This is a genomic window from Amycolatopsis sp. NPDC059021 (assembly GCF_042739895.1).
GTDB lineage: Bacteria > Actinomycetota > Actinomycetes > Mycobacteriales > Pseudonocardiaceae > Amycolatopsis.
Genome location: NZ_JBHYIQ010000040.1, coordinates 38,136 through 80,654, shown reverse-complemented (window position 1 = coordinate 80,654; position 42,519 = coordinate 38,136). Strand labels below are relative to the sequence as shown.

At 69.8% G+C, this 42,519-nt stretch carries 37 protein-coding genes; 25 read left to right on the top strand and 12 right to left on the bottom strand.

What is annotated here, in order from left to right; genetic code table 11:
• A partial coding sequence (locus ACFWX1_RS23660) for a transposase (protein ID WP_378390679.1) occupies positions 1-645 on the top strand: 645 nt, incomplete at its 5' end.
• 165 nt (positions 646-810) lie between these two features.
• Here ACFWX1_RS23660 and ACFWX1_RS23655 read toward each other — a convergent pair.
• The 3 genes from ACFWX1_RS23655 to ACFWX1_RS23645 all read right to left on the bottom strand — a co-directional run bounded on the left by ACFWX1_RS23655 (position 811) and on the right by ACFWX1_RS23645 (position 3,350).
• A complete protein-coding gene (locus ACFWX1_RS23655) occupies positions 811-1,296 on the bottom strand; it encodes a carboxymuconolactone decarboxylase family protein (protein ID WP_378390677.1) in 486 nt (161 codons plus the stop codon).
• A complete protein-coding gene (locus tag ACFWX1_RS23650) occupies positions 1,296-2,369 on the bottom strand; it encodes a dihydrodipicolinate reductase (RefSeq protein WP_378390675.1) in 1,074 nt (357 codons plus the stop codon). The genes ACFWX1_RS23655 and ACFWX1_RS23650 overlap by 1 nt, the downstream gene beginning before the upstream one ends.
• Positions 2,370-2,687: 318 nt before the next feature.
• Positions 2,688-3,350 (bottom strand): MBL fold metallo-hydrolase, encoded by a 663-nt coding sequence (locus ACFWX1_RS23645; RefSeq protein ID WP_378390673.1) that lies wholly within the window; start codon positions 3,348-3,350, stop codon positions 2,688-2,690.
• 96 nt (positions 3,351-3,446) lie between these two features.
• Between ACFWX1_RS23645 and ACFWX1_RS23640 the strand changes: the two genes are divergently transcribed.
• Positions 3,447-4,028 carry a TetR/AcrR family transcriptional regulator gene (locus ACFWX1_RS23640; protein ID WP_378390671.1) on the top strand — a complete coding sequence of 194 codons (582 nt, stop codon included), beginning with the start codon at positions 3,447-3,449 and terminating at the stop codon, positions 4,026-4,028.
• Here ACFWX1_RS23640 and ACFWX1_RS23635 read toward each other — a convergent pair.
• On the bottom strand, positions 4,025-5,143 hold the full coding sequence (locus tag ACFWX1_RS23635) for a serine hydrolase domain-containing protein (RefSeq protein WP_378390669.1): 1,119 nt from the start codon (positions 5,141-5,143) through the stop codon (positions 4,025-4,027). The genes ACFWX1_RS23640 and ACFWX1_RS23635 overlap by 4 nt on opposite strands.
• A 161-nt stretch (positions 5,144-5,304) precedes the next feature.
• Here ACFWX1_RS23635 and ACFWX1_RS23630 point away from each other — a divergent pair, with 161 nt between their 5' ends.
• From ACFWX1_RS23630 to ACFWX1_RS23610, 5 genes are all read left to right on the top strand, one after another.
• Complete coding sequence (locus ACFWX1_RS23630; protein WP_378390667.1) at positions 5,305-5,958, top strand: TetR/AcrR family transcriptional regulator; 654 nt, start codon at positions 5,305-5,307, stop codon at positions 5,956-5,958.
• An 87-nt stretch (positions 5,959-6,045) separates the two neighbouring features.
• Complete coding sequence (locus ACFWX1_RS23625; RefSeq protein WP_378390665.1) at positions 6,046-6,780, top strand: hypothetical protein; 735 nt, start codon at positions 6,046-6,048, stop codon at positions 6,778-6,780.
• Between the two features lie 141 nt (positions 6,781-6,921).
• On the top strand, positions 6,922-8,559 hold the full coding sequence (locus ACFWX1_RS23620) for a GMC family oxidoreductase (RefSeq protein WP_378390663.1): 1,638 nt from the start codon (positions 6,922-6,924) through the stop codon (positions 8,557-8,559).
• Entirely contained in the window at positions 8,556-10,130 is a 1,575-nt protein-coding gene (locus tag ACFWX1_RS23615; protein WP_378390661.1) for a succinic semialdehyde dehydrogenase, read from the top strand. The genes ACFWX1_RS23620 and ACFWX1_RS23615 overlap by 4 nt, the downstream gene beginning before the upstream one ends.
• Positions 10,131-10,171: 41 nt before the next feature.
• On the top strand, positions 10,172-11,083 hold the full coding sequence (locus tag ACFWX1_RS23610) for a LysR substrate-binding domain-containing protein (RefSeq protein ID WP_378390659.1): 912 nt from the start codon (positions 10,172-10,174) through the stop codon (positions 11,081-11,083).
• Positions 11,084-11,085: 2 nt separating this feature from the next.
• Here ACFWX1_RS23610 and ACFWX1_RS23605 read toward each other — a convergent pair whose 3' ends face one another.
• On the bottom strand, positions 11,086-12,330 hold the full coding sequence (locus tag ACFWX1_RS23605; protein ID WP_378390657.1) for a flavin-containing monooxygenase: 1,245 nt from the start codon (positions 12,328-12,330) through the stop codon (positions 11,086-11,088).
• A gap of 255 nt (positions 12,331-12,585) precedes the next feature.
• Between ACFWX1_RS23605 and ACFWX1_RS23600 the strand changes: the two genes are divergently transcribed.
• The 9 genes from ACFWX1_RS23600 (at position 12,586) to ACFWX1_RS23560 (ending at position 23,270) form a co-directional block, all read left to right on the top strand.
• A complete protein-coding gene (locus ACFWX1_RS23600) occupies positions 12,586-13,011 on the top strand; it encodes a RidA family protein (protein ID WP_378390655.1) in 426 nt (141 codons plus the stop codon).
• The gene (locus ACFWX1_RS23595) at positions 13,008-13,685 is read left to right on the top strand and encodes a DUF1028 domain-containing protein (RefSeq protein WP_378390653.1); all 678 of its coding nucleotides are present in this window, start codon (positions 13,008-13,010) and stop codon (positions 13,683-13,685) included. Before ACFWX1_RS23600 ends, ACFWX1_RS23595 begins: the two co-directional genes overlap by 4 nt.
• Positions 13,682-14,812, top strand: coding sequence for a M20 family metallopeptidase (locus ACFWX1_RS23590; protein WP_378390651.1), 1,131 nt, complete (start codon positions 13,682-13,684; stop codon positions 14,810-14,812). Before ACFWX1_RS23595 ends, ACFWX1_RS23590 begins: the two co-directional genes overlap by 4 nt.
• Before the next feature lie 84 nt (positions 14,813-14,896).
• Positions 14,897-16,234 (top strand): MFS transporter, encoded by a 1,338-nt coding sequence (locus ACFWX1_RS23585; protein WP_378390649.1) that lies wholly within the window; start codon positions 14,897-14,899, stop codon positions 16,232-16,234.
• 217 nt (positions 16,235-16,451) lie between these two features.
• Complete coding sequence (locus ACFWX1_RS23580) at positions 16,452-16,910, top strand: DoxX family protein (RefSeq protein ID WP_378390647.1); 459 nt, start codon at positions 16,452-16,454, stop codon at positions 16,908-16,910.
• A gap of 131 nt (positions 16,911-17,041) precedes the next feature.
• Positions 17,042-17,881 carry an LLM class F420-dependent oxidoreductase gene (locus ACFWX1_RS23575; RefSeq protein WP_378390645.1) on the top strand — a complete coding sequence of 280 codons (840 nt, stop codon included), beginning with the start codon at positions 17,042-17,044 and terminating at the stop codon, positions 17,879-17,881.
• A gap of 291 nt (positions 17,882-18,172) precedes the next feature.
• Positions 18,173-21,382, top strand: a complete 3,210-nt coding sequence (locus ACFWX1_RS23570) for an arabinosyltransferase domain-containing protein (protein WP_378390643.1) — start codon at positions 18,173-18,175, stop codon at positions 21,380-21,382.
• 285 nt (positions 21,383-21,667) lie between these two features.
• Positions 21,668-22,990, top strand: coding sequence for a transposase (locus tag ACFWX1_RS23565; protein ID WP_378390641.1), 1,323 nt, complete (start codon positions 21,668-21,670; stop codon positions 22,988-22,990).
• Complete coding sequence (locus ACFWX1_RS23560) at positions 22,884-23,270, top strand: VOC family protein (protein ID WP_378390639.1); 387 nt, start codon at positions 22,884-22,886, stop codon at positions 23,268-23,270. Before ACFWX1_RS23565 ends, ACFWX1_RS23560 begins: the two co-directional genes overlap by 107 nt.
• Positions 23,271-23,328: 58 nt before the next feature.
• Here the strand turns inward: ACFWX1_RS23560 and ACFWX1_RS23555 are convergent, their stop codons facing one another.
• Complete coding sequence (locus ACFWX1_RS23555; RefSeq protein ID WP_378390637.1) at positions 23,329-24,618, bottom strand: DUF222 domain-containing protein; 1,290 nt, start codon at positions 24,616-24,618, stop codon at positions 23,329-23,331.
• 237 nt (positions 24,619-24,855) lie between these two features.
• Between ACFWX1_RS23555 and ACFWX1_RS23550 the strand changes: the two genes are divergently transcribed.
• The 6 genes from ACFWX1_RS23550 to ACFWX1_RS23525 all read left to right on the top strand — a co-directional run bounded on the left by ACFWX1_RS23550 (position 24,856) and on the right by ACFWX1_RS23525 (position 29,571).
• Complete coding sequence (locus ACFWX1_RS23550; protein ID WP_378390635.1) at positions 24,856-25,275, top strand: hypothetical protein; 420 nt, start codon at positions 24,856-24,858, stop codon at positions 25,273-25,275.
• On the top strand, positions 25,269-25,835 hold the full coding sequence (locus tag ACFWX1_RS23545; protein WP_378390633.1) for a GNAT family N-acetyltransferase: 567 nt from the start codon (positions 25,269-25,271) through the stop codon (positions 25,833-25,835). Before ACFWX1_RS23550 ends, ACFWX1_RS23545 begins: the two co-directional genes overlap by 7 nt.
• A gap of 279 nt (positions 25,836-26,114) precedes the next feature.
• On the top strand, positions 26,115-27,107 hold the full coding sequence (locus ACFWX1_RS23540; RefSeq protein WP_378390631.1) for an aldo/keto reductase: 993 nt from the start codon (positions 26,115-26,117) through the stop codon (positions 27,105-27,107).
• Between the two features lie 184 nt (positions 27,108-27,291).
• On the top strand, positions 27,292-27,558 hold the full coding sequence (locus ACFWX1_RS23535) for a hypothetical protein (RefSeq protein ID WP_378390629.1): 267 nt from the start codon (positions 27,292-27,294) through the stop codon (positions 27,556-27,558).
• A 147-nt stretch (positions 27,559-27,705) separates the two neighbouring features.
• Entirely contained in the window at positions 27,706-29,073 is a 1,368-nt protein-coding gene (locus ACFWX1_RS23530) for a hypothetical protein (protein WP_378390627.1), read from the top strand.
• A gap of 210 nt (positions 29,074-29,283) precedes the next feature.
• Positions 29,284-29,571, top strand: a complete 288-nt coding sequence (locus ACFWX1_RS23525) for a hypothetical protein (protein WP_378390625.1) — start codon at positions 29,284-29,286, stop codon at positions 29,569-29,571.
• A gap of 12 nt (positions 29,572-29,583) precedes the next feature.
• On the opposite strand, the gene ACFWX1_RS23520 is transcribed toward ACFWX1_RS23525, so the two are convergent.
• Positions 29,584-32,799, bottom strand: coding sequence for a BTAD domain-containing putative transcriptional regulator (locus ACFWX1_RS23520; protein ID WP_378390623.1), 3,216 nt, complete (start codon positions 32,797-32,799; stop codon positions 29,584-29,586).
• 137 nt (positions 32,800-32,936) lie between these two features.
• On the opposite strand from ACFWX1_RS23520, the gene ACFWX1_RS23515 reads away from it, so the two are divergent.
• The 3 genes from ACFWX1_RS23515 (at position 32,937) to ACFWX1_RS23505 (ending at position 36,320) form a co-directional block, all read left to right on the top strand.
• Entirely contained in the window at positions 32,937-34,457 is a 1,521-nt protein-coding gene (locus tag ACFWX1_RS23515) for an FAD-dependent monooxygenase (RefSeq protein ID WP_378390621.1), read from the top strand.
• A 46-nt stretch (positions 34,458-34,503) separates the two neighbouring features.
• Positions 34,504-35,172 (top strand): GDSL-type esterase/lipase family protein, encoded by a 669-nt coding sequence (locus tag ACFWX1_RS23510; protein WP_378390619.1) that lies wholly within the window; start codon positions 34,504-34,506, stop codon positions 35,170-35,172.
• A gap of 107 nt (positions 35,173-35,279) precedes the next feature.
• Positions 35,280-36,320 carry a DUF2891 domain-containing protein gene (locus ACFWX1_RS23505; RefSeq protein ID WP_378390617.1) on the top strand — a complete coding sequence of 347 codons (1,041 nt, stop codon included), beginning with the start codon at positions 35,280-35,282 and terminating at the stop codon, positions 36,318-36,320.
• Between the two features lie 23 nt (positions 36,321-36,343).
• Here the strand turns inward: ACFWX1_RS23505 and ACFWX1_RS23500 are convergent, their stop codons facing one another.
• From ACFWX1_RS23500 to ACFWX1_RS23480, 5 genes are all read right to left on the bottom strand, one after another.
• Positions 36,344-37,384: a hypothetical protein gene (locus tag ACFWX1_RS23500; RefSeq protein ID WP_378390615.1), complete on the bottom strand. Its 1,041-nt coding sequence runs from the start codon at positions 37,382-37,384 to the stop codon at positions 36,344-36,346.
• Positions 37,385-37,471: 87 nt separating this feature from the next.
• Positions 37,472-38,674: a transporter gene (locus ACFWX1_RS23495; protein WP_378390613.1), complete on the bottom strand. Its 1,203-nt coding sequence runs from the start codon at positions 38,672-38,674 to the stop codon at positions 37,472-37,474.
• A gap of 217 nt (positions 38,675-38,891) precedes the next feature.
• Complete coding sequence (locus ACFWX1_RS23490) at positions 38,892-40,070, bottom strand: 4-hydroxybenzoate 3-monooxygenase (protein ID WP_378390611.1); 1,179 nt, start codon at positions 40,068-40,070, stop codon at positions 38,892-38,894.
• A 145-nt stretch (positions 40,071-40,215) separates the two neighbouring features.
• A complete protein-coding gene (locus ACFWX1_RS23485; protein WP_378390610.1) occupies positions 40,216-41,001 on the bottom strand; it encodes a helix-turn-helix domain-containing protein in 786 nt (261 codons plus the stop codon).
• A gap of 39 nt (positions 41,002-41,040) precedes the next feature.
• Entirely contained in the window at positions 41,041-42,393 is a 1,353-nt protein-coding gene (locus tag ACFWX1_RS23480) for a TrpB-like pyridoxal phosphate-dependent enzyme (RefSeq protein ID WP_378390608.1), read from the bottom strand.
• Between the last annotated feature and the right edge of the window lie 126 nt (positions 42,394-42,519).

The window sequence follows — 42,519 nt, the reverse complement described above, 5'->3', positions numbered from 1 at the left end:
TTCTCCGTCACCGCCCAGAAAAACGTCGCGGTGCAGGCCGCAATCACCGAGATCGGTGAGGACCAGTGGACCGCGATCGAGTACCGGCACCCGGTCTTCGACTCCGAGACCGGGGAGAAGATCACCCACGTCGAGATCGCCGAGACCACCCTGACCGCGTTCACCAACGCCACCGACAATCCCGGCCGGGCGGTCACCGCGCGGCTGCTGGTCCGTCGCACACCCCAGCACCAACGCACCGAGCAAGGCGAACTGTTCCGGGTCTGGAACTACCACGCGGTGTTCACCGACACCCGCTTCGACCTCGAAACCACCGACATCCACCACTGCGGCCACGCCATCATCGAACAAGTCCTGGCCGACCTCAACGACTCCGCCCTGGCTCACCTGCCCTCCGGCCGCTTCCCCGCCAACGCCGCCTGGCTCACCCTCGCCTGCCTCACCCACAACCTGCTGCGCGCCGCAGGATGCCTGGCCAGCGTCTTCCACGCCGCAGCCCGCACCGGCACCATCCGCCGGCACCTCATCCACATCGCCGCCCGCATCACCCGCACCGCCCGCCGCACCACCCTGCGACTACCCACCAACTGGCCATGGCAAGCCGCCTACCACCAACTACACACCACCACCCACCGAACAGCCTGACCCCCGCCCCACCAACCAGACCACAGTGGACACACCGGATGCGAGACCGGACAATCCCGCACACCCAAACAACCCCGCATCACCACACAACCAACCACAAGATCAACAAAACATCGACCGACGGATCCAGGCTCAACGCCGTGAAGGAGGCCTTCACGGCATTTGTCACGACCGGTGCGACGGCAGCACGCAGACGGTGTCCAGGCCGAGAACGTGGTTCAGCCGCCCGAACGCCAGCCACGAACCGAGGCTCATGCTCAGCTCGACGATCTCGCGCTGGCTGTAGTGCGCGGACATCCGCGTCCAGAACTCCTCGTCGAGGCCGTGATGGTCGAGGGCGTACCGCTCGGCGTACTCCGCCGCGAGCCGCGTCCGGTCGTCGAAGCGGTCCGTCGTGCGCCAGTCCAGCACCGCGTCCGCGAACTCCTCCTCGACCTTTTCGCCGTCGCGTTCGGTGCGCCAGTCGAGACAGAAGACGCAGCCGTTGAGCTGCGCGATCCGCAAACGAGCGGCCTCGAACTCCCGCAGCCCCAGCGTCGTGTGCGAGTAGACCGCCAGGGAGAAGTTCGACGCGGCGACGCCGATGCCGGGCACCATCTCGCCCCACACGTACCCGATCGGATCCTTGCCCTCGGGGATGTCGATGTGCATCAACGCTTCCTTCCGAGCTTGCCTGCTGCCGGGCGCAGCGGGACGTCGAGTGCGTCGTACAGACCGGGTTCCGCCGCGGCCAGCCAGTCGATCGCGCCGACGAGCCTGCCGACGGCGGTGGCATTGCCGCCCGCGGAACGGTTTTCGCCCTCGTCACTCGCCTCGACCGTGACCTCGATGCGTGGCCTGCCCTCGATGATCACGCGGTGCGCGCCGTCGCCACTCGGCGGCGTCGGCCAGTCCGGGGCACACGACGGGTGGATGCGCGTCACGTGCTCGACGACGATCCGCGGCTCGCCGCCGACGACGCCCTGGACCTCGAAGCGCACCGCGCCCTGCGTGCCCGCCTCGAACTCGCCCATGGTCCGTGTGGTCACGGTTTCCGCGAGCGGCCGCCGGTCGAGCGTCTCGCGGATTTCGTCCAGCTCGACGTCCAGCGCCCGCGCCATCAGCCGGATCTGGCCGCCCCACACCATCGTCGGCACGCCGCTCATGAGCATCGGCGGCTGGTAGTCCATCGGCTGGCCCATCCCGACCAGGTAGCGGACGGAGTCGGGTTGCTCGTAGGTCGAGTAGTCGAAGATCTCCTGGCAGCGGATGACGTCGACAGCGGTGCCCAGCCCGCTGATCAGCAGCGGCAGCACGTCGTTGCCCCAACCGGGATCGACGCCGGAGACGAACAGGGAACCACCGCCGTCCGCGATCGCCGCCAGCACCGGCTCCCGCAGCTCCGGCGGCGCGTTCCGCTGGTCGTAGAGCGGATAGAGCGACGGCGTCACGACGACCGCGCCCGCCCGGATCGCCCGCACGATGTCGGCGAGCGCGTCGCCGGGCCGGACGTCGCCCGAGGCGGCGTAGACCACCGCGCGAGGACTTGCCGCCAGTACGGCCTCGACGTCGTCGGTCGCCGCGACGCCCAGCGTGTCCGTCCCGGCCAGCTCGCCCGCGTCCTTGCCGACCTTCGCGGGATCGTGGACAAGCACCGCGGTCAGCTTCAACGCCGGATGAGCGTCGACGGCGCGGATCGCGGCCCTGCCGACATTGCCCGTACCCCACACCACTGTGGCGATCATTCCGCCGAGTCTCCCCCGGCGGGCGCGGATCCGGGAAGCCCTCCGTTCCGGTGAGCGGACCGTACGGCCGAACGTCGCAATGGCGGTCAAGTTCGGCGCTGGTGCACGCGAACGCGGCAGGGAGCGGCCACATCACCGTCTCGGGACTGCCCTGTTTGTCCTTTGTGGATTGATGGGCCGTGAAGGCCTCCTTACCGGCACTCAACGCCGGTAAGGAGGCCTTCACGGCATTGTGGACGCTGCCGGTGCCGTCCGGCGGCGTCGCGAACGGCACATTGGGGACGTTCAACGCCGTCAATGTCCCATTCGCGACGCTATTCAAGCTGGTAACCGGGCCGCGAGGTCCGCGAGTTGCCCGGTGTCGCGCAGCGGGTGGCCGTGACCGACGCAGACGATCCGGGGATCGAGACCGGCGAGACGGCGGATCGACTCACGGTTGCGTGCCGGATCCACGCAGAACGCGACAGGCGCCTCGGCGAGGGCCCCGCCCATGACAAGCGGACGCCGGTTGACCACGTCACCGGCGATCAGCACCCGGTCGGCCTCCCGCCAGAAAGAAACCGAACCGGGCGTGTGTCCCGGCGTCTCCAGCACTGTGAACCCGCCGACGACGTCCCCCTCGCGCAGGCGCCGGGCGACCGGATGCGCCGGGCCCGCCCAGTGGGCCAGCTGCCAGCGGGCGATCGCGACGTCGGGAGTCACCGGCGTGAGGTCACCACTTTCGAGGGCGTCCGCGTCGGCCGCGCCGCACCACAGCGGGAGCCGCAGCCGCTCGCACACCGCGTGGCTGGAGCCCTGGTGGTCGGGATGCGCGTGCGTCACCGCGTGCGCCCGCACCTCCCGGCCGGCGAGCTGCCGCAGGATTCGTCGCTCGGCGTGCCGCGATCCGGCGTCGACCAGGATATCGCCCAGCAAATAGACGTTGTAGGCGAAGCGTGGCCTGCCTTCGAGCAGGAACACGTCCTCGGCGATCTCGAACATCCCATCCCCCTCAACATACGGCACCGTATCAATACGCCATCGTATTGATACGCCCCCGTATGGTCACCCGTCAATACCGCCCCGTATCCTGGCGGCGTGCAGGAGCAACGGATGCCGCGGCTGTCCGGACAGGACTGGGCGCGGGCCGCCCTGGAGGCGATCGCCCACGGCGGGCTGGCTGCCGTCGCGGTCGAGCCGCTGGCCCGCAAACTGGGCGTCACCAAGGGCAGCTTCTACGCGCACTACAACAACCGCGACGAACTCGTCGTGGCCGCGCTGGCCGAGTGGGAACGCACCCACGGCCAGGACGGCCTGGCCGAATTCGCCGCGACGACGGAGCCCGCGGAACGACTGCGCCAGCTGGTTTCGGCGGCCGCGCGCGCCGGCACCGGCTTGGCGCCTTCGGTACTTCTGAGCCTGCTCGCGGAACGAAGCGACGAGCGGGTCCACGCCGTACTGGGCCGGGTCAACCAGGCCCGGCTGGACCTGCTCGTCCGCACCTACCGCGAACTCGGGCTCTCACCCGCGCAAGCCCGCCACCGGGCGAGGATCGCGTACGCGACCGTTCTCGGCCTGCTGCAGCTGAGTCAGCAGGACCCCGGCACTTCGCCGCGCGGCCCGCAGTTGACCTCGTTCATCCACGAGGCCACCGCGATGCTCGTCCCCCATCGGGACTAACCGCACATCGCCACCCGGTGGAAAGCCGCTAGCGCGTCGTCGATCGGATGCGGCAGCGGCTTGCCCGAGGGCCCGAACCTGTTCCAGCGCTGCAGGTTCACCGCCACGGCCAGCTGCCGCTCGCCGTCGGCTCGGGTCATCGCCAGCGCTCCCCCACCCCAGACCGTGCCGCCGTGCCCCCAGAAGACGCTCCCGTCCGCCGCCTCCAGCGGGTGCAGGCCGAGGCCGTACTCGATCGTCTTGCCTTCCTGGGAGATGACCGGCACGGTGCGTTGCATCTGCGCCAGCGACTCCTTGCCGACGATCTCGCCCGCCAGCAGCAGGCCGAAGAAGCGGTTGAGGTCCGTGACGGTCGAGATCAGCGCGGCGGCGGGTCCCACGAAGGACATGTCGTAGACGCTGAAATCGCGCGGTGGGTCGATCATGCCGAACCAGGACTCGTAGAGCCGCGAGTGCGGCCCGTCGACATGCGCCCCGTCGGGGAACGAGGTGTCGCGGAGACCGGCGCGCTCGATGACGTTCCGGGTGATGTACTTTTCGGCCGCGATACCGGTCACCTGTTCCAGAAGTGCGCCGAGCAGCAGGTAGTTGGTGTTGGAGTAGACCCCCGGCGTGCCGCCCGGGGCGCCGGTGGCCGGAGCGGCCACCCCCAGTTCGATCAGTTCCTCCGCGTTGAAGCGCGTGAAGCGGTGGTCGTCCAGGCTCTGCGGCCAGGTGTTCGCCATGTCGGGAAACGCTTTCAGCGTCGGGTAGGCATAAGGAAGGTATTCGGCGAGCCCGCTGGTGTGGTTGATCAACATCCGGACCGTGATCGTGGCACCACGGTCGCCGGGAACCAGCCGCGACAGGTAGTGGCCGATCGGCGTGTCGAGCCCGAGCTGACCCTGCTCGACCTGCTGGAGCACCGCGGCGGAGGTGAAGGTCTTGGTGACGCTGCCGACGCGGTGTCGCAGGTCGGCGGTGACGGGGCGGCCCGTGACGACATCGGCGACCCCGGCGGCGCCGCGCCAGATCTCGTCGCCGGCGCGGACCTCGGCGAACAGGCCCGGTATCCCGGCACGGTGGACGTTTTCCAGTGCGGCGGTCAACGCGGCGGAGTCCAGCGGATTCCTCATGACAGCTGTCCTTTCGTATCCCCAGGGCGGACTTCGGCGACGGTGAAGCGCGGGAGCGCGTTCGCTCGTGAGCGCCCCCAGCCGACGCATGTCCTCATTATGCACGCACCGCGTGCAACAGCAAGTGCATAAGCTATGCTGGCCCGGACGAGAGGAGCGAGATGACGGGCCGAAGGCGTTGGGCGACCGAGGAAATCCTGGACACGGCGGCGGAGTTGCTGCGCACGAGCGACGCCGAGTCGTTCAGCGTGCGGAAGCTCGCCGCGGCGCTCGGGACCGACTCCTCCAGCCTCTACCGGCACTTCCGCACCAAGACCGAACTCCTGCGCGCGGTCGCCGACCGCATCCTCGCGGCGGCGATGGACGATTACCGCCCCGAAGGCGACTGGAAACAGCGCCTCACCGCCTTGGCGCTCCGCTTACGCGAGGCTTTCGGGCAGCAGCCCCAGCTTGCGTCGATCTGGGGGCGCTACGCGTCGAGCGGCGCCGGTTCCCGGATGGTCATGGAAGAAGTGCTGCAGGCCCTGCGCTCGTCGGGCTTGCCCGACAAGGAGATCCCGGCGCGCTATCACCGGCTCGTGGTCCTCATCGCCGCGCTGATCGCCGCCGAGGCCGGGGTCGGCACGCTCAGTCCCGACGAGCGCGAGCAGGGCATGGAGCTGTTCCGCGTCGCGGTGCTGGGAGCCGACCCCGAGCATTTCCCCGCACTTGCCCATTTCGCCCGCGACGTCCGTCCCCTCGGGGCCGATCGCCACGCCGCGTTCGAAGAAATCCTCGCCGCCCATCTCGCCGACATCGAGGCCGGACTTCCCTGACACACCCGGCTCCGGCGGCAACCCGGACGGCTCGCTCACGCGTATATGCGACATCGATTCCAGGCGCGCGACGAGGAGGAACGGGAAATGGCCAGCAGAACGGCGACGACGGCACTGACCACATTGGCGATCGTGCTCGGGAGCGCACCGGTGGCGACCGCGGCGAGCGCACCGGCCCTCGAGGTCTACCCCACCCAGGTGCGGCCGGGCCGGATTTTCGGGACCGGCATCCAGGGCGGTTGCGACCGGTACTCGGCCGTCTCCTCCCCCGGCTTCACCGCACCGGTCACGCTGGTCGCGGTCGGCGGCGACCGGAACAACCTGTGGGGCAACGGCACCGCCGTCTCCACACCGGGCACCTACACGGCGACCGCCACCTGCGACGGCAGGAAGCTGTCCACCCGGTTCACCGTCCTGCCGCATCAGCCGCCGGCGTGGAGCCTGTACCCGGCCGAGGTGCAGCCGGGCGGCGAGATCTCGGCGGGTTCGGACACGATCAACGGCTGCCCCGGCGGCGCGCTGGGCCCGGCGACCTCACCGGGTTTCGCCGCCCCGCTGCGGTGGACCAGCGGCGGCAACTTCGGCCGGTTCAGCGGGAAGACCACGGTGATCAGCACGCCCGGCCGGTACCAGGCGACCCTGAAATGCGCGGGCACCCCGATCCCCGGCGTCCTCGAGTTCACCATCCTGGGCACCCCGTCGGCCACCACACCGCCGGCCGCGAAGACGCCGGGGAGCGGCTCGGGCCTGCCCGCCGGACGGACGCCGATCGTGAAACCGAAGGGCGCGCCGCAGACCGGCGGGGGCGGCACCTCGGAGTAACCGCCCGTTTCGGGCAGGCATGTGAGCGCGGCGTCGACGGGAGGGCACAGGGCGTTGCGGATCGGGCGGGACCGCTATACGGTTGGACGGAACTAGAACAGGTTCCAGTTTTTGGGGTGCGGTCCGGACCGAGGAGCGGAAATGGTGAAAAGGGCGCCGCGCGGCGACGAAGCCGACTACGTGGTCGTCGGATCGGGCAGCTCGGGGGCTGCGATCGCGGGCAGGCTGGCGAAGTCGGGTGCCAGCGTCATAGTGATCGAAGCGGGCAAGAGCGACGAGCAGCTGCTGGTCACGAAACCGGGGATGGTCGCCCCGATGCACGCGGTGCCCCAGCTCAAGAAGATCGTGGACTGGGGCTACTACTCGGTCCCGCAGAAACACGTTCTAGATCGCCGGATGCCCGTGCCACGCGGCAAGGTGATCGGCGGCTCCAGCTCCGTGAACGGCATGGTCTACGTCCGCGGCAACCGCGCGAACTTCGACTCCTGGGCCGCCGAGGGCAACACGGGCTGGGACGCCGACAGCGTGAACGCCGCGTACAAGCGGATGGAGGACTTCGAGGACGGCGAGAACGCCTTCCGGGGCGCGGGCGGGCCGATCCGGGTCACCCGCAACAAGATGCCGCAGGAAGGCACGCTCCAGTTCCTCGACGCCACCGCCGACGCCGTCGGCTGCGACATCCTCGACGACTACAACGCCGAGTCGCAGGAAGGCGTCAGCCGGATGCAGCAGAACGCGGCGGACGGCCTGCGCTACAGCGCCTCGCGCGGCTACCTCCGCGACCTCGCTCCCGCGACGCTCGACGTGCAGTCCCGCGTGCTGGCGAAGAAAGTCGTCATCGAGAACGGCCGCGCCGTCGGCGTCGAGGTGGTCGACGCGCACGGCAGGCAGCGCACGATCCGCGCGGGCAAGGAGGTCATCCTCTCCGCCGGGTTCGTCGGCTCGCCGCAGCTGCTCATGCTCTCCGGGATCGGCCACGCCGAGCACCTGAAGGAACACGGCATCGACGTGCTCGCCGACCTGCCCGTCGGCGACAACCTGCACGACCACATGTTCCACGCCCTGACGTTCCGGGTCTCCTCCTGCAAGAACAAGGGCACGGCACCGTATTTCGCGCGTGGCCTGGCCCGTGAGCTGCTCCGGCCCGGCAGCACGTTCCTGGCGAACTCGGTCTTCGAAGCTCTCGCGTTCCTCAAGACCTCCCAGGCCGAGACGGTCCCCAACCTGCAGCTGCACCTCCTGCCGTGGGCGTACGTGTCGCCCAACCAGGACGCGCCGATCCGGCACGCCGTCGACAAGCGGCCCGCGCTCACCGTGCTGACGACGCTGATCTACCCGAAGAGCCGGGGCACGCTCCGGCTCGCCTCGGCCGATCCCACGGCGTCGCCGCTCATCGACTTCCAGTACCTGGCCGATCCGGCCGATCTCGACGTCCTCGCGGAGGGCTCGGAGATGGTGCGGGAGATCTTCGCGTCGAAGGCCTTCAAGGGCGCGATCAAGGAGGAACTCCACCCGGGAACGCAGCTGCGCGGCCAGGCGCTGCGCGACGCGATCCTGAACCGCGCGACGTCGGTCTACCACGGCGTCGGCACCTGCCGGATGGGCGTCGACGAGCTCGCGGTCGTCGGCCCCGACCTCAAGGTGCGCGGTGTCGACGGGCTCCGGGTCTGCGACGCCTCGATCATGCCGTCGATCACCGGCGGCAACACCAACGCGCCCGCCATCATGATCGGCGAGATGGGCGCGCAGCTCGTCCTCGGGAAAGTGAGCGGATCATGACCCTCACCCCGCTCGGGCTCACCCGGCCGGCGTCGGCGACAGAGGCGTTCCTGCGGCAACTCGTCGCCAGGGTCCCGGGTTCGTCCGGGGCGCACTGGAAACTCACCGAGGTCTACACCGGCGAGACGCTCGTCGAGCTGCCGCAGTCGGCGCCCGCCGACATCGAGCAGGCGTTCGCGTCCGCGCGCGAGGCCCAGCGGAAGTGGGCCGCCACTCCGCTCAAGCAGCGGCTGGCGGTGTTCAAACGAGCACACGCGCTCTTCGTCGGCAACGCGCGAACCGTCGCCGACCTCATCCAGGTGGAAAGCGGCAAGAACCGCCGGATGGCGATCGAGGAGTCCTGCGATCCGCCGATGGTGATGAGCCACTACCTCCGGCGGGCCCCGAAGCTGCTGGCACCGGTCCGGCGCGGCGGACCGGTGCCACTGCTGACGACGTCGACGGAGATCCGCCGGCCCAAGGGCGTGGTCGGCATCATCGCGCCGTGGAACTTCCCGTTCGCCACCGGTATTTCCGACGCCGTCCCGGCACTGATGGCGGGCAATGCGGTCGTGCTGAAGCCGGACAACAAGACAGCGCTCTCACCGCTCTACGGCATCCAGCTGCTCGAAAAAGCCGGGCTGCCGAAGGGCCTGTTCCAGGTGGTGTGCGGGGAAGGCCCCGACGTCGGGCCCACGCTCATCGACAACGCCGACTACGTGATGTTCACCGGCTCCACCGCCACCGGCAAGGTGATCGGCGAGCGGGCCGGCCGGAACCTCATCGGCTGCTGTCTCGAACTCGGCGGCAAGAACCCGATGATCGTGCTCCCCGACGCCGACATCGGCCAGGCCGCGCAGGGCGCGGTCTTCGGCGCGTTCGGCAACACCGGCCAGATCTGCATGCACATCGAGCGGATCTACCTGCCGGATTCCCGCTACGAGGAGTTCAAGAAGGCGTTCGTCGCCAAAGCCGAAGCACTCGACGTCCGTGCCGCCTACGACTTCGGCCCCGAAATGGGTTCGCTCGTCTCCGTCGACCACCTGCGCCGCGTCCAGTCGCATGTGGACGACGCGGTGGCCAAGGGCGCGACCGTCCTCTGTGGCGGCAAGCCCCGTCCCGACCTCGGCCCGGCGTTCTTCGAGCCGACGATCCTCGAGGGCGTCACGAAGGACATGCTCTGCGGCGTAACCGAAACCTTCGGACCCGTTGTCGCGCTGCACAAGTACCGCACGGTCGACGAAGCCGTCGCCCTCGCCAACGACACCGACTACGGCCTCAACGCCTCGGTGTGGGGCGGTGACATCGGCGCCGCGCGGACCGTGGCCGCACGGCTCGAGACCGGCAACGTCAACATCAACGACAGCCTCGCCACCGCGTACGCCGCGAAGGGGACGCCGTCGGGCGGCGTCAAGAGTTCCGGCGTCGGCGCCCGCCACGGCGATCAGGGCCTGCTCAAGTACACCGACGTGCAGAACATGGCGGTGCTCAAGAAACAGGTCATGAGCCCCCGGCCAGGCCAGAACTACGAAAAGTACGTCGAGGGCATGCTCTCCGGGCTGAGGCTCATGCGGAAACTACGCATCCGCTAGCCGTCCCGGCGAGGCGGGCGCGCACGAGGCAGGATGTCTCCATGAGCGAGCCCTCCTTCACCCTCGTGCAGCTGCGTTACTTCGAGGCGGCGGCCCGGCATCTGAGCATGACCGCCGCTTCGAAGGAGCTCATGGTGTCGCAGTCGGCCGTGTCGACCGCGATCGCGCAGCTGGAGAAGGAAATGGGCGTGCAGTTCCTGCTGCGTCACCACGCCCGCGGGCTCAGCCTGACCACGGCGGGCGAGGCGTTCTACAAGCGGGTGCTGGACTTTCTCGCGCATGGCGCCGAACTGGTCGAGACCGCCCGGCAGTCCGGCACCGAGCTGGTCGGGACGCTGACGGTCGGCTGCTTCGCCACGCTCGCGCCGTTCCGGCTGCCCGGTCTGCTGGCCGAGTTCGAAGCCCGGCACCCGCGGGTCCATGTCTCGCTGCGCGAAGGCGAACACAACGCGCTCACCTCGGCCCTGCGCTCGGGCGAGACCGAACTCGCCCTGCTCTACGGCTACGACCTGGGCGACGACATCGACCGCGAGGTCGTGGGCACGGCTCCCCCGTACGCCCTCGTCGCCGAGGACCACCGGCTCGCGCGCCGGAAGAGCCGCAAGGTGTCGCTCCAGGATCTGGCCGACGAGCCCATGGTGCTGCTCGATCTGCCGCACAGCCGCGAGTATCTGCAGTCGCTCCTCAGCGACGCGGGGGTGGAGCCGCGGGTCCGCCATCGCACCACCGGCTACGAAACCGTGCGTGCGCTCGTCGCCTACGGCCACGGCTTCGCGCTCCTCAACCAGCGCCCGCCCACCGAGACGACCTACTCGGGGGCGCGAGCCGTGCCGCTCACGCTGACCGACGACGTCCCGGCGCTGGACATCGTCGTCGCCTCGATGCGCGGAGTCCGCCTCACCCGGCGGGCGCAGGAATTCCGGGAGCTGTGCCGCACCCGCTATGCGAACTGAAATCAGGCCTGGCTGAGATACCCACGCTGCGTCGCGATGTGGTCGGCGACGAACTTGGCGTCGTGCCACACGCCCCAGATGAAGCTCGAGCCCCGGCGCGCCAGCCAGGGCAGGCCCAGGAAGTACACGCCAGGTTCCGACGACACGCCGCGACGGTGTCGCGGCTTTCCCTTCTCGTCGAACGCGTCGACGCGCAGCCAGCTGTAGTCCGTGGCGAACCCGGTCGCCCAGACGATCGAGCGGACCCCGGCGGCGGCGAGATCGAGTTCGAGGATCGGGTCGGTCACGCACGCGGGGTCCGGCCCGAGTTCACGCGCGGTCGGTTCTTCCGGGAGGTCCAGTCCGTTGCGCACGACGTAGGCGTCGGCCTCGTCGAGCAGCGCGACATAGTTCGCGTCTCCCCTGGCGATGTTCGCCCCGAGGTCGGGCGCGAACCGGAGGACGCCGTTGTCGAACGAACTGGTCAGGCCGACCAGGTCGATGCCGAGCCCGGCGAGCGCCCGGAAGTCCACGGTGTGCCCGCCGCGGGCACCGCTGACGGCGATGGTGACGTGTTCCGCGCCCGACGGCGGGGTTTCGGCGTCCCATTTGCCGAGCACGCCGAGCCACCAGCAGAAGTCGCGGTCGCGATACCGGCGCGGCGGACGGTCGTGCGGGCCGACGGAGAGGTACACCTGCCGTCCGGACCGCCGGAGTTCCTCGGCGATCTGCACTCCCGACGAACCGGCGCCGACCACCAGCACCGCTCCCTCGGGCAGCTGCTCCGGATTCCGGTAGCCGCTGGAGTGGAGCTGAAGGAGGTCGGCGTCGCCCGGCACGATCGGCGGAATCACGGGACGCTGGAACGGTCCGGTCGCCGCGACGACGAAGCGGGTGTCGATGGTGCCGTCCGAAGTCTCCACGCGGAAACCGGGCCGCCCTTCGTGCCGCCGGACGGACGTCACCTCGACCCCGGTCCGGACCGGCGCGGCGATTTTCTCCGCGTACGACTCGAAGTAGTCCGCGACCTGATCCTTCGAAGCGAACGCGTCGGGATCCAGCCCGGGGAACTCCATGCCGGGGAAGCGATCGTGCCAGGCAGGCCCGTTCGCGACCAGCGAATCCCACCGTTCCGCGCGCCAGCGCCCGGCGATCCGGTCGCGTTCCACGACCAGATGCGGCACGCCGCCGTCACTCAGGTGTTCGCTCATCGCCAGACCGGCCTGGCCCCCGCCCACGACGAGGACCTCCACCTCTTGGCTCGACATCCCAGACCTCCAACTCCGGATCAGCGGGCGAACCCGTCCCGGTGCGTCTCCACGCTCTCGTGCGTCTCACCGGATCCTGACCGTCCCCCCCTTCCCGTGTCCAACAGATGTTTCCGGCACACAAGATCTGTTCAACCGATGCAAGGTTGCATTGGAAATTCCGATGCACTGGTACTGAAAGATCTACTGGACAGAAGGCGACGCCGAGTTCAGGCTGATGCGACGTCCGACCACCGCCCCAGGGAAGGCCACGTAGTGACTGTCCACCGTCGCATCCGCCCGTTCAACACGCGCGACACCTACCCCGAGCAGAACCTCGACAACGACCTCTGCCAGGCCGTGGTCGCCAACGGCACGGTCTACGTCCGCGGCCAGATCGGGCAGGATCTCGACACCAGCGAGTCCGTCGGGATCGGCGACGCCGCCGCGCAGGCCGAGCAGGCGATGGCCAACATCGCCCTTCTCCTGGACGAAGCGGGCAGCCGGATGGAGCACCTGGTCAAGCTCACCATCTACCTGATCGACCCGCGCTACCGCGAGGCGGTCTACCGCGTCGTCGGGCGCTGGACCAAGGGCGTGCACCCGATCTCGACCGGCGTGGTGGTGTCGGCGCTCGCGCGGCCGGAGTGGCTGTGCGAGATCGACGCCATCGCCGTGATCCCGGAGGAGGAGCAGCAGTGACCTTCTCGATCGTGGCCCGCGACGTCTCCGGGGACACCGTGCGGTTCGGTGTCGCGGCCAGTTCCTCCAGCCCCGCCGTCGTCGCCCGCGTCGCGCACCTGCGCCCCGGCGTCGGCGCGGCGGCCTCGCAGAACATCACGGACCCGCGGCTCGGCGCCCGGCTGCTGGACCGGCTCGCCGAGCACGGCGATCCCGGACGCGCCCTCGCCGACGTCACCACCGCGGCCGACATCGAGTACCGGCAGCTCACCGTGCTCGGCCGCACCGGCCCCGGCTTCGCCTACAGCGGGTCCCGGACGCTCGGTACGCACGGCTCCGCTACCGCCGACGGCGTCGTGTCGGCGGGCAACATGCTCTCGGGCGAGCACATCCCGCAGTCCATTGTGGACGCGTTCACCGCCGCCACCGGCGAGCTGGAGGAGCGGCTCGTAGCCGCGCTGCGGGCCGGTCTCGCCGCGGGCGGCGAAGAGGGCCCCGTCCATTCCGCCGGTGTCGTCGTGGTGTCCGATGTGGACTGGCGGATCACGGATCTCCGGGTGGACTGGGCGGACGACCCCGTCGACCGGCTCGCCGAGTTGCTCGACGTGTGGCTCCCCCAGCGCGACGACTACGTCACGCGGGGCTTGGATCCCGCCACCGCGCCCTCCTACGGCGTGCCGGGAGACGACCGATGACACCGCTCAAGAACGCCGCCCGTGCCGAGGTCGACCGGCACGCCGACGCGCTGATCCGCCTGTCGGAGCAACTGCACGCCGATCCCGAGACGGCGTGGGAGGAACACCGTGCCGCGGCGGCGGTGCCGGAGCTGCTCGACCGCGCCGGGTTCGCCGTCACGTCGAAGTATCTCGGCCTCGACACGGCATTCCACGCGAGCTTCGGCAGCGGTCCCACGCGGATCGCGCTGTGCGCCGAGTACGACGCGCTGCCCGGCCTCGGTCATGCCTGCGGGCACAACCTGATCGCGGCCGGTTCCGTCGGCGCCGCACTGGGATTGGCCGCGGTCGCCGACGACGCCGGGGTGACCGTCGAGGTCTACGGCACGCCGGCCGAGGAGGGCGGCGGCGGGAAGATCGAGCTGCTCGACCGCGGCGCGTTCGCGGACGTGGACCTCGCGATGATGGTGCACCCGGCGCCGGTCGACGTCGCCGAGGCCCGGCCGTTCGCCGTCAGCCATTCGAAGATCTCCTACACCGGCAAATCCGCGCACGCCGCGGCCTACCCCGAGGCCGGTATCAACGCCGCGGACGCGTTCACCGTCGCGCAGGTCGCGATCGGCCTGCTCCGCCAGCAACTCCCGGCGTCGGCACGGGTGCACGGCGTCGTGACGCACGCCGGGGACGCGCCGAACGCCATCCCCGAGCACGCCAGCGGCCGGTGGTACGTCCGCGCCGAGACCTTATCCGAACTGTCCGAAGTGGAACCTCGTGTGCTGCGCGCCTTCGAAGCAGGCGCGGTGGCCACCGGCTGCGAGCTGTCCGTGGAACCGGAAAGCAAGCCGTACGCGGAATTCCGCGCGGACGAGGCGGCACTGGCGGCCTACCGCGCCAACGCGCTCGAACTCGGCCGCACGTTCGCGCCGGACGGCACGGCGTCCCGGATGAACCGCGCCTCCACCGACATGGGCAACGTCTCGCAGGTCGTGCCCGCCATCCACCCCTACATCGGTATCGGGTCCCTGCCCGCGATCAACCACCAGCGCGAGTTCGCCGCCCACTGCGTCGGCGGCACCGCGCAGCGGGCGCTGCTCGACGGCGCGATCGCACTGGCCTGGACCGGAGTGGACCGGGCCGTCGCGCCCTGATCGTGGAGGCGCACCGCACCGGCGGACCACTCGCCTGACCCTCCACCCAGCGTCTTCACCAGATCCAGTCCAAGGAGGCCACCGATGACCGCCCGGGAAGCCGTTCCCGCCAGGGAACTCACCGAAACGATCGCCGACCCCGCGACGCTGCGCCGGAGCGTCGCCGCGGGCGCGGTCGGCGTCTTCGTGCACTGGTTCGACTGGGCCGCCTACGCCTACCTCGCGAGCACCATCGCGTCGGTCTTCTTTCCCGCGGGCAACGCCACCGCCGGTCTCCTCGCCGTGTTCGGGGTCTTCGCGGTGTCGTTCGGGATCCGTCCCCTCGGCGCGCTCGTGTTCGGGCCGCTCGGCGACCGGATCGGCCGTAAGCGCACGCTGTCGATCGTCATCTTCGCGATGACCGGTGCCACGCTCGTCATCGGCCTGCTGCCCGGCTACTCGACGATCGGGATCGCGGCACCGGTGCTGCTGGTCTTCCTGCGGCTGTTGCAGGGCTTCGCCGCGGGTGGCGAGTTCGGCAGCGCCGCGAGCTTCCTCGCCGAGTACGCGCCACGCCGCCGTCGCGGCTTCGGTGTCAGCTGGCTCGAAGTCGGTTCCCTGCTCGGGTTCCTCGCCGGGTCGTTCGTGTTCCTCCTGCTGTCGGTCGGTCTCTCGGACGCGCAGCTCGCCTCCTGGGGCTGGCGCGTCCCGTTCCTCATCGCCGCCCCGCTCGGCATCATCGGCTTCGTCATCCGCAACAAGATCGAGGACACCCCCGAGTACCGCGCCCTCGAAGCGACCGACAACGTGCCCCGCAGCCCGGTGCGGGAACTGTTCCGCAACAACAAGAAGCAGCTGCTGCAGGCCGCCGGCCTGATGACGATGATGCACGTCCCGTTCTACGCCGTGCTCACCTACCTGGTGACCTACGAGACCGACCACCTCGGCCACTCATCCGGCAACGCCGCACTGCTGTCCACGGTCATCTCGCTCGTCGGGCTGGTCCTCGTCCCGGCGTTCGGCCGCCTGTCCGACCGCGTCGGCCGCCGGCCGGTCCTGATCGGCGCGGGCATCGCGCTGTTCGTCCTCGCGACCCCGGCCTATCTGCTGATGCGGACCGGCCTCACCGGAACATGGATCGGCGGGCTCGCACTCGGCGTCGTGCTCTCCGCGATCCTCGGCACGTACGCGGTGTGGTCCGCCGAAATCTTCCCGACCCGCACCCGCCAGGGCGGCCTGTCCATCGCCTACAACCTCACCGCCGCCCTCTTCGCCGGAACCGTGCCGTACCTGATGACCGTGCTGATCTCCGCCACCGGCAGCACCCTCGTCCCCGGCCCGTACCTCATGGCCGCCGCGGTGATCGGGCTGATCGCCGCCTTCTCCCTGCGCGAAACCGCCGGGAATCCGTTGCTGCGGGCCGAAGATCTCGCCGAAGCCTGAACTACGGGCAGCCACCGCACCGTCTTCGGGTTAACCCACTTAACGAAACGCTTACCCGAACGCCGTCCGATTCATCCGGTTTTCCGACCCCATATCGGATACCAGACCCGATAGGGGTGACCCTGGCCACAGAATTTATTAGGGAAGGCTCTCCTTAGTTTATGGTTCCGCGATCGTCCGAGGAGCCGGCCGGGAGGAGAGTTAACCTTTGGACCGCATGAGGAGTGAGCTCAGTACGCGATTCGCCCCGCGCGTGCAGTCGGTTTTCCGTGTGGTGGTGGGCTTTCTGTTCGCCTGCCACGGAGCAGCGTCCCTGTTCGGGGTGCTCGGTGGCGCGATGGGCACGCACGGCGGCACGGTGCCCGCGGGTGCGTGGCCGGGGTGGTGGGCGGCCGTCATCCAGCTCGCCGACGGGACGCTGGTGGCGCTCGGGCTGTGCACCCGGGCCTCGGCCCTGCTCTGCGCCGGGTCGATGGCCTACGCCTATTTCACGGTGCACCAGGCGAAGGCGCTCCTGCCCATTCAGAACAGCGGTGAACCGTCGGCCCTCTACGCCTGGGCGTTCCTGGTCATCGCGGCGCTCGGGCCGGGTCCGTGGGCCGTCGGGAACGCGTTGCGCCGCCTGCGAAACCGGCCGGCGGCGCGGACGGTGGACACGGCAGGCGCCCAAGCCTGAACCGCGGCCCGGCCTGCCTCGGCCATGGCAGGCCGGGCCCCGCGGACCACGGACGATGACGACCAACGCTCCCGGGTGACGGGACGCCGGAGCGACCGGCCTGGAGGGACTCCAGGTTTACGATCGAAATCATGCGATTCGCCTTCAAAACCTCGCCCCAGAACACCGCCTGGGCGGACATGCTCGCGGTCTGGCAGGCCGCCGACGAGATCGAGCTGTTCGAGTCGGGGTGGACCTTCGACCACTTCTATCCCATTTTCTCCGATCCGACCGGTCCGTGCCTGGAAGGGTGGGTCACCCTCACCGCGCTGGCCCAGGCCACGAAGCGGCTGCGGCTGGGCACACTGGTCAGCGGGATCCACTATCGCCACCCCGCGCTGCTCGCGAACATGGCCGCCACGCTCGACGTCGTCTCCGGCGGCCGCCTCGAAATCGGCATCGGTGCCGGGTGGAACGAGGAGGAGTCCGGTGCGTACGGCATGGAACTGGGCAGCATCAAGGACCGCAGCGACCGGTTCGAGGAGGCCTGCGAGGTCCTGCTCGGCCTGCTGACCCAGGAGACCACCACGTTCCAGGGCAAGCACTACCAGCTCACCGACGCCCGCTGCGAGCCCAAGGGCGTGCAGCGGCCGCACCCGCCCTTCTGCATCGGCGGCAGCGGCGAGAAGCGCACCCTGCGCACCACCGCGAAGTACGCCCAGCACTGGAACTTCGTCGGCGGCACGCCCGAGGAGTTCGCGCACAAGCGCGATGTGCTGTACCGCCACTGCGCGGACATCGGCCGCGACCCCGGCGAGATCACCCTCTCCTCGCACGTCCGCCTCGAACCGGACCTCGACTACGCCAAGGTCGCCGCCGAGGCGGAGGCACTCGGCGCGGCGGGAGTCGACCTGGCGATCATCTACCTGCCGCCGCCGCACACCCCGGCGGTGCTGGAGCCGCTGGCGAAAGCCCTCGAACCGCTGCGCTGATGTCCGGGCTGCCCGCGCACGCCCCGCCGTCGCGGGCAGCCCATACCCCGGCGGGCCGGATTTCAAACATCCAAAACGGACTGTTTACGAAACTCATGACACGGCAACAGAATGTTCGCACGAAGTTAACCGGTGAGCCGGGTTCCCCGCGCCGAAACCCTCTTGCGGCTACTATGTGACGCGCGTTTCCGGCGCCGAAACCCGCACCACAGAACGAAAAACCGAAGCCCGTTCGGATAAGTGGGAAGGTGTCCCTCAGCAGAGCCGGGGCACCGTGATAGCGTCCGCCCGATGCGCACGGCCGATGGGACACCGACGGTCGCCTCGGAAGAGGTGACCACTCCGGGAAAATCCTGCCCGGAAACCGAAAACCAGTCCAAGACCCGTGCCGTGCCATGGCGCTGGATCGCCATCGTGCTCGGACTGTTCTCCGCCGCCTGCGCGATCGCCAGCCCGCTGCTGCCCGTGGTGCAGGACACCGCCGAGATCACCTGGCCGGTCGCCGGCGACACCCGCCCGGTGAACGCCCCGCTCACCGGCTACTGGGCGCAGGACATGCGGGTCGACCTGCCGTGCGCGACGGTCCGTTCGCTCGACGCGCGCATGCCGGGCGGCGGGTACCTGTTCTCCACCGTGCCCGGTGCGCGCACCGGCGACGGCGCCGGGGTGTTCCTGCGGGTCGAGCACGGGGTGCTCACCGCGTTCAACCGCGGCCAGCAGGTCGCCAACCAACCGCTGCCCGCGAGCGGCTGCGACGTCCGGTTCTCCGCCACGGCCACGCACACCACGCTGACCGTCGCCGGGACTCCCGTCTACGACTCGGGCGGTGACGTCCGCCCGCGGGTCGTCGGGATCTACACCGATCTCACCGCGGCCACCGACCCGATCGCCGGGCTGCACGTGTCGATCACCCCGGACACCCGCTACCAGTCCTCGCCGACCGGGCTGAAGACCGGGATCGGCGTGCTCGGTGTGCTGGCGCTGATCGGCTCGCTGTTCGCGGTGAACCGGCTCGACCGCGGTGGTGCCCGGCGGGCGCCCCGCTGGGCGCCGGTCGGCTGGTGGAAGCTGACCAAACGCGACTTCACGGTCTTCGGGGTGCTCGGCGCCTGGGTGTTCATCGGGCCGGTGACCTCCGACGACGGTTACATCCTGACCATGGCCAGGGTGGCCGGGCAGGTCGGCTATCTGACCAACTACCACAGATGGTTCGGGGTCGCCGAGGCGCCGTTCGGCTGGAACGACCACATCTACGAGCTGATGGCGACGGTCTCGACGGTTCCGCCGTGGATCCGGTTGCCGTCGTTCGTCATCGCCGTCATCTGCTGGCTGCTGATCAGCCGCGAGGTCATGCCGCGGCTGGGCAACCAGGTCCGCCAGAGCCCGGCGGCAAGCTGGGCCGCGGCGATGGTGTTCCTCGTCTGGTGGCTGCCGTTCAACAACGGTGTGCGTCCCGAACCGTGGGCGGCGCTGGGCTCGCTGCTCGCACTGTGCGCGGTCGAACGGACCCTCGTCACGCGGCGCCTGCTGCCGCTGTGTCTCGGGTTGCTGGCCGCCGCCTTCGCCCTCGCCGCGACACCGACCGCGCTGATCGCCGTCGCGCCGTTCCTGGTCGCCGCGCGCCCGCTGTTCCAGATGTTGCGTGCCAGGGCACGGGAAGCGGGCTGGACACCGGTCCTCGCGCCGATCGCGGCGGCCGGTTTCATCGTGCTCGTCGTCGTGTTCGCCGATCAGACGTTCGCCACGGTGCTGGAGGCGACCCGGCTGCGCGGCAACGTCGGGCCCAGCGAACCTTGGTACAACGAGCTTTCGCGCTATCAGCTGCTGTTCGCCGACAACGCCGACGGGTCGATGATCCGGCGGTTCCCGGTGCTGCTGCTCATGCTGTGCACCGGCACCTGCCTGGTCGTGCTGCTGCGCCGCGGCCGGATCCAGGGCGCCGCGCTCGGCCCTGCCCGGCGGCTGATCGGCACGACCGCGTTGTTCTTCCTGCTGCTGGCGCTGACCCCGACCAAGTGGACACACCACTTCGGCGCGTTCGCCGCGGTCGGTTCGGCGATGGCCGCGCTCACCGCGCTCGCCACGAGTTCGGTGGTGCTGCGGTCGAAACGCAACCGCGCCGCGTTCACGGCGGGGCTGCTGGTGGTGGCCGCGCTCGCGGCGACCGGGCCGAACGCGTACTGGTTCGTGTCGGGGATCGGCGTGCCGTGGTTCGACAAGGCACCGTCCCTCCACGGCTACCACCTGTCGACCCTGCTGCTGCTCGCCGCGGCCGTCGCGGCGGTGATCGCGTTCGTGGAGAACGTGAGAATGCAGCGGCCGGGGCTGCTGCCGCCCCCGACGCAGGAACGGCGGTTGCGCGCGCTGAAGCTCGGTTCGCTCTCGCTCGTCGTGGTCTGCGGCGTGGTCGTGGCGTTCGAATTCGCCAGCATGGGCAAGGCGATCCAGAAGCAGTGGAACAGCTACAGCCTCGGCGCGGCCAACGTGCAGCACCTGTTCACCAGCAGCGGCAACCTCTCCGATCACGTGATGGTCGAAAAGGACCCGGTTTCGAGCCTGCTCAAGCCCGTCTCGGCGCGGACGGCGCCGGTCGAGCAGCGGCAGGCCAACCCGGCACTGCCGCCCGCCGACCAGGACAACGGCACCACCTCGGCCGGGTTCCACACCACCACGAAGTCCGGCGACGACCCGCTGGACAGCCCGCCGCACGGGTTCACCACGAGCTCCGTGCCGATGTGGAGCAGCTACGGCTCGGACGAGCGGACCGGCCGCCTGCGCACCGACTGGTACCAGCTGCCGGACAACCGGGCGAACTCGCAGCTGGCGATCGCGGTGGCGGCCAAGTCCGGCAAGGCGGAGGGCGTCTGGCTCGAGTTCGGGACGCGCACGCCCCAGGGCGTCAAGGTCGTCAAGTCCCATCAGGTGCTCGCCCCTGGCGTGGGCACGGAGTCCGGCGCGGACAAGTCGATCACCGGCAAGTGGGCCGACGAACGGGTCGAGATGGGTGACCTGCCGAAGGACGCCACGCTGGTCCGCGTGGTCGCGAAGGACGACGACGTGACCTCGGACGGCTGGGTGGCGGTGACGGCACCCCGCGTCCCGACCTTCACCACGCTGACGCAGCGCGTCGGCAACGCGCCGGTGTACATGGACTGGCCCGCCGCGTTCGTGTATCCGCGGATGACCCCCGTGGTGTCGCACGACGGGATCTCCGAGGTGCCGGCGTACCGGATCACCGCGGGCTCACTCGCGTCGGAGGCAGGCTGGGCGAGCAACGTCCACGGCGGTTCGCTCGGCTGGCTCGAGGAGGTCGCCGACCAGCCCGAGGTGCCGAGCTACCTGCGGGGCGCCCCGGAACAGTCGTGGGGTCAGCTGATGCACGTCGAGCCCTACACGAAGGGCGCGGCACCCCATGTCCAGCACGGCGAGAAGACCGTGTGGGGCTGGTGGTCGCCGGGGCCGGGACCGTTGCAGCCCAACGGATCCACACCCACCCGCTGACGACGTCTCCGCTCCGCCACGTCTGTCCTTTATGGACATTTAGCTGCGGGTGGTCACGGCCTGGCCGGGTGCGTCGAAGGCGATGCGGGCGAGGAGCCAGAAACTAAAGCCGGACAACGGCGTGCGCCCACTACACCACGCTCAATCATCCACACCTCAACACCAAGGGCCCCTTAGGTTGCCGTTTAACCCCGGGCTGGTGAGGTCTCCCCCTGTTGATCATGGGTGCGGCCCTTGGTCGATGATTCTTCTTGCTGTGGAAGGAAGTTCGGTTCAAGGGCTGCGGTGATCAGTGTGCGTGATGGCGGGCGCGACGGTGCGCTCGGGGAACTCCTGGCGTTTCGCCAGGAGTTCTATGGATGCCTGGCGTTGCGGGCGGATGCGTTGTTCGAACTGGTGGACGCGGTGCTGTGCACCGATGGCCCGGTCCGGTCGCTAGTCGGGCTGTCGCTGGCGCCGGAGTTCTGCCATACCTACGGGCGAGGCAAGGACGAGCACCGGATGATCCCGGGGTGGCCATATTCGATCGTGGCCGCACTGGAGACCGGCCGCACCTCCTGGACCGCGCCGCTGGATGCCATCCGTCTGGCACCCGGTGCGGATGTCGCCGTGGTGACCACCGCCCAGATCCGCGAGGTCGTCGAACGCCTTGTCGCCGCGGGCCAGTGGCGCGCGGGCGATCCGGAGATCTTGGTGGTGCTCGACGCCGGTTACGACGCTCCGCGCATCGCGCACCTGCTGGGGGATCTGCCGGTGCAGATCCTCGGTCGGATGCGCTCGGACCGGGTGTTGCGCCGTTCCACCCCGGCCCGTGTCTATGCCCCGAAAGGCGCGACCGCGCGGGCGTGGGACCGGCCGCATCCGCGGCTGACTCGCCGCGCGGCGTGGCTCGATCACGAGGGCCCGCTGCCGATCATCGAGGGCACCGTCATCCGGCTCCAGGTCGATCATCTGCCCAGCGGTGGAGTGAACAAACCGGTCTGGCTGTGGTGGTCGGGCGTTGATGCCACCATCGCGGACGTTGATCGCTGCTGGCAGGCGTTCCTGCGACGTTTCGACATCGAGCACACGTTTCGCCTGTTAAAGCAGACCCTGGGCTGGACGGCCCCGAAGCTCCGTGATCCGGACGCGGCCGACCGCTGGACCTGGATCGTCCTCGCCGCCCACACGCAGCTTCGCCTGGCCCGCCATCTGACCACTGACCTGCGCCGCCCCTGGGAGCGACCCGACCCCACCGGCCAGGCTCACCTCGGCGCGCGTCCGGCGCGTGTTCCGGAACATCCGCGCGAAGATCGCCTCACCAGCAGCCGCACCGAAACCGTCCCGGCCGGGGCCGGGACGACCTCCCGGATCAAGGAACTCCATTGTCGCGCAACGCTTCGACGTCGGACGCGTCCTCGCGACCGGCGAGGCCTACAGCCGCCCGGCGCACCACAAGAAGGGGACCAAACCACGGCGAACAAGTTAACGACACCCCAGAGCGGACTCCTGGCAGACTGCGATGATGCGAATCAAACACCAGGTCGTCGCCTTCGATGCAGCCGAACTCACCGCGGAGAGCCGTTTCTGGGCAGGAGTGCTCGGCGGGGAGGTGGACGAAGACGATGACTGGCACATGGTGATGGTGGACGGCGCACCGCGGATCGGCGTGCAGCTCGCACCCGACCATGTCCCACCGGAATGGCCGGACGGCCCGACCAAGCAGCAAATACACCTCGACCTCTGGGTCGAGGACTTCACCGAAGCACACGAGCAGGTCATCGCTCTCGGCGCCTCGGTGCTGAAAGTGGCCGCCGGCAACACATCCGGAGACGACTTCCAGGTATACGCCGACCCAGCCGGTCACCCCTTCTGCCTGTGCTGGTTGGTCGCCGAGCAACGCAAGTAAAAGAGCATCCGCACACGCGGCGAAGCATCCAGTATCGGCCCGTGGTTAAACGGCAAGCTTAGGTTCTGAGGTGGATGGTGTTACGGCGTGGTGTGCGGGTGGCGTCCAGCCAGGCGGGCGGTACGAACTCCGGTAGCCCGTCGCTGGCGATGCGGACTTCCCATTCGGAGTGGTGGATGAGCTTGTGGTGGACGGAGCATAAGAGCACGAGATTGTCCACTTTGGTCTCACCGTGGTGTGCCCAATACACTACATGATGCGCCGTACAACGGTAAGCGGGTGCATCGCACCCCGGGAAGGCGCAACCACCGTCGCGGCGGATCAACGCTCGGCGGATGGCGGGGGTGGCGAGGCGTTGGGCGCGGCCGACGTCGAGGGGTTCGCTGTGCGACCCCAGGACCATGGGGATGATCTTGGCGTCGCAGGCGAGGCGTCGTGCTTCGGCTGCGGTAATCTCGCCGAGCAGGTCAAGAGTCGCCTGCCCGATCCCGGACCGTAGTTCTTTGAGTCCGACGGTGACGACGATGTGGGTGGCTTCTCCGGCTTGGGTGGGTAGGTCGGGGTGTTCGGCCCACATGCGTACGAGTTCGGAGAATGCGCAGCCGCGCCGTTCCCACTGGGTTCGGGTGTCGCGGCCCTCCTCCTCGGTGGCGGGGCGGGGTTTGGCGAGTGGATCCAGCATCGCTTGCAGGCGCGCGGAGGTTTCGTCGTCGACCCGGGCTTTGATCTGGTGTCCGCCGTCGCGGTGCGGGGCGATCGAGAACTCGGGCTGGAACGGTTTTGGGTCCCGGGTTTTGGGCTCTTTCCCGTCGGGGTCGAGTTGGGAGATTAGGCGTCGTCCGGCGGCGCGGATCTCCCGCGGACCGGCCGAACGGGCCAGCTCGGCCAGGATTTTCTCCGCCTGTTCCAGCTGATCCACTGGCACCGTCTTGGGGAGTTTGTCGAGCACCCGCAGGATCTCGTCAATCTGGGCGGTGCCGATCGCGCCCTCGGCAGCGGCCTGCGCTGTCGCCGGAGCCTGCGGCGGCTGCTCCCCGCTCGTGAGATTACGAGTGCCATTCAACGCCAGCGCCCGCGCCGCACGAGCTTTCGCCTCGGCGTGCGGGATATTTAACGTCTCCTGCAACAGTCGCACGAGACTCCCATATCCGGTGGTATCGCGGATCCCGCGTCGTTCCAGCTCGGCCATGACCTCGCCCTGGACCGCGGCCTCCCGCCGCTGCACGGACTCGGACTCCAGAAGCCGCGACAGCAGGCAGCCGACATCCTCGCGCCACCACTCGGTGCGCGAAATCTGGGTACTGCCGCTGGTACTCACAGCATCGACTTTACCCCGATTCTCGAACATATGTTCTACACGATCGAGTGTAGCTGCAGGTGTCAGATCAGGGTGTCGTCTTGGTGACGAACAGCGACACTTGGCCGCATCGTGACTGTTCTCGCAGCCGAGGGCGGCTGGGATTCGGCCGGGAATGTGTTCCTGGCTCCGGGTCCCTGCCTCTATCGGTTGAACAGCCGTGACGGGTGATCGACGGGTCAGCGTTGCGCACGCCAGCGAATCCGGTTGCTCCGCATAATGCGCCTGATGATCACCTCGCTCGATGACGCGTGCCGGCTACTGAGAGCGGTACCGCAGCTTGGCTTTGTGTCGCGCCCGTACATGCTGCTGCCGCTGCTGCGCACCGGGTGCATCTCGGTGGTGCTGAGCAGCGAGCGGGCTGATGCCGGCTGGGCGCGGCGCTTCGATGCCGAGTTGCTCTCCGCGGAACAGTTGGCCCCGGTCCGCAGCGGCGCGCGGGTCGTCGATGTCGTCGACGCGGTCGATCGCTTGGTCTCGGACCTTCCCGGGTTGGTCGGCCCTGGCACGCCACTGGCCCGGCTGGTCAGCCGCCGGGCACTGACCACTGCGGAGGGCACTGCGCTCGATTCCCGCGGCTGTCGGCTGGTGGGCGCGCTCTCTACGATGTTCGAGGTCGAGCCGATGGCCGGGGCCGAGTGGTGCTGACCGGTCCGCTCTGGCTGAGAGCGGCCGAACTCGCGGATTCGGACACACTGGCCCGGTGGCGGGCGGACGCGGCGGCGTGGATCGCGCATGAGCACCACTCCACCCAGTGGTCCAAGCCGTTCAACGCGCAACAGGCCCGCTCGTGGATCGAGCACGGCGCCACCGTGATGGCGATGCTCGAACCGGGCGGTGAGCCGGTGGCCGGCCGCACCGTCCTGCCCGTCGGCGACCCCTTCCTGTGGACACCCGAGGAACGGGCGGCTCCGGCGCGGTACCTGGCGAAGCTCGTCGTCGACCGCCGGTACACAGGCCGGGGAATCGGCCGCCTGCTGACCGACTGGGCCCGGCGGCGCGCCCACCGGGCGGGCGCCGAGATCGTCCGGATCAACGTCTGGACCGACAATCCCGGCCTCCACACCTACCATCGCCGCTACGGCTGGCGCCGGGTCAGAACCGAGCCCGGCCACACCTCCGGCACGCTCTTCGCCATGCCCGTCCTCCACGACCCGTTTCCCTCCTGCGTGCAGGAACTCGGCACGATCGTCCTCCCCGGCGACTGACCGGTCCCCTCCGAGCAATCGCCGACGCCGACGAATGAGCACTCCGACGCTGAGCACCACACACCCCTGTGCAGACAAATACGGCACGTTCAAATATTGCCCGCCTGTCCGGCTGCGACGACAACAGCTGACCGAAGCGCAGTCCTCAGCCGCGTCTGCCCCGCGGGCCAGGGCGGGTCCTCCGGCTTGACGTGGAGCGCGCTCCAGGTCCTAGCGTCGGAGCCGTTCGTCAGCTCTCCAGGTACCGCCCGGTCCGCCGGGCAGGAGGAGTATCCGCGCATGATCACCCGAACCACGCTCGGCTCGCCCGGTCTCACCGTCAGCGCGATGGGACTGGGGTGCATGGGGATGAGCGAGAGCTACGGCGCCGCCGACTGGGACGGCGGCCTCGCCACCATCGACCGGGCCCTGGAGCTGGGCATCACGTTCCTCGACACCGCCGACGCCTACGGCACCGGGCACAACGAGGTACTGGTGGGCCGGGCCATCCAAGGCCGCCGGGACCAGGTGCAGCTGGCCACCAAGTTCGGCATCGACCGCAGCGCCGGCGAGGCGGCACGCCGCATCCGCGGTGCCCGGGACTACGTGCTGCGCGCCTGCGACGCCTCGCTGCTGCGGCTGGGCGTCGAGGTGATCGACCTGTACTACGCCCACCGCCCACCCCAGGACGTGGAGATCGAGGAGACCGTCGGGGCGATGGCCGAGCTGGTCGAGGCGGGCAAGGTCCGCCATCTGGGCTTGTCCGAGGTCGACGGCGAGTTGCTGCGCCGGGCGCACGCGGTGCACCCGATCACCGCGGTGCAGAGCGAGTACTCGCTGTGGACCCGCGACGTCGAGGCGGTCACCCCGGTGCTGGCCGAGCTGGGGGTCGGGCTGGTGCCGTACTCGCCGCTGGGGCGCGGGTTCCTGACCGGCACCCTGGACCGCTCCACGCTGGGCGAGAAGGACTTCCGGCGCACCAACCCCCGCTTCGCAGGCGAGGCGGGCGAGGCCAACGAGAAGATCGCGCGGACCGTGCGCGAGGTGGCCGACCGGCTGGGTGCCACCCCGGCCCAGGTGGCGCTGGCCTGGGTGTACGCCCAGGCCGAGCGGCTCGGGGTGGCGGTGGCGGCCATTCCGGGCACCCGCAGCCCGGCCCGGCTGGAGCAGAACGCGGCCGCGCTGGAACTCACCCTGGACGCCGAGGCGCTGGCCGCGCTGGACCCGCTGAGCGACCAGGTGACCGGCGAGCGCTACACCCCCGTGCACACCGCCGAGGTCGCTCGAGGTTAGCCGGCGGGCTCCCCACGCACGACGTGCAGCCGCGCCGCACCAGGTGACAGTCAACGTCTGTTTTCGGTGACAGGCACGAGCTGTGATCGATATCGGGCGTGCGGGTCGCAGGCCGTGTCCGGCGGCAACTATCGGCTGTGGTCACACGTGTAACAGCTCGTCTCCGTCAGGATTGTCCGCGGGTTTGCGTGCCGAAGGCATCGACGAGATTCTCACCCCGGCCGGTTTCGCGCCGGTCGAGTGGACCACCGAGCGGCTCGACCTGGGCGGCAGTGCCGAGCAGGTGTGGGCGTCCGTCTCGGCGATCTACAACTTCCTGCCGCTGGACCCCGCAGTCGCGCAATCGCTCGAAAAGGAGTTCCTGGCCCAGGCAGCCGGTCTGGCCGGAGCCGACGGCCGGATCCCCTCCACGCAGAACATCCACATAGTCACCACCACACTGACCGACTAGCCAAGGGTTTTCCGGTGCTCGTGTCGTGCAGTGCGGCGAGAATGCGGCAGGCGCGCCGGGCATGCTCCGTCCGGCACACACCGGCTCTCACAGTTCACTCACCTCGCTTCCAGGTAACGCACACAAAGACCCTCTACGGTCGCCGGGGTGTCAGCAGAATCGGAAGTCGTCACCCTCGACGAGAATCGGAAGCGAACATTCCGCCGCACCGGGCTGGTGGCCGCGGCGGTCGTGCTCGCGATCGCGGCCAGGGTCGCCCTGTTCGACCACGAATCCTTCGACTACAAGGTGTTCTTCAAGAACTGGTACGAGTTCATTTCCACGCACGGCGGATTCGGCGCACTCAAGTACCGCTTTTCGGACTACAACGTCCCCTATTTGTACCTGATCACGATACTGACTTATCTGCCGGTACCCGCGCTCGCCGGGATAAAAACCATCTCGGTGCTGTTCGACCTGGTGCTGGCGTACTTCACCTACCGCATCCTCGCACTGCGCCGCCCCGGCCGATGGTCGCCGTCGCTGGCCGCGCTGATCGTCCTGTTCCTCCCCACCGTGGCGAGCAACAGCGGGATGTGGGGGCAGGCCGACTCGATCTACGCCGCGTTCGGCCTCGGCGGTGTGTATTTCGCCCTGCGTAAGCGGCCGTGGCTCAGCGCCGTCTTCTTCGGTCTGTCGCTGGCCTTCAAGTTGCAGGCTGTCTTCCTGTTCCCGCTGCTTTTGGTGCTATTGCTGAAAAAATGGTTGCCGTGGCGGGTACTCCCTGTCGTCCCCGGGGTCGTCCTGCTGCTCGACATCCCGGCGCTGCTGGCCGGAGCACCGCTAGGACAACTGTTGTCGGTGTATGCGCAGCAGACGAGTTCGTACCCCGAGTTGTCCCTGCGCGCGCCGTCGATCTACCAGTTCTTCCCGGCGGGCGCCGACGCGGCGGTGATCCGGCCCATCGGCGTCGCCGTCACCGGGCTGGTGGTTCTCGGGCTGTGTCTCGGCGTTCTGCTCAGCCGGGTCCGGCTGACGACGACGAAGATCGTGCTGATGGGAACGACTTCGGCTCTGCTGGTGCCGTTTCTCCTGCCGTCGATGCACGAGCGCTATTTCTATCTCGCCGAGGTGCTCACCGTGATCGCCGCGTTCCACCTGCCGCGCCGCCTGTGGTACGTGCCGGTTCTCGTGCAGGTGGCATCGTTGTTCGCCTATCTCGAGGTGCTGTTCCCGCCGATGGGGCCGATGGGCCCCGGCGGCGGGCCGGGCGTGTTCATCGGCGGGCCTCCCCCGGACGGCACCGTTCTCCCCACTCCCGGCGGACATCCCCCGCCCGGTGTCATGACGGACCGGATGTCGAACCTCTACGCGCCCACCCTGGAATTCCGGATCCTCGCGGCGCTCATGGCGATCGCGGTCGTTTCCGTGCTGTGGACGACGATCCGCGAGTTCCGGCGCGACCCCACCGCCGGCACGCGGTCGTCCGCCTCTTCGCCTGGTCACCAAGGAAGTGAAGTGCCCTCGTCCCCGTGATCGAGGCCGCGAACTCGAACGCCTGCCGGACTTCCGCGCGGGGTCGTGTTAGCCTGTCGCGGTGCAGCGCCGTATGACGTCCCAGCGACTCGTAGTCAGGCGCGCCGGCTGAGCCAGGTAGCCGGCGCGCGACGTCGGCGACCGCCGATACCGAACTCTCCCGGGGCCTGGCCCGCGTTCACCCCGTTCTCGCATCGCGGAGAGTCAGCCATGTCCTTCACCACCGCTTCGTCGTACGCCGTCCCGGCCCCGCGGGCCTCGATGCCGGTGCGCCGCCGGATCGCCACCTACTTCGTCGGCGGAATCACCGAAATTCCCTCCCTCGTCGGGGCACTGACGCGGCAGGGTTGCCGCGTCCACGACCTGTCCGTGGACATCCGGGACGGCGTCCCGGAGAGCAGCATGGTCTGCGCGGTCCTGGTGGCGGCCGAGGAGATCGACCCCCTGCTCGAACACCTCCGCCTGCTCCCGGCGGTCGCCTCGGCCGAACTGGCGTGAGGAGCTGAAACCCTAGGTCAGCCGTGCCGGATCGGTACGGATCAGGGCCGCCGGTACGTCCAGCCGCCATCCCGTCTCGTACGCCTCGGCGAAGCCTTCGTCCCCGAGCACGGCCCTGCCCTGGCTGCTCAGCGCGCGGACCTGCGGTTCGGTGGGGTCGTGGGCGCCTCGCAGGCGAGCCGCGGCGCCGAGGAGGACGGCCACATCGTGGTGCCGCCCGTACTGCGCGGCCAGTCCGGCCGCGGTCACCGCCACCATCGCCACGACCGGCATGTCCTTGCTCTCGACGGCTGCCGCGTGCGCCCGGCGCAGCGCCTCCCCGGCGCCCGGCGCGTCACCGAGTTCGAGGCAGAGCGCGGCCCGCACCATGCTGACCAGTGCCTGCCCGTGGTCGCCGTCGAACGCGGTCTGCCCGGCCAGCCCGGCCTCGGCCACCTCGACCAGCTCACGCGCCCGGTCGAGGTCACCGATCCGCACCCACAGCTCCGCCTCGCGGGTGTCGAGCAGAACCGCCATGTCGGCCGACGCCGAGTACCGCACGCGTGCCCGGGTCGCGGCGAGCAGCTCGGTCGCCCGCGTGGTTTCGCCGAGCCGCAGGCGCAGGTCGATCAGGCGGAAGTCGACGAAGATCTCGTCGCTGAGGCTGAGTGAACCGAACTCGCGGGCCAGTCGTTTGGCTTCGGTCAGGTCGGCCAGCGCGCCGTCGAGATCGCCTTCGTACTGCCGCAGCTGCGCGTGCAGCGGCAGGGCGGTGGCCAGTCCCCAGCGGTCGCCCGCCCTGGCGAAGCAGTCCAGGGCGGCGGCCACGTCGTCGCGGACCCGCTCGAGGCGGCCCGCGTTCTCCTCGGACCGGGCCCGGAACATGCGGGCCAGCCCGGCCGGCCACACGTCCGGCCCGTCGGCGAATTCCTGGAGGACCGACCGCGACACGTCGGTCTCCTCCAGACTGGCCAGCCTGACCGCGGTCAGCGCGCCGCCGAAGCCCGGCAGCTCCGGACGGCTCAGCAGCCGGTCGGTGAGCGCCCGCAGGTCCTCACGCCGCTGGTTGGCCAGGTCGTTGGCCAGCGTGCTCTGGCTGGTGATGGCGCAGAGCACCAGCCCCTCGGCGATGTCGCGTTCCACGCCCGGCCGTTCGGCGGGCACCGCGACCGCCCGGCCGAGCCAGTAGGCCGCGTCGTTGTGCCTGCCGAGCATCTCCCAGTACCAGACGAGGTCCACCGCGAGCCCGATCGCGCCCGGGGAATCGCCCGTGTCGCAGAGGTGCCGCAGGGCGCCGAGCAGGTTGTCGTACTCGGCCGTCAGCACGTGGAGCGCGGCGAGCTGTCCGGGGCCGCGCAGCAGCGGGTCGTGGCGCGCGGCCAGTTCGGCGAAGTAGCGGGCGGCCAGGTCCCGTACCCCGGCGCGAGCACCCTGTTCCCCCAAGGTTTCCAGGCCGTACTCGCGGATCGTCTCCAGCATCCGGTACCGGCCGCCCTCGGGGACGAGCTGGAGCAGCGACCGGTCGACCAGGCCCGCGAGCACCTCCGGAATCTCGCCGGGTGACACCGTGGTTCCGGCGCAGACCGCGATGGCCGAGGCCGGTGTGACTCCGCCCTGCAGCACCGAAATCCGCTCCGCGACCGTACGCGCGTCCGCGTCGAGAAGGTCCCAGCTCCACGCGATGACTCCCCGCAGCGTGCGATGCCGGGGAAAGGCGGTCCGGCTGCCGGTGGTGAGCAGGCGGAACCGGTCGGACAGCCCGGCGGCCAGGTCGGCGAGCGAGAGCGTGCGCAGGCGGGCCGCGGCCAGTTCGAGCGCGAGCGGCATGCCGTCGAGGCCACGCACGATCCGCAGTACTTCACCGAGGTTGTGCTCGTCGACGTCGAAGCCGGGCCGTACGGCCGCCGCCCGCTCGGTGAACAGGCGCACCGACGCGGTACGGCGGGCCTGCTCGAGATCCGCGTCCGGGGCGGGCAGCGGGAGCGGGCCGAGCGGGACCAGCGCCTCGCCGTCGATGGCGAGCGGCTCGCGGCTGGTGGCCAGCACGCGCAGCCCGGCGCAGCGGGTCAGCAGCGCCGCGATCAGGTGGGCCACCGCGTCGATCAGGTGCTCGCAGTTGTCCATCACGAGCAGGCTTTCCCGGCCGGCCAGCTGATCGACCAGCACGTCCAGCTCGTCGGCCGGCTCACCGCGGAGCCTGGCCGAAGCCTCGAACAGCGCCGAGCCGCGCAGCCCGATCGCGGCCAGGAGCGCGGCGCCGATCTTGGCAGGCTCGGTGACCGACGCGAGGTCGATCATCCAGGCGCCGTCGCGGTACGCGCGGCGGCTCGCGGCCTCGACGGCGAGGCGCGTCTTACCGGCGCCACCGGGACCGAGCACGGTGACGAGGCGGCCGGTGGCGAGCAGTGTGCCGATCCGGTCGAGGTCGTCCTCGCGCCCGATGAAGCTGCTCAGCGGCGCGGGCAGATTGCTCGGCCTGGCCGGGGCCGCGGGCACGGGCTGCTCGGCACGCAGGAGGCGCAGATGACGTTCGCGCAGCGCGGTGCCGGGGTCGGTGCCGAGGACGTCGGCCAGGGTTTCGCGGACTCGCTCGTACAGGGCGAGTGCCTCGGCCTGACGGCCCTGGACGGCGAGCGCGTCCATCAGCAACGCGGCGGCGCGCTCGTGGACGGGGTGCTCGGCGAGCAGCGCGGTCAGCCGGGCGGCGGCCGCGGCGGCCCGGCCCAGCGCCAGTTCGGCGTCGGCCAGGTCGGCGACGGCCTCGATCGAGACGTGGGCCAACCGGGTCGCGACAGCGGGTGCCACCGCGGCGACGGCCGCGGGCTCGGCACCGGGACGGTCGCCCCACAACGCCACCGCCGCACCGAGCGCGGCGGCGGCCTCCTGGCCGCGGTCGCGCAGCCGCTCCCGGCCGTCCGCGGCGAGCCGCTCGAACCGCAGCGCGTCCACGTCCGCGGCGGCCACGGCCAGGCGGTAGCCGCCCGCGACCTGCACGACGTCGTCTGTCGAGCCGAGGGCCCGGCGCAGCCGGGAAACGAGGGCCTGCAACGCGTGGGCGGGCCCGGCCGGCGGGTCCTCGGCCCAGATCGCGTCGACCAGGACGCCCTGCTCGACCGCGTGCCCCGCGGCGAGCGCCAGCCGGACGACCAGAGCCCGCAACCGGGCACCGGGAACGGCCAGGACGGCGTCACCGCGAGACACCTGAAAGGCGCCGAGCAGCGTGACCCGAAGCCGCGCGTCCCCGTCCATCTCCCGATCTTCGCGTATCCGTCCCCGGGTCCTCACAGCAGGGCGAAGCCCGTGTCAGCGCCGTGTGCGCCCCCTGTGAGCGGCCGGCGGCAGTCTTGCCGCGTCGCCGAGAACCGGCGGCGGAAAGGGGATTTCTCATGCACGACGTAGTGATCGTGGGCGCGGGCCCGGTCGGTCTCTTCCTCGCCTGCGAGCTCGGCCTCGCGGGCACCTCCGTCCTGGTGCTCGAGCGGGAACCGGAGCCGCACTCCCCCTGGCGGGCCGACCCACTCGGGTTGCGGGGCCTGTTCGCCACCTCGGTCCAGGCCTTCTATCGCCGCGGGATGCTGGAGCCACTGCTGACGGCGTCGGGTGTCCGCGACGATCCCGGCACGGACCCCGACGCCGACGAACCGTCACCTCCGCGCGGCGTGGGCCACTTCGGCGGCATGGTGCTCGATCCGGCCAAGGTCGACCTCACCGCGCTCCTGTTCCGGCTGCCCAGCCCGGCACCGGAGAGCATGATGACGAACCTCGAAGCGGTCGAGGCGGTGCTGTCCGAGCGGGCGGTCAAACTCGGCGTGGAGATCAGGCGCGGCGTCACGGTGGACGCCGTCACGCAGAACGAAGAGAGCGTGACCGCGCACGCCGGAGAAGACGAGTACACGGCACGCTGGCTCGTCGGCTGCGACGGCGGACGCAGCGCGGTGCGCGGCCTCGCGGGCTTCGAGTTCGTCGGTACCGAGCCGCTGTTCACCGGCTACGTCATGCTCGCCACCCTCGCCGACCCGGAGAAGCTGAACCCCGGGATCAACCTGACGCCGACGGGGATGTACATCCGGATGCCCGCCGAAGGCCACATCGGCATGATGGACTGCGACGGCGGCGCGTTCGACCGTTCGCGGCAGCCGACGCGCGAGCATCTCCAGACGGTGCTGCGCCGCGTGTCCGGCACCGACGTGACCCTGCGCGACGTCCAGCTCGTCTCGAGCTTCACCGACCGGGCGAAGCAGACGACGACCTACCGGCGGGGCCGCGTCCTGCTCGCGGGCGACGCCGCGCACATCATCTCCCCCCTGGGCGGGCAAGGACTCAACACCGGTCTCGGCGACGCCGTGAACCTGGGGTGGAAGCTCGCGGCGACCGTGCGCGGGCACGCCCCGGACGGACTGCTCGACACGTTCACCCGGGAGCGTCATCCGATCGGCGCCTGGGCGGCCGACTGGACCCGTGCCCAGACCACGGCCATGCGGCCGGACGCGCACGGCCAGGCGGTGCAGGGAGTGCTGCGCGACCTGCTCGGGACCCGCGACGGAACGACCTACGTGTTCGAGAAGGTGACGGGGGCGTCGATCCGCCACGACCTCGGCAGCGAGCGGCCGCTGGTCGGCCGCAACGCCCCGGACTTCCGTCTCGAGGACGGCACCCGTCTCGGCGACCTCATGCGGGACGGACGCGGCGTCGTCCTCGATTTCAGCAGCGACCAGCGGCTGCGCGATTCCGTGACGGGCCGGGAAAACCGGCTGCGGTACGCGGCAGGCGCCGCGAGGAACGACCTCGGTGCGGGGGCCGTGCTCGTCCGGCCGGACGGCGTGATCGCCTGGGCCGGTGAGCGCGAACCCGATCGCGAGGCGTTCGAGCGGGCCGCCGACCGGTGGTTCGGCAGCCCGGAAGCCTGACTCCCCCATTTTTCCCTTTCCCCCGACCGAATTCTCAGGAGCACCTATGACGATCACTCTCCGCCCTGGCAGCACCGTGCTGTTCACCGGCGACTCGATCACCGACTGCCAACGGCGGGAAAGCGAAGACCGGCTCGGGTTCGGCTACCCGCTGCGCATCGCGGGCGAATGGGGACTCCGGCACCCGGACCGGCCGGTGACCTGGCTGAACACCGGCACCGGTGGTAACAAGGTGATGGACCTCGAAACTCGCTGGCAGACAGACGTACTCGACGCGCGCCCGGACGTGGTGTCGATCCTCGCCGGGGTCAACGACATGGGCTGGCACACGCTGGACCCCGATGGCCGCGTGATCCCCGCCGAGGAGTTCGAAGCCGGTTACGACCGGCTGCTCGCGCCGCTGGCCGAGGCGGGCACCGAACTGATCCTCATCGAGCCGTTCCTCCTGCCGATCAAAGGCGTCGTCGAAGCCGGCGGCGGTCACGCGCTCATCGGGGAGAAAGAGCGCAAGGAATGGCGCATCGACCTGGACCCGAAGATCCAGGTCGTGCGCGAACTGGCCCGCGAGTACGGCGCGCACCTGCTCGCCGCCGACGGCATGTTCGCCGGACTCGCCGCGACGACCGGGCCGGAACACTGGGCCGAGGACGGCGTACACCCCACACCGGCCGGTCACGCCGCCCTCGCGGCGGCCTGGCTGCGGCTGGTCGCGTGAGCCGGGCCGCACGATCGCCCGCGCCACCGGTGATCGTGCGGCCCTGCCCGATTCGTTCGATGGGTACCCTGCGATTCCGGGCCGGGCGATTCCGAAGGAGTACGTCGATGACCGCGTGGGAGAGCGAACGAGTCCGGTTGCTGACGGCCCATGCCGGTGATCTGGCCGAAACGGCGCTGGCGAATGTCGTGCGCGAGTACCCGCACTGCGAATTCCACTGGCACAGCGAGGGCAAATCCATCCCCACACCACGAGAACTCCACCCGTGTTTCTACGGCAGTTGCGACTGGCATTCCTGCGTGGAGATGTTCTGGGTGCTGGTGCGCCTTTTACGTCAGCACGCCGAACTCGTGCCCGCGGCGAGGATCCGCAACACGCTCAACGAGCATCTGACCCCTGAAGCACTGAAGGCCGAACTCGCCTCCTTCGCGCCTGAGGAACACCGCGCCACGCAACGCCCCTACGGCTGGTCGGCACTGCTGGAGCTCACCTTCGAGACCGCCACCTGGGACGATCCGGACGCCGCGCGCTGGTCGGCAGGCCTGCACGAGTTGAGCGCGCTCTTCGTGTCCCGCTATCTCGCCTGGCTGCCGAAGGCCACCTATCCGGTGCGACACGGCGTACACACCAACGGTGCCTTCGGACTTTCCCGCGCCCTGCCCTACGCGGGATATCTCGCCGACCGTGGCGATCCGCGGCTACGGCAGGTCGTCACCGGGACGGCCCGGCGCTGGTTCGGTGCCGACCGCGACTATCCGGGCGCCTGGGAACCCTCCGGAACCGACTTCCTGTCCCCGGCGCTGGCCGAAGCCGAACTCATGACCCGGCTTCTTCCCGCGGCGGAATTCGCCCGCTGGCTGGGCGAGTTCCTGCCCGGCATCGCCGGGCGGGAACCCGCCGCCCTGTTCACCCCGGTGACCGTGACCGATCCGTCCGACGGGCTGATCGCCCATCTGCACGGGCTCAACCTGCACCGCGCCTGGTGCTGGCACCGCCTCGCGCACGCGCTGCCCGCCGATGACGACCGGGTCCCGGCCATGCTCGGCACCGCGCACGCTCACACCCAGGCCTCACTGCCCCAGCTCACCGGCGGCACCTACGAGGTCGAGCATTTTCTGGCCTACTACGCGCTTCTTCTGCTCAGCTGAGCAGAAGAAGCGCGTCCATGGCGCTATCGCGTGCCGGGTTCGTCACTCCACCGGACCGCGTGCCTCGAACCGCTGTTGACGTCAAGACGAGCGTTGCCGGCGATGACCCCGCACGCGTTGATAGCGGCGGCTTCGCTCGGGACACCGCTGGGGAGGTTCGCCAGATCGGTGATCGTGCCGTCGGTGTTCCACCGCACCGCTCGCGGGGTTCCGGCCTTGTCGCTGACGGTACCGACGATCGTGCCGCCCCGGTTGATGGCCCTGGCCTCGGCGGCACTCGTACCGGACGGGACGGCGAGCACGCTCAGGTTTCCCTGTGCGTCCCAGCGCACCGCGTGCCCGCCGGTGGCCGAGGAATAGGAGTCCCCGACGATCGTGCCGTCGTCGTTGAGGCCGGACGCGATGCTGTAGGCGCCGCCCGGCACGGTGCTCAGCACGGAAATAGTTCCGTCGGGGCTCCAGCGCACCGCGTGGTCCACCCCCTCGTACCTGCTGGACATGCCGATGACCGTGCCGGTGTTGTTGATCGCGTCCGCCTTGCTCCAGACGTCACCCGCGAGCTTGCCCAGATCGGTGACGCTGCCGTCGGGGTTCCAGCGCACCGCGTGCCGGCCGGTGGCCGCGTCATACGCGCTGCCGACGACGGCACCGTCGTCGTTGATGCCCTGGGCCGAGGTATCGGCTCCCAGGTCCGTGATGGTGCCGTCGGGATTCCACCGCACGCCGTGGTTCCCGGAATCGCCGACGATCACACCGTGGTTGTTGATCGCACGGGCCACGCTGGAACTCGCGCCCGGCAGCACACCGAGGTCGGTGGCGGCGCCGCCGGGTTCCCAGCGTACGGCGTGCCACGAATTGTCCCCCGGCAGATACGAGTATCCGACGATGGTGCCCGAATCGTTGATGCCGTACGCGAAGCTCGAATATCCCCCGAGCGGGACCCCCAGATCGGTCGTCGTGACGCCCGCGGTGGTGGCGCCCGCGGGTACGGCGCTCGCGGTGAGCAGCGCGGCCGTCGCCGCGGCCACGACATACGCGAATCTGGGCAGCCGAATGGATCTCATCGTGATTCCCCCTTAAGGGCACTGGATTTTCCAGTGCCCTTAAGGACTTTAGCCATCGGAACCGAGCGGCGGTAGCTGCCGGCGGACTCAATTCACCGGGTACACCCAGTAACTGTCGCCGTCGAGAATGTGGTTGTCCGCCAGGAAAGTCTGCAGCCGCGTCAGCAGTTCCTGGTAGTCCGCGGTGGCCACCGGCCGCACGACGTAGGTCGGCCCCGGCGTGCTGCCCCTCGGCGAGGCGCCTTGGCGCGTGGCGTCGAACGGGAACGCGGCGCACACGTTGGTTCCGCCGCCGGGCCGTTGCTGATAGTCCGGTCCCCAGCGGGTGACGCAGCTGTTCTCGGCGACGGTGCGGTGCGCCTGCTGGGAAGCCGTGTCGTAGTACTGCCGCGTGAGCGGACGGCGCCAGACTTCGCGGCCGCCGACACCGGGGTAGCCCGGAATGAACCAGCCGCCGCCGAGCGGCGGGTACGCGGCCGACGAGCCCACGATCCCGTCGGAGACCAGACGTGCCGACTCGGCGTTGAGTGCGTCCGCCCGGTCGACGTAAAAGTACGTCTCGTGCGGGAAAGCGCAGTCGGCGCCGCGTCCATAGGAGGGGTCGAGCTGCCGGACGACGTCGCAGCGCACGCCGAAGGACGAGGCACCGGTGGTCAGCTCCGAGCGGGTGCCCGGCGGCTCTTCGACGAACATCCGGTACGAGAGCGTGTACCCGGTGCGCTTCTCCGCCTGGATTTCGGGCGGCTGAGCGGGATCGGGCAGGTCCTCGCCCGCGAAGGTGAGCGTGGTGAACTCGTTCATCTGGGTGCGCCACTCGGCGATGCTCTTGACGATGGTCGCCGAGGCCCGGTCGCACTGCGCGGTGCCGGAGGTGTTCTGCGGGACGCACTGGATCGACAGGCCGATGCGAGTCGTCTCCGGGAGGTCGGTGTAGAAGCCGCCCATCTGGTGCCCCACCTGAACCTGACGGGTCCCGGGGACGAGGTTGCTGATCGTGGTGACGAAGGCGCTCGCGGTGCCGTCGACCGCGCACCCCGCGTCAGGACAGGCGTAGCGCTTGTAGCTCAGCCGGGTCTTCGTGCAGCTGCCGAAGCGGTTCTTGGTCCAAGGACCGGTCGCGTTCGGGGCATAGCAGGTGTCGAAGGTGATGGGTGTCGGCGTGTTGCGCTCGGCGACGGTGGGCGTGGCCGCCTGCGCCGCCGGGGTGGCGACGGACAGCGAGATCGAGACGAGAGCCAGCGTCGCCAGCGCCAGTTTCCGGGCGGCGTTCATCGGTCTTCGTGAGTGCATTGTTCCCTCCCAGGACAGCGGCGGAACCGCCGGAGCCAGCTCACGCTATCGGTCCGGTTCGTCCGGGTCATTCCGGCAATCAGGTGGACAAAATTGCCCTGGTGGCCGGACGCGAGTGCCGCCGGGCGGTCCAAGATCCTTTTCCCGGCGACGCCCGCGGCCGCCGCAGCGGGGGGGGGGGGGGCGGGACCCCGCCCTCCCCGCCGCGGGGAAAGGATCACCCGGAAACGCGGTCCGCCACGGGTGACTCGGTCATGCGTTCCAGTTCCCGGCGGGCGAGCTGTTTGCGGAACTCCCCCGCGTAGGAGGCGTCACCGGCGTCGTGCATTGTCCCGGTGACCCCGACGGCGAATTCCTGAACGTTCCAGATGTGCTTCAGACAGGTATCGGAATAGCCGTCGAGCCCGCTCGAATCGCCTTTCTCGACCTGGCGGACAACGGCGCGCGCGAAAACCTCGACATCGCGCAGGGCAAGGCTCATCCCTTTCGCGCTCATCGGGGAAACGAGATGCGCCGCGTCCCCGAGCAGGAAGAGCCTGCCATGGCTCATGGGGCTGAACACCACACACCGGAGCGGCACGAGCTGCTTCTCGGCGATCCGGCCGGTGACCGCCACGGGTTCGCCGAACCGGGCCGCCAGCTCACTCCAGATCCGCTCGTCCGGCCAGTCTTCGAGAGTGTCGGTGAGCGGGCACTGCAGATAGAGCCGGCTCGCGTCCGGACCGCGCGTGATCTGTGCGGCGAAACCACGCGAGTGCACCGCCATCACGGCGGGCGGATCCGCGGGCACCTCCGCCAGGACGGCCAGCCAGGCGTACCCGAACTCATGGGAGTAGCAGGTGAGGACGTCGGCGGGAATGGACGCCCTGCTGACGCCGTGGTAGCCGTCGCAGCCGGCGACGAAGTCACAGTTGATCACCTTCGCCGAGCCCGCGGCGTCCCGGTAGCGAACCCGCGGGTGCTCGCTGTCGAGATCCTCCAGGGAAACGTCGCCCGCTTCGAAGCGAAGGTCTCCCCCGTCACGGAGAAACGTGCCGATGAGGTTCCGGACGAGGATCTGCTGGGGACAGAAAACTCCCTCACCACCCTCCTCGTCGTCGTCCCAGCCGCCCTTCCACGCCCGCGGTTCTCCCTCGATCCGCAGCGGCATTCCTTCCGATTCGAGGGGTCCGGCGGAAGAACCGCCCATGACCTCTTCGAGGCCCCACTCACGAAACATCCGCACCCCGCGGCCGTCGAGCGCCCCGGCCCGTTGCCGCCGCTCGACATAGCCCCGGCTGTGCTTCTCCACAATTACGCATTCGATACCACTGCGCAGCAGAAAATTACCGAGCGCGAGCCCGGCGACACCGCCGCCGACAATGACCACGGCAGTTTTCTCAGCTGTTTCACTCATGTGTTTCCATACTTCCTCGAATAGGCCCGGTGATCGGCAGCGCCGGGCTTCGCAAGCACTGCCGAGCACCACTGTGGCCCGCGCGAGGAGGTGCCGCCCACCGGTAACCGGACAGCCGATATCGGAAAGTCGCCAACCTCGGCGGCTACTGGCCGCTGGCGCGCAGATCGGCCTGGTAGCGCCCGGGAGTCTGGCCGACGATCGCGGTGAACGCCTCGATGAAGCTCGTGGGGTTGGACCAGCCACAGGCGATCGCGGTGTCGGTGACGGACCGGCCCTCGGTGAGCCGGACCAGGGCGTGGTGGACGCGCAGGATGGTGCGCCAGCGATGGAAACTCATCCCGAGCTCGGTGTGGAACAGCCTGCTCAGGGTGCGCGCGCTCGCGCCCGCGGTCCGGCCAAGCTCGGCCAGTGTCGCGGCCGTGGCGGGATCGGCGCGCAGGAAACCGGTGACGGCACGCAGCCGGTCGTCGCGTGGTTCCGGCAGGTGCACGGACTGGTCGGGGGCCTCGACGAGCTCGTCGATCACCACCGCGCGCAGCCGTTCGCGGGCACCGGGACGAGCCTCCCGCCGCTCGGTGAGCGCCAAGAGGGCCTCACGCAGCAACGGCCGCACCGCGAACACGCTCGGATGGGCCACCAGGTCCCCGCACGCGTCGGCGGGGATGATGACGAGACGGGCGTCGGTCCTGCCGTAGAAGCGATGGGAGTGCGCGAAGCCCGGCGGCGTCCACGTGACCCGGCTGGCCGGCGCGACCCAGCTTCCTCGCTCGGTCGTGGTGGCCACGACCCCGGAGGCCGCGTACACCAGCTGCCCATCGGTGTGGGAATGGGTGTCCATGCGGAAGCCGTGGTCGAGCCAGCCGCTGCCGTGCGACACCTTCGCCGGGAACGTCGAAGGTATCTTGGCGACTTGGCGAGGTTCCGGCATCGACCGCCACATTACCGCCGAGACGTCCGCGCCCCGGGCTCAGGGCAGCGTCGCCAGCGCGGCGCTCAGCGTCTCCTCCGAGAGATCGTTGTCGGTCATCTCCCCCGCCAGGTACGCGCCATACGCCGGGAGGTCCAGGTGCGCGTGCCCGCACAGCGCGGTCAGGATCACCTTCTCCTCCCCGGTTTCCTTGCACCGCACCGCTTCCCGCACGCAGGCCGCCAGTGCGTGCGCCGGCTCCGGCGCCGGGATGATGCCCTCGGCCCGCGCGAACCGCACCCCCGCGGCGAAACACTCCCGCTGCCCGATCGCGACCGCCTCGAACAGGCCCAGCTCGTGGATGTGGGAGAGCAGCGGCGCCATCCCGTGGTAGCGCAGCCCGCCGGCGTGGATCGGGTCCGGGATGAACTCGTGGCCCAGCGTGTGCATTTTCAGCAGCGGCGTCAGCCCCGCGGTGTCCCCGAAGTCGTAGGCGTAGGTCCCGCGCGTCAGCGACGGGCACGCCGCCGGTTCGACCGCGCGGATCACCGGGTCCATCCGCCCGGCCAGTTTCTCCCGCAGGAACGGGAACGCGAGCCCGCCGAAGTTCGAGCCGCCGCCGGTGCAGCCGACGATCAGGTCCGGCGTGTCCCCGGCCAGCCGGAACTGCCGCAGCGCCTCCTCGCCGATGATCGTCTGATGCAGCAGCACGTGGTTGAGCACGCTGCCCAGCGCGTACCGTGCCGAAGGGTCCGCCGCGGCCTGCTCCACCGCCTCGCTGATCGCGATCCCCAGGCTGCCGGCAGAGTGCGGATCGGCCGCCAGGATCGCCCTCCCGGACGCGGTCAGGTCCGACGGGCTCGGGTGGACCGTGGCACCGAACGTCTCCATCATCAGCTTGCGATACGGCTTCTGGTCGTAGGACGCGCGCACCTGCCAGACCTCGCACTCGAGCCCGAACTGCGCGCACGCGAACGCCAGGGCACTGCCCCACTGGCCGGCCCCGGTCTCGGTGGTCAGCCGCGTGACCCCCTCGGCCGCGTTGTAGAACGCCTGCGGCACAGCGGTGTTCGGCTTGTGCGAACCGACCGGGCTGACACCCTCGTACTTGTAGTAGATGCGGGCCGGGGTGCCCAGCGCCTTCTCCAGCCGCCGCGCGCGGAACAACGGCGAAGGCCGCCAGAGCCGGTAGACGTCCAGGACCTCTTCCGGGATGTCCACATAGGACTCACCGGACACCTCCTGCGCGATGAGCGCCTGCGGGAACAGCGGCGCCAGGTCCGCCGGGCCGATCGGCTCGCGAGTGCCCGGATGCAGGGGCGGCGGTGGCGGCTCGGGCAGATCGGGGACGACGTTGTACCACCGGGCAGGGAGATCGGCCTCGTCCAAGGTGTACTTCGTGCGTCCGGACATCACGCCTCCTAGGTTCGGCGAACCGACCATAGGACGGCCTCGCCGCCGATGCCAGCCGTGGCCCCCGGGCCCGGGGGCCCCGGCCCCCCGCTCACCCAACCCCCGCGGTTACCATGTAATGTCTCC

Bases quoted from the DNA above. Each gene is read 5' to 3' on its own strand.
- ACFWX1_RS23655 (WP_378390677.1), bottom strand. From the start codon at position 1,296: ATGCACATCGACATCCCCGAGGGCAAGGATCCGATCGGGTACGTGTGG.
- ACFWX1_RS23650 (WP_378390675.1), bottom strand. From the start codon at position 2,369: ATGATCGCCACAGTGGTGTGGGGTACGGGCAATGTCGGCAGGGCCGCG.
- ACFWX1_RS23645 (WP_378390673.1), bottom strand. From the start codon at position 3,350: ATGTTCGAGATCGCCGAGGACGTGTTCCTGCTCGAAGGCAGGCCACGC.
- ACFWX1_RS23635 (WP_378390669.1), bottom strand. From the start codon at position 5,143: ATGAGGAATCCGCTGGACTCCGCCGCGTTGACCGCCGCACTGGAAAAC.
- ACFWX1_RS23630 (WP_378390667.1), top strand. From the start codon at position 5,305: ATGACGGGCCGAAGGCGTTGGGCGACCGAGGAAATCCTGGACACGGCG.
- ACFWX1_RS23625 (WP_378390665.1), top strand. From the start codon at position 6,046: ATGGCCAGCAGAACGGCGACGACGGCACTGACCACATTGGCGATCGTG.
- ACFWX1_RS23620 (WP_378390663.1), top strand. From the start codon at position 6,922: ATGGTGAAAAGGGCGCCGCGCGGCGACGAAGCCGACTACGTGGTCGTC.
- ACFWX1_RS23615 (WP_378390661.1), top strand. From the start codon at position 8,556: ATGACCCTCACCCCGCTCGGGCTCACCCGGCCGGCGTCGGCGACAGAG.
- ACFWX1_RS23610 (WP_378390659.1), top strand. From the start codon at position 10,172: ATGAGCGAGCCCTCCTTCACCCTCGTGCAGCTGCGTTACTTCGAGGCG.
- ACFWX1_RS23605 (WP_378390657.1), bottom strand. From the start codon at position 12,330: ATGTCGAGCCAAGAGGTGGAGGTCCTCGTCGTGGGCGGGGGCCAGGCC.
- ACFWX1_RS23590 (WP_378390651.1), top strand. From the start codon at position 13,682: ATGACACCGCTCAAGAACGCCGCCCGTGCCGAGGTCGACCGGCACGCC.
- ACFWX1_RS23585 (WP_378390649.1), top strand. From the start codon at position 14,897: ATGACCGCCCGGGAAGCCGTTCCCGCCAGGGAACTCACCGAAACGATC.
- ACFWX1_RS23580 (WP_378390647.1), top strand. From the start codon at position 16,452: ATGAGGAGTGAGCTCAGTACGCGATTCGCCCCGCGCGTGCAGTCGGTT.
- ACFWX1_RS23575 (WP_378390645.1), top strand. From the start codon at position 17,042: ATGCGATTCGCCTTCAAAACCTCGCCCCAGAACACCGCCTGGGCGGAC.
- ACFWX1_RS23570 (WP_378390643.1), top strand. From the start codon at position 18,173: ATGCGCACGGCCGATGGGACACCGACGGTCGCCTCGGAAGAGGTGACC.
- ACFWX1_RS23560 (WP_378390639.1), top strand. From the start codon at position 22,884: ATGATGCGAATCAAACACCAGGTCGTCGCCTTCGATGCAGCCGAACTC.
- ACFWX1_RS23555 (WP_378390637.1), bottom strand. From the start codon at position 24,618: ATGTTCGAGAATCGGGGTAAAGTCGATGCTGTGAGTACCAGCGGCAGT.
- ACFWX1_RS23550 (WP_378390635.1), top strand. From the start codon at position 24,856: ATGATCACCTCGCTCGATGACGCGTGCCGGCTACTGAGAGCGGTACCG.
- ACFWX1_RS23540 (WP_378390631.1), top strand. From the start codon at position 26,115: ATGATCACCCGAACCACGCTCGGCTCGCCCGGTCTCACCGTCAGCGCG.
- ACFWX1_RS23525 (WP_378390625.1), top strand. From the start codon at position 29,284: ATGTCCTTCACCACCGCTTCGTCGTACGCCGTCCCGGCCCCGCGGGCC.
- ACFWX1_RS23520 (WP_378390623.1), bottom strand. From the start codon at position 32,799: ATGGACGGGGACGCGCGGCTTCGGGTCACGCTGCTCGGCGCCTTTCAG.
- ACFWX1_RS23515 (WP_378390621.1), top strand. From the start codon at position 32,937: ATGCACGACGTAGTGATCGTGGGCGCGGGCCCGGTCGGTCTCTTCCTC.
- ACFWX1_RS23510 (WP_378390619.1), top strand. From the start codon at position 34,504: ATGACGATCACTCTCCGCCCTGGCAGCACCGTGCTGTTCACCGGCGAC.
- ACFWX1_RS23505 (WP_378390617.1), top strand. From the start codon at position 35,280: ATGACCGCGTGGGAGAGCGAACGAGTCCGGTTGCTGACGGCCCATGCC.
- ACFWX1_RS23500 (WP_378390615.1), bottom strand. From the start codon at position 37,384: ATGAGATCCATTCGGCTGCCCAGATTCGCGTATGTCGTGGCCGCGGCG.
- ACFWX1_RS23495 (WP_378390613.1), bottom strand. From the start codon at position 38,674: ATGCACTCACGAAGACCGATGAACGCCGCCCGGAAACTGGCGCTGGCG.
- ACFWX1_RS23490 (WP_378390611.1), bottom strand. From the start codon at position 40,070: ATGAGTGAAACAGCTGAGAAAACTGCCGTGGTCATTGTCGGCGGCGGT.
- ACFWX1_RS23485 (WP_378390610.1), bottom strand. From the start codon at position 41,001: ATGCCGGAACCTCGCCAAGTCGCCAAGATACCTTCGACGTTCCCGGCG.
- ACFWX1_RS23480 (WP_378390608.1), bottom strand. From the start codon at position 42,393: ATGTCCGGACGCACGAAGTACACCTTGGACGAGGCCGATCTCCCTGCC.